This window comes from Hymenobacter monticola (assembly GCF_022811645.1).
GTDB classification, from domain to species: domain Bacteria; phylum Bacteroidota; class Bacteroidia; order Cytophagales; family Hymenobacteraceae; genus Hymenobacter; species Hymenobacter monticola.
The window spans coordinates 5101975-5158507 of record NZ_CP094534.1; the positions used below are offsets into that span (position 1 = coordinate 5101975).

At 64.6% G+C, this 56533-nt stretch carries 50 protein-coding genes and 1 pseudogene (2 of these 51 running past the window's edge); 30 read left to right on the top strand and 21 right to left on the bottom strand.

Translation table 11 applies throughout. From position 1 onward, the window contains the following. From menD to MTP16_RS21435, 7 genes are all read left to right on the top strand, one after another. Positions 1-776: the end of a 2-succinyl-5-enolpyruvyl-6-hydroxy-3-cyclohexene-1-carboxylic-acid synthase gene (menD, locus tag MTP16_RS21405; protein WP_243513646.1), read on the top strand. The gene continues 1054 nt to the left of window position 1, outside the view; only the last 776 of its 1830 coding nucleotides appear in the window; the start codon falls outside the window, past its left edge; it ends in the stop codon at positions 774-776. Positions 777-888: 112 nt separating this feature from the next. Continuing rightward, a complete protein-coding gene (gene menB / locus MTP16_RS21410; RefSeq protein WP_243513650.1) occupies positions 889-1713 on the top strand; it encodes a 1,4-dihydroxy-2-naphthoyl-CoA synthase in 825 nt (274 codons plus the stop codon). Positions 1714-2046: 333 nt separating this feature from the next. Further along, on the top strand, positions 2047-4296 hold the full coding sequence (locus MTP16_RS21415) for an N-acetylmuramoyl-L-alanine amidase (protein WP_243513670.1): 2250 nt from the start codon (positions 2047-2049) through the stop codon (positions 4294-4296). 477 nt (positions 4297-4773) lie between these two features. Then, positions 4774-5880 (top strand): AMP-binding protein, encoded by a 1107-nt coding sequence (locus MTP16_RS21420; RefSeq protein WP_243513675.1) that lies wholly within the window; start codon positions 4774-4776, stop codon positions 5878-5880. A gap of 56 nt (positions 5881-5936) precedes the next feature. After that, a complete protein-coding gene (locus tag MTP16_RS21425; protein ID WP_243513678.1) occupies positions 5937-7991 on the top strand; it encodes a dipeptidyl peptidase 3 in 2055 nt (684 codons plus the stop codon). Positions 7992-8262: 271 nt separating this feature from the next. After that, positions 8263-9078: a DUF481 domain-containing protein gene (locus tag MTP16_RS21430; protein WP_243513681.1), complete on the top strand. Its 816-nt coding sequence runs from the start codon at positions 8263-8265 to the stop codon at positions 9076-9078. A 122-nt stretch (positions 9079-9200) separates the two neighbouring features. Beyond that, positions 9201-10832 (top strand): S1C family serine protease, encoded by a 1632-nt coding sequence (locus MTP16_RS21435; RefSeq protein WP_243513684.1) that lies wholly within the window; start codon positions 9201-9203, stop codon positions 10830-10832. 92 nt (positions 10833-10924) lie between these two features. Here the strand turns inward: MTP16_RS21435 and MTP16_RS21440 are convergent, their stop codons facing one another. After that, entirely contained in the window at positions 10925-11617 is a 693-nt protein-coding gene (locus MTP16_RS21440) for a hypothetical protein (RefSeq protein ID WP_243513687.1), read from the bottom strand. A 375-nt stretch (positions 11618-11992) separates the two neighbouring features. On the opposite strand from MTP16_RS21440, the gene MTP16_RS21445 reads away from it, so the two are divergent. From MTP16_RS21445 to MTP16_RS21470, 6 genes are all read left to right on the top strand, one after another. Further along, complete coding sequence (locus MTP16_RS21445) at positions 11993-12436, top strand: ABA4-like family protein (RefSeq protein WP_243513689.1); 444 nt, start codon at positions 11993-11995, stop codon at positions 12434-12436. Positions 12437-12457: 21 nt separating this feature from the next. Further along, positions 12458-12934, top strand: a complete 477-nt coding sequence (locus tag MTP16_RS21450; protein WP_243513700.1) for a DUF1772 domain-containing protein — start codon at positions 12458-12460, stop codon at positions 12932-12934. A gap of 204 nt (positions 12935-13138) precedes the next feature. After that, positions 13139-13996, top strand: a complete 858-nt coding sequence (locus MTP16_RS21455; protein WP_243513703.1) for a hypothetical protein — start codon at positions 13139-13141, stop codon at positions 13994-13996. 60 nt (positions 13997-14056) lie between these two features. Next, positions 14057-14725: a hypothetical protein gene (locus MTP16_RS21460; protein WP_243513706.1), complete on the top strand. Its 669-nt coding sequence runs from the start codon at positions 14057-14059 to the stop codon at positions 14723-14725. Further along, positions 14718-15764, top strand: a complete 1047-nt coding sequence (locus tag MTP16_RS21465) for a sensor histidine kinase (RefSeq protein ID WP_243513711.1) — start codon at positions 14718-14720, stop codon at positions 15762-15764. The genes MTP16_RS21460 and MTP16_RS21465 overlap by 8 nt, the downstream gene beginning before the upstream one ends. 7 nt (positions 15765-15771) lie before the next feature. Next, positions 15772-16524: a LytR/AlgR family response regulator transcription factor gene (locus MTP16_RS21470; protein WP_243513714.1), complete on the top strand. Its 753-nt coding sequence runs from the start codon at positions 15772-15774 to the stop codon at positions 16522-16524. 198 nt (positions 16525-16722) lie between these two features. On the opposite strand, the gene MTP16_RS21475 is transcribed toward MTP16_RS21470, so the two are convergent. The 3 genes from MTP16_RS21475 to MTP16_RS25945 form a co-directional block, all read right to left on the bottom strand. After that, positions 16723-17517 carry a LytR/AlgR family response regulator transcription factor gene (locus MTP16_RS21475; protein ID WP_243513716.1) on the bottom strand — a complete coding sequence of 265 codons (795 nt, stop codon included), beginning with the start codon at positions 17515-17517 and terminating at the stop codon, positions 16723-16725. A 201-nt stretch (positions 17518-17718) separates the two neighbouring features. Beyond that, on the bottom strand, positions 17719-18831 hold the full coding sequence (locus MTP16_RS21480; RefSeq protein WP_243513724.1) for a sensor histidine kinase: 1113 nt from the start codon (positions 18829-18831) through the stop codon (positions 17719-17721). A 75-nt stretch (positions 18832-18906) separates the two neighbouring features. Continuing rightward, positions 18907-19605: a hypothetical protein gene (locus MTP16_RS25945; protein WP_262922649.1), complete on the bottom strand. Its 699-nt coding sequence runs from the start codon at positions 19603-19605 to the stop codon at positions 18907-18909. A 253-nt stretch (positions 19606-19858) separates the two neighbouring features. Here MTP16_RS25945 and MTP16_RS21490 point away from each other — a divergent pair, with 253 nt between their 5' ends. From MTP16_RS21490 to MTP16_RS26115, 4 genes and pseudogenes are all read left to right on the top strand, one after another. Further along, complete coding sequence (locus tag MTP16_RS21490) at positions 19859-20551, top strand: outer membrane beta-barrel protein (protein WP_243513727.1); 693 nt, start codon at positions 19859-19861, stop codon at positions 20549-20551. Between the two features lie 175 nt (positions 20552-20726). After that, positions 20727-21425 carry an outer membrane beta-barrel protein gene (locus MTP16_RS21495; protein ID WP_243513729.1) on the top strand — a complete coding sequence of 233 codons (699 nt, stop codon included), beginning with the start codon at positions 20727-20729 and terminating at the stop codon, positions 21423-21425. Between the two features lie 630 nt (positions 21426-22055). After that, positions 22056-23756 (top strand): annotated as a pseudogene (locus MTP16_RS26110) (PAS domain-containing protein); the annotation flags it as partial. 493 nt (positions 23757-24249) lie between these two features. Further along, positions 24250-24552 (top strand): sensor histidine kinase, encoded by a 303-nt coding sequence (locus MTP16_RS26115; RefSeq protein WP_380286359.1) that lies wholly within the window; start codon positions 24250-24252, stop codon positions 24550-24552. 658 nt (positions 24553-25210) lie between these two features. Here the strand turns inward: MTP16_RS26115 and MTP16_RS21505 are convergent. Beyond that, positions 25211-27514 carry a TonB-dependent receptor gene (locus tag MTP16_RS21505; protein ID WP_243513732.1) on the bottom strand — a complete coding sequence of 768 codons (2304 nt, stop codon included), beginning with the start codon at positions 27512-27514 and terminating at the stop codon, positions 25211-25213. A 281-nt stretch (positions 27515-27795) separates the two neighbouring features. Between MTP16_RS21505 and MTP16_RS21510 the strand changes: the two genes are divergently transcribed. From MTP16_RS21510 to MTP16_RS21525, 4 genes are all read left to right on the top strand, one after another. After that, on the top strand, positions 27796-29112 hold the full coding sequence (locus tag MTP16_RS21510) for a PAS domain-containing protein (protein ID WP_243513734.1): 1317 nt from the start codon (positions 27796-27798) through the stop codon (positions 29110-29112). Positions 29113-29160: 48 nt separating this feature from the next. Beyond that, positions 29161-29523, top strand: a complete 363-nt coding sequence (locus MTP16_RS21515; protein WP_243513735.1) for a hypothetical protein — start codon at positions 29161-29163, stop codon at positions 29521-29523. 206 nt (positions 29524-29729) lie between these two features. After that, on the top strand, positions 29730-31040 hold the full coding sequence (locus MTP16_RS21520; protein ID WP_243513737.1) for a PAS domain-containing protein: 1311 nt from the start codon (positions 29730-29732) through the stop codon (positions 31038-31040). A gap of 77 nt (positions 31041-31117) precedes the next feature. Continuing rightward, positions 31118-31477, top strand: coding sequence for a hypothetical protein (locus tag MTP16_RS21525; RefSeq protein ID WP_243513739.1), 360 nt, complete (start codon positions 31118-31120; stop codon positions 31475-31477). A gap of 86 nt (positions 31478-31563) precedes the next feature. Here the strand turns inward: MTP16_RS21525 and MTP16_RS21530 are convergent, their stop codons facing one another. The 6 genes from MTP16_RS21530 to MTP16_RS21555 form a co-directional block, all read right to left on the bottom strand. Beyond that, positions 31564-32331 carry a TatD family hydrolase gene (locus MTP16_RS21530; RefSeq protein WP_243513740.1) on the bottom strand — a complete coding sequence of 256 codons (768 nt, stop codon included), beginning with the start codon at positions 32329-32331 and terminating at the stop codon, positions 31564-31566. A 106-nt stretch (positions 32332-32437) separates the two neighbouring features. Beyond that, entirely contained in the window at positions 32438-33544 is a 1107-nt protein-coding gene (locus MTP16_RS21535) for a glycosyltransferase (protein WP_243513744.1), read from the bottom strand. After that, on the bottom strand, positions 33541-34224 hold the full coding sequence (locus tag MTP16_RS21540) for a polysaccharide deacetylase family protein (RefSeq protein ID WP_243513750.1): 684 nt from the start codon (positions 34222-34224) through the stop codon (positions 33541-33543). The genes MTP16_RS21535 and MTP16_RS21540 overlap by 4 nt, the downstream gene beginning before the upstream one ends. Beyond that, complete coding sequence (locus tag MTP16_RS21545; protein WP_243513751.1) at positions 34224-34766, bottom strand: hypothetical protein; 543 nt, start codon at positions 34764-34766, stop codon at positions 34224-34226. Before MTP16_RS21545 ends, MTP16_RS21540 begins: the two co-directional genes overlap by 1 nt. Before the next feature lie 102 nt (positions 34767-34868). Continuing rightward, the gene (locus tag MTP16_RS21550; protein WP_243513754.1) at positions 34869-36035 is read right to left on the bottom strand and encodes a glycosyltransferase family 4 protein; all 1167 of its coding nucleotides are present in this window, start codon (positions 36033-36035) and stop codon (positions 34869-34871) included. 115 nt (positions 36036-36150) lie between these two features. Further along, complete coding sequence (locus MTP16_RS21555; protein ID WP_243513765.1) at positions 36151-37614, bottom strand: oligosaccharide flippase family protein; 1464 nt, start codon at positions 37612-37614, stop codon at positions 36151-36153. Between the two features lie 147 nt (positions 37615-37761). Here MTP16_RS21555 and MTP16_RS21560 point away from each other — a divergent pair, with 147 nt between their 5' ends. Then, positions 37762-38844: a GumC domain-containing protein gene (locus MTP16_RS21560; RefSeq protein WP_243513767.1), complete on the top strand. Its 1083-nt coding sequence runs from the start codon at positions 37762-37764 to the stop codon at positions 38842-38844. Beyond that, a complete protein-coding gene (locus tag MTP16_RS21565) occupies positions 38841-40328 on the top strand; it encodes an O-antigen ligase family protein (protein ID WP_243513770.1) in 1488 nt (495 codons plus the stop codon). The genes MTP16_RS21560 and MTP16_RS21565 overlap by 4 nt, the downstream gene beginning before the upstream one ends. Here the strand turns inward: MTP16_RS21565 and MTP16_RS21570 are convergent. From MTP16_RS21570 to MTP16_RS21585, 4 genes are read right to left on the bottom strand one after another with little or no spacing between them, the layout of a single operon-like run. Beyond that, on the bottom strand, positions 40325-40894 hold the full coding sequence (locus MTP16_RS21570; protein ID WP_243513772.1) for a DinB family protein: 570 nt from the start codon (positions 40892-40894) through the stop codon (positions 40325-40327). The two genes, MTP16_RS21565 and MTP16_RS21570, sit on opposite strands and share 4 nt — an antisense overlap. 7 nt (positions 40895-40901) lie before the next feature. Beyond that, on the bottom strand, positions 40902-42206 hold the full coding sequence (locus MTP16_RS21575) for a PP2C family protein-serine/threonine phosphatase (RefSeq protein ID WP_243513775.1): 1305 nt from the start codon (positions 42204-42206) through the stop codon (positions 40902-40904). A gap of 58 nt (positions 42207-42264) precedes the next feature. Then, positions 42265-43458 (bottom strand): ABC transporter permease, encoded by a 1194-nt coding sequence (locus MTP16_RS21580; RefSeq protein WP_243513778.1) that lies wholly within the window; start codon positions 43456-43458, stop codon positions 42265-42267. 2 nt (positions 43459-43460) lie between these two features. After that, complete coding sequence (locus MTP16_RS21585) at positions 43461-43718, bottom strand: hypothetical protein (protein ID WP_243513780.1); 258 nt, start codon at positions 43716-43718, stop codon at positions 43461-43463. A 188-nt stretch (positions 43719-43906) separates the two neighbouring features. On the opposite strand from MTP16_RS21585, the gene MTP16_RS21590 reads away from it, so the two are divergent. Together MTP16_RS21590 and MTP16_RS21595 are read left to right on the top strand one after the other, a co-directional pair. Next, positions 43907-44464, top strand: coding sequence for a YdcF family protein (locus MTP16_RS21590; protein ID WP_243513783.1), 558 nt, complete (start codon positions 43907-43909; stop codon positions 44462-44464). 148 nt (positions 44465-44612) lie between these two features. After that, positions 44613-45263 (top strand): phosphodiester glycosidase family protein, encoded by a 651-nt coding sequence (locus tag MTP16_RS21595; protein ID WP_243513787.1) that lies wholly within the window; start codon positions 44613-44615, stop codon positions 45261-45263. On the opposite strand, the gene MTP16_RS21600 is transcribed toward MTP16_RS21595, so the two are convergent. The 3 genes from MTP16_RS21600 to MTP16_RS21610 form a co-directional block, all read right to left on the bottom strand. Next, a complete protein-coding gene (locus MTP16_RS21600; RefSeq protein WP_243513788.1) occupies positions 45247-45777 on the bottom strand; it encodes a c-type cytochrome in 531 nt (176 codons plus the stop codon). The genes MTP16_RS21595 and MTP16_RS21600 overlap by 17 nt on opposite strands. 93 nt (positions 45778-45870) lie before the next feature. Further along, positions 45871-47052, bottom strand: coding sequence for a glycosyltransferase (locus MTP16_RS21605; RefSeq protein WP_243513791.1), 1182 nt, complete (start codon positions 47050-47052; stop codon positions 45871-45873). Next, positions 47052-48089, bottom strand: coding sequence for a lysylphosphatidylglycerol synthase transmembrane domain-containing protein (locus MTP16_RS21610; protein WP_243513794.1), 1038 nt, complete (start codon positions 48087-48089; stop codon positions 47052-47054). The genes MTP16_RS21605 and MTP16_RS21610 overlap by 1 nt, the downstream gene beginning before the upstream one ends. A 66-nt stretch (positions 48090-48155) precedes the next feature. On the opposite strand from MTP16_RS21610, the gene ruvC reads away from it, so the two are divergent. Together ruvC and MTP16_RS21620 are read left to right on the top strand one after the other, a co-directional pair. Beyond that, entirely contained in the window at positions 48156-48806 is a 651-nt protein-coding gene (gene ruvC, locus MTP16_RS21615) for a crossover junction endodeoxyribonuclease RuvC (RefSeq protein WP_262922650.1), read from the top strand. Positions 48807-48817: 11 nt separating this feature from the next. Beyond that, complete coding sequence (locus MTP16_RS21620; RefSeq protein ID WP_243513795.1) at positions 48818-49570, top strand: hypothetical protein; 753 nt, start codon at positions 48818-48820, stop codon at positions 49568-49570. Between the two features lie 3 nt (positions 49571-49573). On the opposite strand, the gene MTP16_RS21625 is transcribed toward MTP16_RS21620, so the two are convergent. Next, positions 49574-50365 (bottom strand): PhzF family phenazine biosynthesis protein, encoded by a 792-nt coding sequence (locus tag MTP16_RS21625; RefSeq protein ID WP_243513796.1) that lies wholly within the window; start codon positions 50363-50365, stop codon positions 49574-49576. A gap of 193 nt (positions 50366-50558) precedes the next feature. On the opposite strand from MTP16_RS21625, the gene MTP16_RS21630 reads away from it, so the two are divergent. Genes MTP16_RS21630 through MTP16_RS21640 form a run of 3 tightly spaced genes read left to right on the top strand, consistent with a single transcriptional unit; the run spans position 50559 to position 53950 of the window. Next, positions 50559-51134, top strand: coding sequence for an RNA polymerase sigma factor (locus MTP16_RS21630; RefSeq protein WP_243513797.1), 576 nt, complete (start codon positions 50559-50561; stop codon positions 51132-51134). After that, on the top strand, positions 51127-52932 hold the full coding sequence (locus tag MTP16_RS21635; RefSeq protein ID WP_243513798.1) for an outer membrane beta-barrel protein: 1806 nt from the start codon (positions 51127-51129) through the stop codon (positions 52930-52932). Before MTP16_RS21630 ends, MTP16_RS21635 begins: the two co-directional genes overlap by 8 nt. Before the next feature lie 34 nt (positions 52933-52966). Further along, a complete protein-coding gene (locus tag MTP16_RS21640; protein WP_243513799.1) occupies positions 52967-53950 on the top strand; it encodes a hypothetical protein in 984 nt (327 codons plus the stop codon). A gap of 124 nt (positions 53951-54074) precedes the next feature. On the opposite strand, the gene hutI is transcribed toward MTP16_RS21640, so the two are convergent. Beyond that, the gene (hutI, locus tag MTP16_RS21645) at positions 54075-55337 is read right to left on the bottom strand and encodes an imidazolonepropionase (RefSeq protein WP_243513800.1); all 1263 of its coding nucleotides are present in this window, start codon (positions 55335-55337) and stop codon (positions 54075-54077) included. A 260-nt stretch (positions 55338-55597) separates the two neighbouring features. Then, positions 55598-56533: the 3' portion of a spore photoproduct lyase family protein gene (locus MTP16_RS21650; protein ID WP_243513801.1), read on the bottom strand. 192 nt of this gene lie beyond the right edge of the window; only the last 936 of its 1128 coding nucleotides appear in the window; its start codon lies beyond the right edge, outside the window; it ends in the stop codon at positions 55598-55600.

A 56533-nucleotide genomic window follows, 5' to 3' on the forward strand; every position in this document is an offset into this window, starting at 1 on the left:
ATCCGCCCTTCTCTGCAAATCAGCCTACTTCTACAGAACGGGGTTTGAGCTCAAATTCCGTCGGAAGCGCAGATGCACAAGGCCATACAGGTTCGAGTCCAAGTGGCCCCACCGTAACCTGGCAACAAGCTAACGCTGCAGCTGTCGAGTTTCTGATGAAGTTCTTTGCTGCCGAAACCCAGCCTTTCAACGAATTTTCGGCCTTCCGGCAAGTATTAACAACGCTGCCATTCTATGCTGCCCTGCACCTCGCCAACAGCATGGCCGTGCGCTACGCCAATATATTGGGCCTGCCCAAGGACCGGGAAATCGAGGTGTTTGCCAACCGCGGCACCAGCGGCATCGACGGTTGCACCAGCACCGCTGTGGGCGCGGCGCTGGCCCAGCCCGAGCGGCCGGTGGTGCTGCTAACCGGCGACGTCGCGTTTTTCTACGACCGCAACGCCTTCTGGCACAACTACCCCACCCCTCACCTGCGCGTGGTGCTGTTCAACAACCACGGCGGGGGTATTTTCCGCCTCATCGACGGGCCGCGCCAGCAGCCGGAGCTGGAGGAGTTTTTTGAGACGCGCCAATTGCTGACGGCGGAGAATACGGCCAAGGATTTCAACCTGCGATACTTCCCGGTTTCATCATTTAAAGAACTTCAAGCCGCGCTGCCGGTTTTCTTTGCAGCCGAAACCGGCGCGGCCATTCTGGAAGTCTTCACGGACTCGAAGACCAACGCGGCGTTTTTTGAAGAATACCGTAGTGCGGTGAAGGCTGCCTTTTCGTAATTGTCATGCTGACGAAGGAAGCATCTTATCACGGCTGCTTTCGTCGGATTTAGTAAACCCAGCGGCGCGGACGTGATAAGATTCTTCGCTGTGCTCAGAATGACAACGTTCTATGACCGAACCCATTCAGTGGACCCCGATTAAGGAGTTCAAAGAAATTCTCTTCTCGCAGTTTGGCGGCATCGCCAAAATCAGCATCAACCGGCCGCAGGTGCACAACGCCTTCACGCCGCTCACGGTGCAGGAAATGATTGATGCCATGCGCATCTGCCAAGACCGTACCGACATCGGCGTCATCATCCTCACGGGTGAGGGCGGCCGGGCCTTCTGCTCGGGCGGCGACCAGAGCGTGCGCGGCCACGGCGGCTACGTGGGCGAGGACACCGTGCCCCGCCTCAACGTGCTGGAATTGCAAAAAATCATCCGCTCCATCCCCAAGCCCGTGGTGGCCATGGTGGCGGGCTGGGCCATCGGCGGCGGCCACGTGCTGCACGTGGTGTGCGACCTGACCGTGGCGGCCGAAAACGCCCGCTTCGGTCAGACCGGCCCCAACGTGGGCTCGTTCGACGGCGGCTTTGGTGCGTCTTACCTGGCGCGCATCGTGGGCCAGAAGAAGGCCCGCGAAATCTGGTACCTCTGCGACCAGTACGACGCCCAGGAAGCCCGCGAAATGGGTCTGGTAAACAAAGTGGTGCCGCTCGACCAGCTAGAAGCCACCACCGTGGCTTGGTGCCAGAAGATTCTGCAGAAGAGCCCCTTGGCGCTGCGCATGCTGAAATCGAGCTTCAACGCGGAGCTGGACGGGCAGGCCGGTATTCAGGAGCTGGCCGGTAACGCCACGTTGCTTTACTACCTGAGCGACGAGGCCAAGGAAGGCCGCAACGCCTACATGGAAAAGCGCCAGCCCGACTTCTCGAAGTTTCCCAAGTTTCCGTAAGGCACGTTGTGACTCTGATGTAATTTTTAAGGGTACAAGCCATGTCTGAACGTCATGCTGAGCTTGTCGAGGCATCTCTACCGCTCTAGTAACTTTATTTACTACAGCGGTAGAGATGCCTCGACAAGCTCAGCATGACGTTTTTATATACTCTACCGTTTTGAGCTAGTTGAATACCAGCCTCAATACAGTTGAGTCAGAGTCAATTGGCATTTAGATTAGATTTAATTTATTAATATCACAAGATTATGGCTTTATAATTATTAACTCTTCAAAACTGATACCTTGCTGCGGCCAAGTCTACCCTAAAATCTATCCACTTGGCAGCGCTTTATGAAAAAAACTTTACTGTTGCTGGGGGGCCTGCTGTGCCTGTCTCCCACCCTGCGGGCCCAGACCGCGCCGCGGCTGGCCGTGAGCGAGGAAACGCCTTACGCGGCCGACTTCGCCCAAGCCTACAAACGCTACCCTCTGGTGCCGCGCGGCGTGCTCGAAGCCGTGGCTTACACGCAAACGCACATCCGCCACATCACGCCCAAAGACCCAACCAGCTGCACGGGCATGCCGCTGCCCTGGGGCGTGATGGGGCTTTTCGACAATGGCAAGGGCTACTTTCGCGAGAACCTGCGCCTCGTTGCCAAGCTTTCGGGCCTGAGCGAGGAAGCCATCAAGAACGCCCCAGCCAGCAACATCATGGCTTATGCGGCGGCTTATTCGCAGCTGGCGGCCGAGCGCAAGCTGTCGGCCACTGTGTCGGCCGAACACCTCCCCGTTCTGCTGGCTCTGAGCGAATTGCCGCTGGCCAAGGACGTCGTGAGCACCTTTGCGCTCGATTCGCACCTTTACAGCGTGCTCACGTTTCTGACGCAGCCCGAGAACCAGCTGCGCTACCGCTTCCCGGATTACCACCTCGATTTGCGCGCCATCTTCGGGGCTAATTACGACGTGCTGAGCGCCGGCACGGCCCAGGTGGCGCCCGACCACGTGCAGGCGCAGGGGCGGGCGTTCAACCCGGCCAGCTCTACTTATGCGGTGGTGGCGTCGTCGGACTACGGCCCGGCCATTAGCGACCTGACCACCTGCAACTACAGCTCGCGGAGTGGAGTAGCCGTCACACACTACGCCATCCATACAGTGCAGGGCACGTACGCGGGCTGCATTTCGTGGTTCAAGAACTGCTCGGCCAACGTGTCGGCGCACTACGTGGTGCGCTCCAGCGACGGGCAGATAACCCAGATGGTGACCGAGGCCAACAAGGCCTGGCACATTGGCTCGGAAAACCCTTACACCATTGGTACCGAGCACGAAGGCTACGTGGACGATGCTTCGTGGTACACCTCGGCCATGTACAGCAGCTCGGCGGCGCTGGCGCGCGACATTGTGGGCAGCGGCTATGGCATCAGCGGGTTGCGCACGTTTTACGGGGCGGCCACCACGGGCACGTTCAGTACAGGGGCCTGCGTAAAAATCAAAGGCCACCAGCACTTTCCCAACCAAACCCACACCGACCCCGGCGTGAACTGGAACTGGGAGAAGTTCTACACCCTCATCAACAACGCGCCCACGGTGACGAGCCTCACCGCCGCTTCGGGCACGGTGTACGACGCGGGCGGCCCCAGCGCCAACTACCCCGACGACGTGCGCCAGTGCCAGCTCATTGCGCCCTCGGGCGCCACGAGTGTATCGCTGAGCTTCAGCAGCTTCGACCTGGAAAGCGGCTACGACCACCTACTGGTATACAACGGGGCCAACAACCAAGCGCCGCTGATTGGTAAGTACTCGGGCACCACCAACCCCGGTACGCTCACGGCCTCGTCGGGCAAGATGTACCTGGAACTGCGCAGCGACTGCGCCACCACGCGCGCCGGTTTCGCGGCCAACTGGTCGTCGGTAGGCGGTGGCACGGGCTGCCCCGCCGACAGCTACGAGGCCAACGAAACCCTCAGCGCCGGCGCGCCCATCGGCGTGAACGTGAACAACACGGCCTACATCTGCCCCACCGGCGACGTGGACTGGTACAAGTTCACGAGCAGCAGCACCAACAACAACCTCAAAGTCACGCTCACCAACCTGCCGCTCGACTACGACCTAGAGCTTTACAACGCCAGCGGCACGCTGCTCTACTCCTCCACCCAGCCCAGCACCACGGCCGAAACCATCACCTACAACGGTGCGCCGGCCGCGACCTACTACGTGAAAGTGTACGGCTACAATGGCAACACCAGCACCGCGGCCTACACCTTACGCGTGTCGACGCAATCGACCAGCTGGCTCATGGCGTCGTCGGCCGGCAGCATGACGGCCAGCAGCGCCGCTAGTCAAAACGACCGGCCGATGCTCACCATTACCAACCCCGTCGATGCCGGGGCCAGTGCCTGGCTCACGGCCGCCGGCTACACCGGCCCGGCCGAAATCACGCTGCGCAACGCCCAGGGCCAACCCGTGGGGGCCAATACCCGCACCCAGCTCACGGCCGACCAGCCGCGCGGCTACGCGCTGCCCGCCGGCCTGCGGCCGGGCGTGTACGTAGTCACGGTGCAGCTGAGCACCGGCCTGCAATACCTGCGCCTGCTGGTGCAGTAAGGCTTTTGCATTCTCAGAAATGCCAACGGCCCGGCTCGCATGGTGCGGGCCGGGCCGTTTGGCGTTCGGAATTGGTGCTGATAATGTTTTCTTACTGTTCGGCGGCCTTGTCTGCCTGGTTTAGAAGGCTGAGCCAAATGCCTGACAACCCTCGCACCACCCAAAGAAAAAGCGTAGGCGGGCGTGCTTCCGTTCCTTTTTCTGTGCTTTGGCAATGGCGCGGGCTTGCTGTTCAGCGAGCGTTGGGGTAGCACCCTGAGGGCTAAAAGCGACGCTGTCGAAAGGTTGGGCTTGTGGATGCGGTTTCATGGCGCAAGACGTTGGTGTTAGGTCTAATTTAGTGATTACTCACTCATAAGTCAAGCGCTTTTTTTGGAGCTGGCACAGTAGCAGGACCACAGCTAACAAAAAAGCGGCGTATGGCTTCGCCGCTTCGCACAGCCGAACGCGGGCGGGGTGCAAAGCGTAGCTTTAGCCATGACTTCCCCAAACCTGCCCACCTCCCTCCTGCTCAACGGCCGCGAATTCACTTACGCGGCCATTCAACAATACCCCGCCCAGCTCGACGCGCCCGTGAATGGCTACGAGGCCAAGGTGCTGGATTTTGTGCGGCAGTGGCTGACGGGCACACAGGAGTTTACCCTCACTACGTCGGGTAGCACCGGCACGCCGTCGGCCATCACGCTGCGGCGCCGGCAGCTGGAAGCGTCGGCCCAGCGCACGGCCGATTACTTCGACCTCGGCCCCGGCGACCGGGCGCTGGTGTGCCTCAACTGCGAGTACATCGGCGGGCTCATGATGCTGGTGCGCGGGCTGGAGCGCAATATGCATCTCACCATAGTGGAGCCGCACGCCAACCCCTTCGACTACGTGGCGCCCGAGGCCGAATTTGATTTCTCGGCCTTTGTGCCCCTGCAGCTCAAGATGGTGCTGACGGCTGGCCTGGCCCCGCGCCTCAACCAAATGAAAGCCATTTTGGTGGGTGGCGCGCCGGCCGATGCCTCGCTGACGCAGGAGCTGCAGCCGCTGCGCGTGCCGGTGTACCTCACTTATGGCATGACCGAAACTTGCTCGCACGTGGCGCTGCGCCGCCTCAACGGGCCCGAGGCCAGCCCGCGCTTCCGCGTGTTCACGGGCATTGCGGCGGGACAGGACGAGCGGGGCTGCCTCACACTGCGCGGCGACGTGACCGACGACCAGCTCATCGTCACCAACGACCAAGTGAATTTGCTCGATACGCACACGTTTGAGTGGCTGGGCCGGGCCGATTTCGTGATAAACTCCGGCGGTGTGAAGGTGCCGGCCGAAAAGGTGGAGCTGGTGCTGGATGTGGCGCTGGCCGAAATCGGGCTGTCGCGCCGCTGCTTCGTGGCCGGGCAGCCCGACGAGCGCCTGGGCCAGGCCGTGACGGCTTTTATTGAGGGCGCTGCTCTTTCGGCCGGGCAGGAACAGCAGCTGCAAACGCTGCTGGCCGAGCGCCTGGGCCGCTACGAGGTGCCCAAGCAGCTGCGCTACGTGCCCGAGTTTCAACTCACGGCCACTGGCAAGCTGAACCGGGCGGCCACGCTGCGCGGGCTGGCGTAGGGGCCGGGGCTGGGGGGCTTTTTGTAGCTTTACGGCTTCACTCCCACTCTCCTTATATGAAGCGAACCGTTTATTCGTTGGTGCTGGCGGCGCTGCTGGCCGGGCCGGCCGCGCACGCCCAAACTCCCACCCCCGCCAAATTTCAGGTAGCCACCGAGCAGTTTGCCGACCTGCGCATGCTGCGCTACCAGGTGCCGGGCTTCGCGCAGCTGAGCGCCAAGCAGAAGGAAATGCTCTACTACCTGTCGGAAGCCGCGCTGAGCGGGCGCGACATTGTATACGACCAGAACTACAAGCACAACCTGCGCGTGCGCCGCACCCTGGAAGCCATTTGGGCCGCCAACCAGCAGAACCTGAAAGGCGCCCAGGCCGCCGAGGCCGAGAAGCTGAACGTGTACGCCAAGCGGGTGTGGTTTTCCAACGGCATTCACCACCACTACTCCACGCGCAAGTTTGTGCCCGAGTGCTCGGCTGCTTACTTCTCCAAGCTGGTGAAAGGCGTGGATGCCAAGACCCTGCCGCTGGAAAAGGGCGAAACCGTGGACAAATTCGTGGCTTTCCTCACGCCCATCGTTTTCGACCCCAACGTGGCGCCGAAGAAGGTGAACCAGGTGGCTGGCCAGGACTTGCTCGCCACCTCAGCCACCAACTTCTACGAGGGCGTGACGCAGGCCGAGGCCGAAGCGTTTTACGCCAAGGTAATTGACAAGAAAGACCCGCGCCCGGTGTCTTACGGCTTGAATTCCAAGCTGGTGAAGAACAAGAGCGGGCAGTTGGAGGAGCACACTTGGAGCGCTGTGGGCATGTACGCGCCGGCCATCAAGCGCATTGTGTACTGGCTGCAAAAGGCGGCCGACGTGGCCGAAAACCCCACGCAGAAGGAGGCCCTCACCAAGCTCATCAGCTTTTATCAGACCGGCAGCCTCAAAACCTGGGACGACTACAACATTGCCTGGGTGAAGGACACGAAGTCGGCCATCGACGTGGTGAACGGCTTCATTGAGGTGTACGGCGACCCGCTGGGCTACCGCGCCACCTACGAGTCGGTGGTGAGCTTCCGCGACGAGGAGGCCACCAAGCGCATCAAGGCCATCGGCGACCAGGCGCAGTGGTTCGAGGACCATTCGCCCATCATGGACCAGCACAAGAAGAAAAACGTGGTGGGCATTACGGCCAAGGTCATCACGGTGGTGATGGAGGCCGGCGACGCGGCCCCGAGCACGCCCATCGGCATCAACCTGCCCAATGCCACCTGGATTCGGAAGGAATACGGCTCGAAGTCGGTGAACCTGGGCAACATCGTGGAAGCCTACGACCTGGCCAGCGCCAGCTCGGGCTCGCTCACGGAGTTTGCCTTCGATGCCGGCGAAGTGGCCCGCGCCCGCCAGTACGGCGCGCTGGCCGGCAAGCTGCACACCGACATGCACGAGGTCATCGGCCACGCATCGGGCCAGATAAACGCCGGCGTGGGCACCACCAAGGAAACCCTGAAAAGCTACGCCTCGGCCCTGGAAGAAGGCCGCGCCGACCTCGTGGCCCTCTACTACCTGCCCGACGTGAAATTGCAGGAGCTGGGCGTGGCCCCCTCGCCCGACGTGGCCAAGGCCGAGTACGACAGCTACCTGCGCGGCGGCCTCATCACCCAGCTCACCCGCCTGCAGCCCGGCGAAACCGTGGAGGAAGCCCACATGCGCAACCGCCAGCTGATTTCGAAGTGGGTGCTGGAAAAAGGCAAGGCCGACAACGTGGTGGAAATGGTGAAGCGCGACGGCAAAACCTACGTGCACATCAACGACTACACCAAGCTGCGCGGCCTGTTTGGCCAGCTGCTGCGCGAGCTGCAGCGCATCACGAGCGAGGGCGATTACGCGGCCGGCAAAGCCCTCATCGAAACCTACGGCGTGCAGGTCGACCCCGAGTTGCACAAGGAAGTGCTGGCCCGCTACCAGAAGCTCAATATCGCGCCCTACCAGGGCTTTATCCAGCCCAAGTTGGTGCCGGTGATGAGCGGCAGCAAGGTGACCGACGTGAAGGTTGAGTACCCCACCAACTTCGCGCAGCAGATGCTGGAATTCGGCAAAAAGTACTCGCTGCTGCCGGATTACAACTAAGAAATTGCGCGTGGCACGAGTACCCCGAAGCTCCTGCTTCGGCTCGCGCCTGAATCGTTCAACGAACCGAAGCAGAGCTTCGGGGTACTCGTTCTGCCAGCCGCAACACAATCCTAGCTCACGCTACAGCCCGGCCGGTTGTTCTGCCCGAACAACCGGCCGTGTCTTTTTTGGCCCCGTGGCCCGCGCACGTTACTGCTTTGTAGTGAACAAATTCTGCTCCTTCCTTTCCAATTTTCTTGGCCTTCGACTAGTCGTTGTGGCCTTTTTAATGAGCGGCCTCTGTCTCAATGCCCGCGCCCAAACCCCGGCCGACTCGACCAGCACGGCCCCACCCGATTCGGCGGCGGTGAGCAGCGTGGGCGGGCTCACGCCACCGCCGGCCGGGCTACCCTCGGCCGAGTTTGAGACTTATAACGTGAACAGCCGCGGCGTGCGCTACACCGCCGCCCTCACCGGCCTCTACACCACGGGCACGGTGGAGCGGGTGTACTTCAGCACCAGCCACACGGGCGGGCTCACACGGGGGCATTGGCAGTTTCCGGCGGCGCTGAGCTACAGCTACGGCCGGCAGGACGGCGCCCTGCGCGAGCGGGAGCTGCTGCTGCTCAGCACGCCCGACTACCGCCTGGGCAAGTGGAAATTTTACGCCCTGGGCGAGTTCGAAACCAGCAACCTGCGCGCCATCACGCGGCGCGTGGTGGCGGGCGGCGGCGTGGGCTACCAGCTCTACGCCGACACGCTGAACAACGAACTGGCCCTGAGCACCTTTCTGCTCAACGAGCGTACCGACTACAACACCGAGCCGGAGCTGCAACGCTACGTGGTACGCAATTCTACGCGCCTCAAGCTCCGCCTGACCCGGGGCGCGGCCAGCTTCTCGGAGCTGCTGTTCTACCAGCCCAGCCTGCGCGACCCCGGCGGCGATTACCGCCTCAACAGCGCCAGCGTGCTGGCCCTCAAGCTCTACCAGCACCTGGCCCTGAACGTGGCCTACACGTTTTCCTACGAAAGTGTGGTGGTGCAAAACCGCAGCGCGGCCAATGCCACGCTCTCGGTGGGGTTTGCTTACAGCACCGGAAAATAAAGCGGCGCCGGTGCTGAGAAATGCGCTGATTTGGTGGTATTATTGACCCGAATTTCCAAAAAACTATCTTCAAATAACATTTCATTCCGCTTCCCTTTTCTCCACCCTTTTCATCTCATTGCGTGAAAAAAATTTCTACTATCCTCCTCAACGGCACGTTCATGGGGTCGCTGTTGCTGCAGAGCTGCGCCACCATCATTGCCACCCCTTACCAGACCGTGCGCGTGGTGGGAGCCCCGGCGGGCAGCACCGTTTACGTAAACGACAAAGAAGTGAAAGCCAAGCCCATTGCGGGCAGCAACGACTTCAAAGTGCGGGTGCGGCGCAAGAAAAACGCCGAAATTAAAATCAAGCACGACGGCTACAAGGAGCATTCCGAAGTGCTCTACCCCGAAAAAAGCAACGGCCTTACCTACCTGAACTGGGTGCCGGCGCTGGCCACTTTCAAGGGCATCAGCGCCGATGAAAACGGCGTGGAGAACACCAACCCGTTGATATACGGCTGGGCGGTGGGCCTGGGCGGCTACTTCGTCGACGCCATTCTGGGCTCGGGCAAGAAGCTTACGAAGAGCGAAATCAACCCCGTGATGCCGGCCCTGCCCAAGGCCGTGGCCAGCAGCCAAACCATTCAGTGCGGCCTGGTGAACGTGCGCCTGAAGGGCGGTGACAAAATGGGCAACTTCATCATCGGCAAGGAAAACACCGACATCCTTTACTTCGGCAAAACGCTCGACGTGGACGCCGACCACCTGAAGAGCAGCGTCAACTCGGTGCTGAAGGACCTGGGCTACGCCGTGCCGACCGCTGAGGGCAAAAGCGTGTTCTCGACCGGCAGCAACTCGCGCTACACCCTGCAGGGCGAGATGCGCGACGTGAAATACGACATCTACGCTTCCAACCTCTACGAGTACCGCGCCCACTACGAAACCCGGTGCGCCGTGGAAGTAACCTGGAAGCTGGTCAACCAAAGCCGCCAGACCGTTTTTGAGCACAAAGACGGCGGCAAGAGCGTGAAGTTTGAGAAGGGCGGCAGCGCCGCGTTCGAAGATGCCTTCGAGAACTCGCTCTACGCCTTCTTGTCGAACAAAGAGGTGGCCACCGCCCTGTCCAAGCCCGCCGGCACCGGCCCCGCTGCGGCCGATGCCGACAAACCCGCCGCCATTGCGGTGCACCGCGCGGCCCTGCCCAAGGCCGGCACGGCCACTGGCGTGAGCCTGGCCGCCAAAAGCGTGGTAATTGTGGAAACGGCCGACGGCCACGGCAGCGGCTGCATCATTTCCAACGACGGCTACATCGTGACCAACGCCCACGTGGTGGGGGATGACCAAACCGTGAAAGTGCTCATGGCTGACGGCCTCGAAGCCAAGGGCCGCGTGGCCCGGGTAAACGCCGAAATGGACCTGGCCCTCATCAAAATCGATACCGACGGCCTCACCGCTTTCCAGCTGCCCACCGCCAGTGCGGCCGAAATCGGGGCCGACGTGTTCGCCATTGGCACCCCCGCCGACAAGGAGCTGGGCCAGAGCATCACGAAGGGCATCATCAGCGGCCGGCGCAAAATTGAAGGCCACACGCTGCTGCAAACCGACGTGAGCATCAACGGCGGCAACAGCGGCGGGGCCCTGGTGGGCCACGGCGGTCAGCTGCTGGGCATTGTGAACGCCAAGCTGGTGGGCCGCGGCATCGAGGGCATTGGCTTCGCCATTCCGGCCGAGCAGGTGGCCGAGGCGCTGCAATTGAAGTTTGTGGACTAATTGGCAGTAGCCATTAGCCCGGGCCCGCAAACCAAACGGCCGGCTGCTCCTCCTGGGGCGGCCGGCCGTTTGGTTTGCGGGGGAGGGCCGGCCTACAGATTAGCTTGGGTGAAGAGGGGCTCCTTTTCTTTCCACACCTTTTTCAGCTCGCCCAGAAACAAGTTGGCGCGCAGGTAAAACACGGGGCCGTTCAGCTCTTTCTGCACCGAGCCGGGCACAAACACCGGCTGCCGCCAGCCCGCGCCCGCGCCCGCGCCACCCCAGCGAAACACTCGGTACTGGGCCGCCAGCGTAGGCTCCAGGATGCCCATGAAGTCGGGCAGGGTTTTATCGAAAACGCCCTCGTCGGTTCGGTAGCGGATGTACACCGAGCCCAGACCGGCCTGCATGATGGCGCTCAGTTCCCAGCGGGGGTTTTCGAGCAGCACGTAGCCAGCGTAGGCGGCCAGGTAGCGGAAGCGCAGCTCGGCGTCGGCATCATCGGCGGCGTTGTTGGGCGCCGGCTGGCGGGTAGGCACGCCGGTGCTGAGGAAGTAGATGGCCGCCCCGGTGCGGAAGCGGCTCTTGAACTCAATGCCCAGCTTCAGGCCGTTGATGGTGGTGAGGTGGTGATTAATAATAGAGTAGCGCGAGTCGTACTGCGCCACAAAGCGGTTGTGCACCAGCCGCGGCACGTTGGGGCGCCCCACCACCACGGTGTCGCGCGGCGCGGAGGGGCTCATCTGGGCCCGGCCCGCGAGGGGCAGCAGCAACATCCCCATCCACAACCCTAAGCGCAACATCAAAACCATAGCGAACCGAAGTACGGCCCGGCCCCGGCGAAGTTGTAGCCGCGCCGGCGTCAGGGCCTTGTTGCCGGCAGACGAATAAGCTAACCGAATGTTTTAAAAAGCAGTTGGGCTGGTGGTGGGCGGCGCTGAGCAGTGGGCACGCGCAGGGCGGCGCGCAACAGCCGCGCGGGTAGCGGAAGCAGCATGGCAGCCGGTTGAAACAACCGATAGGTAGTTCAACGGTAGATTCGACGGGTTGGCCATTGGTGGCGTTGGCTCACCGCCGCGGCCCGCCGCTTCGCCCCGCCGTTTCGCCGCTTCGCCCCCGTTGCTCTGGCGGCCGGGCAAGCCGGCACGTAAGTTTGAACCAGTCCTTTCAACCCGCCCGCCATGCTCACGCCCGACCTCCTGTTCAAAATTGCCAGCAACGTAGCCGCCCTGGGCTGGCTGCTGCTGGTGCTGGCCCCGCGCTGGCGCGGCACCCGCGCCGTGGTGCTGAGCGGGGCCCTGCCCCTGCTTCTCGCCGCCACCTACGTGGCCGTCATCGGCTACCAAACGCTGGCCCACCCCGCGCCGGGCGCCGGCTTTAGCTCGCTGGCGCAGGTGGCGGCACTGTTTCGGGAGCCGTGGGCCCTCACGGCCGGCTGGGTGCACTATCTGTGCTTCGATATGGCCGTGGGCATCTGGGAAAGCCGCGACGCCGAGCAGCGCGGCGTGCCGCACCTGCTGTTGCTGCCGTGCCTGGTGGCCACCTTCCTGCTGGGGCCGCTCGGGTTCTTGCTCTACTCGGCCGTGCGGCGCTGGTACCCGCGGCCGGCGGTGGCAGCCATCTAGCAATCTGTTATTCAACCTGCCATGACTGCGTTTGCCGAATCGATGCTCTGGCTGCTGGTGCTGAACCTGGGCGTGGCCTTCGGGGCCGGGCTCTACGAAACGCGCATTGTGCTGCCGCAGTGGTTCAGCCGCTCGGCTATCGGCTTTCAGGTGAACGATGCGGCCATGCGCGCCACCGACACCGGCCGCCAGTTCTGGGGCATGGCTACCACGCTGCCGCTCACCTTGCTCACGCTGGCCAACCTGTGGCTGGCCGGGCGGGCCCCGGCGCCTGTGCACGGCTGGTGGCTGGCCGCCGCCCTGCTCACGCTGCTGGAACGCCTCGGCACATTTGGCTTTTTCATTCCCACGGCCATTAAGCTGATGAGCGAGCCGGGGGTAGCGCCGGCCAAAGCCAGCGGCCTGGTGGGCTGGTGGCGGCGCCTGAACTACGGTCGCCTCCTGCTCACGCTGCTGGCGTGGCTGGCGGCCCTGAAGGCGCTGACGCTGGTGGCGTAGGCAGCCCGAGTGCCAAGGAATTGCTGCCTTGCGGCCCTGGCGAACCTCACCCCGGCCCCTATCCAAGAGATAAGCCGGATGCTTAATAGAAAGTCGTGCCGATGTGATTCCCCCTTTTCAGGAGGCACCGGAAAGGCTCTTTTAAGCTACGCCAGCAAGCCCGCTGCTTCAATAAATTCCTAAGCTTCATTCCTTTCTTATCCCATGAAAACTACCCTGCTTCAAACGTCGCTTCTGGCAACGGCCGCGCCAGCCGAATCCGCTTTTTCGTCCGTCGGCACGGCGCTGCGGGTGCTGCACCGCGCCAATCCCGTATTGTCGTGGACGGGCTGGGTGAACGTGGCCCTGGCCCTACTGGCGCTGGGCCTGCTGCTGGTAGACCACCGCCTGGTGACGGGCGCGCCGGCGTGGGTGAAGCCGCTGAAGTTTGCGCTGTCCATCACGGCCTTTGCCTGGACGCTGGGCTGGCTGCTGGCCGATTTGCCGCCAACGGCGCAGCGAGCCGTGCAGCTTCTTAGCTGGGGCGTAGCCGTGAGCATGGCCGTGGAGCAAGCCGTGATTTTCACGCAGGCCGCGCGCGGCACTAGCTCGCACTACAATGCTACTTCCGCGCTAAACGGCGTGCTCTTTGGCCTGATGGGCGTATTCATTCTGGTGAATACGCTGATGACTGTGTGGGCCCTGCTGCTGGTGTGGCGGCACCCGCTACACGGGCCGGTGGGCTACGTGTGGGGCGTGCGCCTGGGGCTGCTGCTGTTCCTCATCGGCAGCGTGCTGGGCGGCATGATGATTCACAACCAGCAGCACACCGTGGGCGCGCCCGACGGCGGCCCCGGCCTGCCAGGCCTGGGCTGGAGCACCCGCGCCGGCGACCTGCGCATTGCCCACTTCCTGGGCATGCACGCGCTGCAGGCGCTGCCGCTGCTGGGCTGGGCCCTCAGCCACTGGGCGCCGCGCTGGGCCGCGCCCCTTACCTGGACGGGCGCCGCCCTGTATGCCGGGGCCGTGGCCGGGTTGTTTGCGCTGGCCCTGGCCGGGCGGCCGCTGTGGGCCGGGCAGTAGCCGCGCCGGTTTCATTGCCACTTCTCGTTCTCCCCTCATTTGGTTTACGCTCCCCTGATTATGCCTGCCCTGCATCAGCTCAACATTCTTGTGCACATTGTATTTGGCACGCTGGCGCTGCTGGTGGGGCTAGGCCCCATCTTCACAGCGGCAGGCGGGGGCGCCCGGCATGCGCGGCTGGGCCGCTGGTTTCTGGGCCTGGCCACGGTGACGCTGGTGACGGCCGTGCTGGGTTTGGCCGTGTTCAACTTCCGGCCGTTTCTGACGGTAATTGTGCTGCTGAGCGTGTACCAGGCGTACTCGGGCTTTCGGGCGCTGCGCACCCGGGCCACCGGCCCTACCTGGCGCGATGGGGTGTTTTCGGCGGTTTTCCTGGTGGGTGGGCTGGCCTTTCTCGTGCTATTGCCGCGTATCGCGCTGGTGTGGTCGCCGGTGGTGATGTACAGCACCTTGGGCACCCTGCTCACCATGACGGTGTACGACCTGAGCCGGTTTGCGTGGCGGCCGCAGTGGCGGCGCGGCGCCTGGCTCTACGAGCACATCTGGAAGATGATGAGCACCTACGCGGCGCTGCTGTCGGCCTTCACGGGCACGGTGCTGGCGGCTTATCAGCCCTACAGCCAGTTTCTGCCGTCGGTGCTGGGCACGGCGGTGGCGCTGGGCTTTATGGGCAGCGTGTATTGGCGCCAGCGCCGGCGCGGGGCTCCTTTTTCGGCCGGCAATGCCTAACGCCGAGTACCTTGGCCGCGTGATAAACGACCGTCGTTTTCTGCTCGCTGGCATTCCGCTGCTGAGCCTGGTCATTGCGGCCTTCAACCTCCCAGGCAGCGCCTATGGCCATTGGCCGCTGATGGCCGCACACTGGTTGATTTCTATGTACTTCACCGCGGGCTACTGGCTGAGCAACCGCCAGTTGTGGCGCTGGCTGCTCAGCCGCTTTCCCAGCCCCGAGCAAACGCCCCGCCGCCTCTGGGCGCTGGCCGGCCTGGCCCTGCTCGTGACCTCGGCCGCTACGGTGGCCCTCACCCTGCCCATGCACGGACTGCTGCCGTCTATTTTTCCGCTGGAGGCCCCGTTTCTGCTGCGTTCAGCACGCTTTAGCCTTGTGCCCACCGTGGCGGTGCTTACCCTTTACGAGGCCATGTATTTCTTCGAGCAGTGGAAGGGCAACCTGCACCGGGCGGAGCAGCTGGCCCGCACCCAAACCCAGGCCCAGCTCGATGCCCTGCAAAGCCAGCTCGACCCCCACTTTCTGTTCAACAACCTGAACACGCTGGCCGCCCTCATCGAGCCCGAAAACGAGCCCGCCCAGCAATTCGTGGAGCAGCTGGCCGACGTGTACCGCTACGTGCTGCTGGCCCAGGGCCAGCCCACCGTGCCGCTGGCCGAGGAAATGGCCTTCATCGAAACCTACCTGGCCCTGCACAAAGCCCGGTTTCGCGACAACCTGGTGGTGGAAATAGCCGTGCCGCCCGCCGCGCTGGCCCGCCGGGTGGCCCCGCTCAGCGTGCAGCTGCTGGTGGAAAACGCCCTGAAGCACAACGAGGCCTCGCGCCAGCACCCGCTGCACCTGCGCCTGTGGACCGACGAAAACGCTGATTTTTTGCGGGTCGAAAACACCCTGCGGCCCCGCACGGCGGGCCTGGCGCCCGGCACCGGCACCGGCCTGGCCAACGTGCGCCGGCGCTACGAGCTGCTCGATGCGGCCCGGCCCGTGGAAGCCGGGGCAGTGGCAAACAAATTCGTAGTGAAAGTGCCCCTGCTCTAACCCCGCCATGAACATTCTGCTCCTCGAAGACGAGTACCCCGCCGCCGAGCGCCTGCAGCGCTTGCTGCAGCAAGCAGCCCCCGAAACTCAGGTGCTGGCCGTGCTCGACACCGTGGCCGCGGCCCTGGACTGGCTGGCTGCCCACCCCGCCCCCGACCTCATCCTCAGCGACATCCAATTGGCCGACGGCCTGAGTCTGGAAATCTGGGAGCAGGCCGTGGTGCCCAGCCCGGTCGTCTTCACCACGGCCTTTGATGCCTATGCCATCCGGGCGTTTCAGGCCAACAGCATTGCATATCTGCTCAAGCCGGTGAAGCTGGCGGAGCTACAGGCCGCACTGGCCAAGCTGCGGCAGTGGCCCAAGGGCGACGGTTCCCCCATCGAGCGTTTGCTGGATGCCCTGCCCCGACCCAGCCGGCCGCACAAAACCCGGTTCCTGGTGCGCCAGGGCGAGCAGCTGCTGCCGCTGCCCGTGGCGGAAGCGGCCTGGTTCCTGAGCCGCAATGAGAACGTGACGCTGGTGGCCGCCGACGGTCGCCGCTTCGTGCTCGACTACACCCTCGAGCAATTGGAAGGCCTCCTCGACCCCGCCCAGTTCTTCCGCCTCAACCGGCAAGTCATTGCCCAACTGCCCGCCGTGCGCCGCCTGCACCCGCACTTCAACGGCAAGCTGCTGGTGGAGCTGCATCCCGCCGCCCCCGAAGAAATACTGGTGAGCCGCGAGAAAGCCCCGGCCCTGAAGGCGTGGCTGGAAGGGTAGCCAACTGTCATTGCGAGGCGCAGCCGAAGCAATCCGTCCTGTCAAAACCAGACACGTTCTTCTACCAAGAAGCCCCGACATCGCATTGGTGCCGGGGCTTTTTATTGGCTTTAGCTACGATGCCCTTCGATTGTTGCCTCAAAAGGCTGGTCGCTGAGAACAGGACGGATTGCTTCGCTGCGCTCGCAATGACAGGCGTTACCTATCCAGCCAGCTCTTGAACACGTTCACCTTCTCGCGGCTCACCAGCACCTGGGCGTCGGGGGCGGCGGGTTTGAGCACGGTTTGCAGGCGGGAGTTGGTGTAGTGGATGATGTCCTGGATGGCCGACTGCTGGGCCAGGTAGGCGCGGTTGAGGCGGAAGAAGCGGCGCGGGTCGAGCAGGTTTTCCAGCTGGTCCATGGTGTAGTCCACCACGAACTTGCGGCCTTCGGTGGTTTGCAGGAAGGTAGCTTTTTCGAGGCTGAAGAAGTAAGCAATCTGGTCGAGCGGCACCACTTTCAGGTGTTCGCCCACGCGCACCACAAACTGGGTTTTGTAGCTGGCGGCGGGTGGCGCGCTTTGCTGCATCTGCTGCATGAGCTGGGCCAGCAGGGCGGGGTCGAAGGCGGGCGCGGCGGCCGGAGCAGCGGGCAGGCGCTCGCGCAGCTTGCGCAGGGCGGCCTGCAGTTCCTCCTCGTCGATGGGCTTGAGCAGGTAATCCACGCTGTTCACCTTGAAGGCTTGCAGGGCGTACTGGTCGTAGGCGGTGGTGAAGATGACCGGGCAGCGCACCGCGGTTTGCTCGAAAATCTCGAAGCTCAGGCCGTCGGCCAGGTGAATGTCGAGAAACAGCACGTCGGGCGCGGGGCCGGCCTGCAGCAGCTGCACGGCCTGGCTCACCGCTTCGGCCGTGCCCAGCACCTGCACGGGGTCGGGCTGGCGGGCCAGCATGTCGGCGAGGCGGCGGGCAGCCAGGGGTTCGTCTTCGACGATGAGGGCGCGGATGGGCATGGGCGGGGAAGGTGCTAATGTCATTGCGAGGCCGCAGGCCGTGGCAATTCGTCCTGTTCTCAGCGACAAACTTACTGTTGTGATAAGCCCTAATCCTGCACTTACAATCTGCGCAACTAATTAAAAGCTTGTCGCAATAGTAGGCTGGTCGCTGAGGCCAGGACGGATTGCCACGGCCTGCGGCCTCGCAATGACAGACGATTATAGCTCTAACAGCGGCAGCGTCACCACAAACTCGCCGGCCTCCTCCCCTATCGCCAATTGCTTGTCGGTGAGGAAAGCGTAGCGGGCGGCCAGGTTTTTCAGGCCCAGGCCCGACGACTCGCCGGGTGCCAGACGGCGCGGGCGCAGGGTGTTGCGCACGGTGAGGGTTTGGGTTGCGGCATCCAGCGCTACCGCCACGTGTAGCGGGTTGGCCTGAAAAGCGGTGTTGTGCTTGATGACGTTTTCGAGCAGCAGCTGCAGGGCCAGCGGCGGCACGTGGTAGGCGGCCAGGGCGGTGGGCGGCAAGTCCATTTCCACAGCCAGGGCGTCGCCGAGGCGGGTTTTCTGGAGGTAGAGGTAGCTTTCGGCGAAGCGCACTTCCTGGGCCAGGGGCACCAGCTCCTGGCTTTCGCTGTCGAGCACGTAACGGTATACCTGCGAGAGCTGGCGGATGAAGCGCACGGCGCGGGCGGGGTCGTTTTCTTCGACCAGGCTGGTGAGGGCGTTCAGCGAGTTGAACAGAAAGTGCGGGTCGACCTGCCGGCGCAGCGAGTCGAGGCGGGCCACGGCGGATTCCTTTTCGAGGCGCTCGGCGCGCACGGCGGCGTCGCGCCACTGAAAGAAAAACGCCCGGCTGTGGTTGAACAGCGACACAATGACCGTGATAATGAGCGGCATGAGCACCTGCCAGTACATTTGCCCCGACCACAGCCGGGCCAGCGGCTGGCCCTGAATGAGCAGCAACACGGCGTTCATGCCCACAATCACCAGCAGCGAGCCGCCCAGCGACACGGCCAGCGTGAGCAGCACCCGGCGGCCGGGCTGCACCGTCCAGGCATAGCGGCGGTTCAGCCACTCCACCACGTAGCCGTTGGTGAGCCACAGGCCCGTGCTGTACATCACGGTGTAGGCATAGGTGATGGCAAAGGATTTCCAGCTGTGCAGGGCCTGCGGGTTCACCAGCACGCTGATGCCCAGGGCCAGCAGCAGGATGACGCGCACCGCCCGGCCCAGGGCCCGCAGCGAAGTAGGCGCCGCCCGAAACACGTCGGGCAGGGCAGGCACGGAAGAATCGGGAGCGGCCACGGCAACAGGCAGGGAAGTTTGCATCAAAGTAAGGGGGAAAGTTGGCGGCAAGCCGGAAAAAGGCAGTGGGGTGCGGACCAGCTAATCCGCGCGGCCGGGCTACTTGGCGGCCGGAGCCAGGGCTGCCGCGTACTGCTTGAGGCGGCCTTGGAGCTGGCGCTGGCCCCAATCGGGCATCAGCGGGCCGCTGGCTTTAAAGGCGGCGTACTTGGCCTGGGCTTCTTCGTAGAGCGGCTTGGCGGCTTCGGGGCCCCCGCCGAACATTTTGGGCGTGAAGTTCACGTTGTTGGCGCCCACCAGGTAGGCGCGGGGGTTGGCGGGGTTCAGCTTTTTGGCCTGGGCCACGGCCTCGTTCACCAGGGCCGAGTATTTCATGGAGCGCAACATGGGCGACACGCCCAGCCGGGCCTGGTAGATGTAGGCTTGCAGGGTGAGCAGTTCCGACTCGTCGCCGCGCAGCTTGCGGGCCTGGGCCAGGGCGGCCTCGGCCTGGTCGAGGGTTTTGTCTTTGGCGTCGGCGTCTTCCTGGCTTTGGAACACGTTGATGAGCAACGCGTAGGCCTGGTAGTAGCGGGGCAGCCAGTCGGCGGGCTTGGCGCTGGCGGCGCGTTCCAGCTTGGCGGCCACGGCCCGGAGGGCGGCGGGGTCGCCGGTACTCATCAGCTCGGCAATGGTGGCAGTCATCTGGGCGGTGTAGGCATCGGCGGGCGCAGTGGCCGCCGCAGTCGGGGCGGCGGGCTGGGCCTGAGCGGCGAGCGAAGCGGCGGCGAGGGCGAGGGCGAGCAGGGCGGTTTTCATGGGAGTGGGGCTGGGGGTTGAGGTGGCGCGGCGGGCTTGCCGTGGTTGATGGTTCAAAGGTGGCAGCAGGGCGGGCCGGCCGAAAATGCCCGTTGCCGAAGCGTCGAATGAGGCCGACGAAGCAGCAGATTCTCCGACGGCCCGTTCCGTGTAAGAATTGCCAAGCGCGTCCCGGAGGCATGCAACGTTTTGGCAGTTTAAGAAATCATCTTCACCTTACGGCTTCATTTCCACCACTCCAATGCCTTCCTCCATGAAACATCCCTTACTTGCCCTTAGTGGCCTGCTGCTGTTCTCCGCGCTGCCGGGCCGCGCCCAAACCGCGCCCGAGCCGGCTACTTCGCCCCGCTTTTTTGTGGGCCTGGGCGCGTACAGCAGCTATTACCAAAAGGTAGGCACCTACCCTCCGCAGTACGTGAGCAGCCAGTTTCGGCTGCCCGTGCAGCTCACGGCGGGCTACCAGTTCACGCCCCGCCTGGCCGTGCAGGCCAGCGCCGCCTACAGCGGCACCTCGCGCGACTATTTCATTAGCAACTACAACAACCCGACCTCTCCCACCGGCTACAGCGAAGGCAGCTTCACCTTCACGTCGCGTAGCATCTCGGCCGCCGTTCTGGCCCGCTACACCGTCACCAATCCCACGGCCCGCCTGCGGGTCGATGCCCTCGGGGGCGCGGGCCTGGAGCATTCCGGCGACAATTCGCGCGGCACCGTCTCCACCCAGCCTTTCGGCCAGGATGCGCGGCCCGTCAATACGCACTACTCGAAAAACATCCTGACGGCTACCCTGGGTGCCGGTCTGCGCTACCGCCTCAGCCCGCACTTCGAACTGGCCTACGACTTCACCGTGAACCGCGCCCTGGCTTCGGACTCGCGGGAGTACCTGAACCGCAGCCTCACCACCGCCCACGGCCTGGGCGTGCGCTACCGCTTCGGGTCGCGCTAGAGAAAGAACAATAATAAAAAAGCCGTCCTTGCTTCAGCAGGGCGGCTTTTTTTATGGGCTTGCCGCTTAGCCGGTTTGCGACAAACAGGTGTTTTTTGGGCTGATTTGCGCGACGCCTTGCAACGCCAGCCCCTTCCCTCGGAATCTAGCTGGTACACCAATGCTTTTTCTACACATGCAACACCTCCGCCCCGCCCTGAGTGGCCTGCTGCTGGCCCTGCCCCTGCTCAGCCGCGCTCAAGCCGCCCCCGCCCCGCGCTACTACGTGGGCCTGGCGGCCTACAGCAGCGACTACCAACCCCTCGGAAGCCGCCGCCCCGGCGTCACCGGCTTTCCCGTGCCGCTTCAGCTCACGGCCGGCTACCAGCTCACGCCCCGCCTGGCGGTGCAGGTGGGGCTGGCCTACAGCGGCTCGGCTTCGGCCTACAACGGCGAGGGCTACTTCTACAACCTGAACAGCAACCAAGGCATTTACTACAGCTACGCCGGCAAGAGCAGCATTCGCAACGCCTCGGCCTCGGTGCTGGCCCGCTACACCCTCACGCGCCAGCCCGGGCACCGCCTGCAGTTCGACGCCCTGGGGGGCCTCACCCTGGAACACCGCCGCGGCACCGACCGCGGCACCTACACCGACAGCCTCGGTGGCCGCCGCAACGCGAGCCCCTACGACGACCGCGCCGCCGTCAACACCCTGCTGCTCACGGCCGGCCTGGGCACCCGCTACCGCCTCAGCTCCCGCTTCGACCTCACCCTGGACCTGCTGCTCAACCGCTCGCTCAATGCCCCCGCCCCTAGCCCCATTTTTTACAATTTCCAGAACGGCTTTAGCAGCAGCGCAGCCTTGGGCGTGCGTTACCGGTTTGGGCGGAAGTAGACCGTTTTCCAGGCAAGCCCGCCCCCTACAGGCAGCAAGTATGCCATACGGCCGGGCTTGTGGTTGGCGCTAAGCCCGGCCCTGCGAGTATCTTCGGGCTTTCGGCCCGCTTGCTCTCCCGCCATGTCTGACTTCCCCGCTTCGGCCCTGCCTGAGACCGCGCCGGCCCCGGCCGACCTGCTGCGCGCCGTGTTCGACGTGTCGCTCTCGCCCCTCAACCTGCTGCGCCCACTTTACGCAAACGGAGGCGGTGAAATCGCAGACTTCGGGATAGATTACCTCAACCCCGCCGCCCAGCGGCTCACGGGCCTGGCCGGGCAGCCGGGCGGCACGCTCCACACGCACTTTCCCAACGCCAGGGCCAACGGCTTGTTTGCTTTTTATTGCCGGGTGTTCGAAACCAACACGCCCGACCAACTGGCCCTGCACTACCTAGCCGACCAGCAAGACACCGTGCTCCAAGTGGCGGCGCAGCGCCACGGCGGGCAGCTGGTGGCCAGCTTCATGGACGCGGCCACCGGCCCGCGCACGGCCGTCGAAACTGCCCTGCGCGAAAGCCGGGCCCGCGAGCAGGCCGCCCGCGCCGAGGCCGAGGCCGAGCGCAACCGCCTGCAGCAGGTGCTGGAGCGTATGTCGGCCAACGTGGCGCTGCTCAGCGGCCCCGAGCACCGCTACAGCTACGTCAACCCCGAATACCTGCGCCTGTTCCCCGGCCGGCCGGTGCTGGGCCGCACCCTGCGCGAAGTCATTCCCGAGCTGGAGGGCCAGGGCTTCTACGAACTGTTCGACCGGGTGTACGAAACCGGCGAGCCGTACTACCAGGCCGAATCCGAGGCCTGGGCCGATTATGCCGGCACCGGCCAGCCGCAGCGTCGCTACTACCGCACCAGCTTCGAACCCCTGCGCAATGCCGAAGGCCGGGTGACGGAGGTCCTCAACTTTGCCGTCGACGTGACGGCCCAGGTGGAGGCCCGGCAGGAGGTGGAGCGCCTCAGCCGGGAGGCCGAAGCCGCCCGCGCCGACGCCGAGCGCCAGCGCGGCGAGCTGCTGCGCGTGTTTGAGCAGGCGCCGCTGGCCATTGCCGTGTACCGGGGCCCGAACTACGTCATCGAGCTGGCCAACCCCACCGTGTGCCGCCTCTGGGGCCGCCGCCAAAAGGACATCCTCGGCAAGGGCCTGTTTGAGGCGCTGCCCGAAGTGGCCGGCATGGGCTACGAGCAGCTGCTGGACGAGGTGATGGCCACCGGCGTGCCCTACGTGGCCCACGCCATGGAGGCCCAGCACGACCGCAACGGCCGCCGCGAAACCGTGTACTGGGACTTCGTGTACGTGCCCATGTACGAGCCCGACGGCCGCGTGTACGGGGCCATGGTGGTGGCCACCGAAGTCACCACCCAGGTGCACGCCCGCCAGCAGATGCAGCAACTCAACGACGAGCTGGAGATGCGCGTGACGGCCCGCTCGGCCGAGGCCCGCGCCGCCCAGTTCGAGGCCGAGCAGCAGCGCGAGCAGGCCCGGCACCAGCAAGCCCTGCTGGGCCAGATTCTGGGCCAGGTGCCGGCCGCCATTGCCACGCTCATGGGGCCGGAGCACCGCTACACGTTTTTCAACGGGCCCTACCAGGCCCTTTCGGCCGGCCGCACCGCGCTGGGGCGCACCGTGGCCGAAGTGTTGCCGGAGGTAGAAGAACAGGGTTTCATCAGCCTGCTCGACCAAGTGTACACCACGGGCGAGCCCTTCATCGGCGCCGAAACGCTGATTATGATGCAGAACGAGGCCACGGGCCAGCCCGAGCAGCACTACCTCGACTTCATTTACCAGCCCCTGCGCGACGCGCAGCAACGCACACAGGGCATCCTGGTGTTTGCCCTGGACGTGACCGACCGGGTGCGCGCCCGCAAGCAGGCCGACACCCTGCAAACCGCCATGATGGCCGTGCTGCGGCAGCAGGCCCAGGAGCGCGAAGCCCAGCGGGCCGAGCTGCGCCGCATTTTTGAGCAGGCCCCGGTGGCCATTGCCATCCTGCGCGGCCCGGCCCTCGTCATCGAGCTGGCCAACGACGCCGTGGCCGCCATCTGGCAGCGGCCGGCCGCCGAGGTGCTGGGCCGGCCCTACTTCGAAGCGCTGCCCGAAACCACGGGCCAGGGCTTTGAGCAGCTGCTGCGCGAGGTGCTGCGCAACGGCCGCCCGTTGCGGGTGACGGAAGCTCCCGTGCAGCTCCCAGCGCCCGTGGGCACCGAGCCCCGGCAGGCCTACGTCGACTTTGTGTTTCAGCCCCTCTTCGACGAGGAGCGGCGCGTGACGGGCCTGCTGGCCATGGGCACCGAGGTGACCGACCAGGTGCAGGCCCGCCAGCAGGTGCAGGGCCTCAACGAGGAGCTTTACTCCATCAACGAAGAGCTGCAGGTGACGAACGAGGAGCTCATCGACACCAACAACCGCCTCATTCGCACCAACGCCGACCTCGACACCTTCGTGTACACGGCCTCGCACGACCTGAAGGCGCCCATTGCCAACATCGAGGGGCTGCTGGAGGCCCTGCGCTACGACCTGCCGCCGGCGGTGCTCGAAGGCGACGGCGTGGCCCGGCTGCTCGACATGATGCAGGGCTCGGTGGCCCGCTTTCAGCAAACCATCGGCCACCTCACCAGCATCTCCCAGGTGCAGCACCGCGAATCGACCGAAACCGTGGACCTGCCCGCCCTGGTGCGGGGGCGTGCACCTCGACCTGGCCCCGCTCATCGAAGCCGCCGGGGCCACCCTCACCGTGACCACGGCGGGCTGCGAGGCCGTGCGCGTGGCCCCCAAAACCCTGCGCTCGGTGGTGTACAACCTGCTCTCGAACGCCATCAAATACCGCGCCCCCGGCCGGCCCGCCCAGGTGCAACTGCGCGCTCACTGCCAGCCCCAGCACCTCACCCTAGAAGTGCAGGACAACGGCCTGGGCCTGACCGCCGAGCAGCAGGGCCGCCTCTTCGGCATGTTCCGCCGCCTGCACACCCACGTCGAAGGCTCGGGCGTGGGCCTGTTCATGGTGAAGCGCCTAGTGGAAAACGCGGGTGGCACCATTCAGGTGGAAAGCCAGCCCGAGAAGGGTTCCACCTTCCGCGTGACGCTGCCGGTGTAGACCGTTGCAGAACTCAATACAAGTTGAGTTCTGTGAAGCACCTCCTTGGGCTACCTCGCGGCGTAGGAAGTGGTTTGCGTAACCTTCGTTCCGTCGGGATACGTCTCGCCGATTTCCAATACCAAGGTGGTGGCGGTCAGGCTCACAATTTTATAGCGATAGGACGAGGGCTGAATCACAATCTCCATTTCGTTGGCAGCAAAGTCCCAGGTGCTGGCCGCCGCTGGCGCCTGGCACTTTGCCTGTCCGTCATCCACGATGAAAGACCTGTCGCGGTTATAATGGTCGATGTCGTCCAACGTGCAAGGGGGAAAGAAAGTGGCTGGCGAGGCGGTATTGGTTGTTGACGTACCTGTCGCGTCAGAATATACCTGCGTAACGCTCTGCCTATTCCACCCCGTGCTGGTCAGCCAGATTTCCCGCTGCGAACGTTTGTCGGGTTCGGGTTCCTTGTCTTTTTTGCAATTGGTAAGGCCAAAAGTGCTGGAGGCGAGCAGCGCCAGCGTGAGAAACCGTAAGGGAGTAGTCATAGGTGGAAAAGGTTGGTTTCCGTCGGAACGACTATTAGCGCCAGGATATTGGCTAGGCGCAGCAAGTTGGCGTTTCACGGTCGACCGCCGACACGCGTCGGAAACGCGCGCCAGCGCCCTTACCCCTCCTACTCCGGCTTCTCGTTCAAGTCCACCTTGCTGGTCTTGTTAATGGAGATGAACACGCCCACGAACAGCATCCGCGGCGCGGGCGGCGTCACGGCCACGCTGGGGCGCAGGCCGCTGGCGTCGGGCTGGCCGGCGAAGGTGTAGCCGTACACATTCTGGCGGCCCAGCACGTTGCTGGCCGACACGTAGACGATGGTGAACTGCCCGAACCAGTGGGTGAGGTAGCTCGCGTTGAGACTCAGGTCCTGATAGGCGGGCAGGCTGCTTTGGTTGTAGCCGGGCCGGTTGGGGTCGTTGTAGCGGCGGGGCGAGCCGTAGGCGTAGGTGAAGCCCACTTGGGTGTGGATTTTCTGGAGCCAATACTTGCCCACCACGCTCAGGTTGTGCCGGGCCGCGAAGGTGGGTACGGCCACAGCGGGGTAGTCGCGGAACTGGCGGCGCGTGTCCACGAATCCATAGCTCACCCAGTAGTCAGCCTTTTTGAAGGTAGTGCGGTCGCGCCACAGCACGTCGAGGCCCCGGGCGTAGCCGCTGCCGGCGTTCTGGTAGGTGCTGGGGTTGTAGATGTTATTGGGGTCGAAGGTGGTGAGTTGGGCGTAGTTCTTTTGGTAGATTTCGGCCCGCAATGTGCGCTCCTTCACCATGCGCTGGTAGGTCAGCATGTAATGCTCGGCCCGCTCAAACTGCAGGGCTTGGCTGATGCGGAGCAGGTCGGTGGTGGGCGTCTGGTAGAAGTAGCCCCAGGCGGCCGAGAGCTGGCTGTTCTCGCCGGTTTTGTAGGCCAGGCCCAGGCGCGGGGCAGCGTTGAAGCGGCCCAGCAGGGCCGAGTACTCGGTGCGCAGCCCGGCGCGGCCGGCCAGCTTCCGGCTTAGCACTAGGTCGCTTTCGACAAAGGCAGCGCCGCGCTGCTCGTCCACGCCCAGGCTGAGCACGGGCGCTTCGGCCGAGGCCTGGTACTGCTGGCGGTAGCGCTGGGCGTAGCCCTCAAGGCCCATTTTCAGGTTGAACCAGGTGCTGGCAGAGTCGTTGGTGAGCACCAGCCGGGCCACGGCCGAGCGGTCGAGGTCGTGCACGGATTGCACGTCGGGCCGCAGGGTGTTGTCGTCCTGCGTCAGGGCCAGGCCGGTGTTCAGGCTCCAGCCGCGGGTGAGCGGGGCGCGGTAGGTGGCGTTGAGGTAGAGGTTGTCGTTGGCCAGGGCCACGGGGTGGCCGGTGGCGGCAAACGCGGGGTTGGCGTCGGGCTGGCGCAGGGCCAGGCGCTGGCGGCTGTAGGTGCCGTACACTTTCAGCATGCCGGCCTCCCCTACCTGGTGGGCCAGCTTCAGGGAGCCACCCAGCTGCAGGGGCGCTTTTTCCCAACCCAGGTTTTGGGGCACGAGGTTATAATAAGGCGCCAGGTTGGTGTAGTCGCCGGTCAGGGCCAGGCTGGTGCGGTCCCAGCGCTTGGTGCGGGCTAGGCTGCCGCCCACGCTCATCAGCGATACGCTGGTCATGGTTTCGGGCGCCAGGTCGGTCGAGTTCAAAGCCACTACCGCGCTCAAGGCCTGCCCGTACTCGGCCGAGTAGCCGCCGGTGCTGAACACGGTGCCCTTAAATAAGAACGGCGAAAACCGGCCCCGGGCGGCCACGTTGGGCACGGCGCCGCCGTAGGGCGTTTGCACGGGCAGGCCGTCGAGGTAGGTTTTGGTTTCGGAGGCGGCCCCGCCGCGCACGAAGAGCTGGCCGGTTTCGCCGTTGCGGGTGGTGCCGGGCAGCGCATTCAGGGCCCCGGCGATGTCGCCCAGCGCCCCGGCCGTGGTCACGATGTCCAGCGGCTTAAGCACCGAGCTGCGCTTCTCGTCGCTGGCCTCGAAGGCGCCGGCCGTCACCACCACGTCGCCGAGGGCGGCGCGGCTGGCTTTCAGCTTCATATTGGGCAGCGAGATGGGGCCTTCGCCCAGGGTCACCAGCGTTTCCAGCGGCTCGTAGCCGATGAAAGTAGCCACCAGCACGGCCGGTCCCGCGGCATGGTCGGTGCTGAAGCTGAAGCGGCCCAGCGAGTCGGTGCTGGCGCCGTCGAAGGTGGTTTTCACGAACACGTTCACGCCCGGCAGGGGCTGGCCGTCGGCGTCGCGCACGGTGCCGACGAGGCGGCACCCCACCCCCAGCCCCTCCCCTCCGGGAGAGGGGAGCCTGACGGCTTCTGTTTCAGAACGCACCCCTCCCCCGGAGGGGAGGGGCTGGGGGTGGGGTTGAGCAGTTTGGGCGAGGGCGGGGCGGACGGCGCTCAGCAGCAGGAGCAGCGGGAGTAGCGAGGGTTTCATGGGGCCAGCGGCTAGGTGATGGTCCAAAGGTGGCCGCCTGCCCCGCCCGGATTCAACTAAAAGGTGCTGAAGCGCCGGCCCGCTCCGATGAAGCGCTGGCCGAGAAAGATGAAGCGCTGGCCGAAAATGACGAACCTCCGGCCTCTTGCGACGTTTGGGGTGGGGTGGCCCCGGTTGGGGCCCCACGGGTATTTTTACAGCATCGCATGGGCCGGGGCCTCAACTTCACAGCCCCCTCATGCGCCTCCCTCTACTTTTAACGCTGTGAACCCGCCGCTGCTATGACAACTGCTGCTCCCATCGACTACCGCGCCCTGTTTCACGCCCTGCCCGGCTCCTACCTGCTGCTGACCCCCGACGGCACCATCCTCGACAACTCCGACGGGCACGTGGCCGTGTCGATGCGGCCGCGCGAGCAGGCCGTGGGCCGTACCATCTTCGACGCTTACCCTTCGGCCCCCGAAAGCCAGCGCGACCTAGCCGCCTCGCACGAGGAAGTGCGCCGCACCCTGCGCCCCCACACCATGCCCCTGCTGCGCTACGACCTGGAGCGCCCCGCCGAGCAGGGCGGTGGCACCGAGGTGCGCTACTGGCAGCTCACCCACTACCCTATTCTGGACGCCAACGGCCAGCTGCAGTTCATCCTGCAGATTCCGCAGGACGTGACCGCCCAGCACCAGGCCACGCTGCTGGCCACCGAAGCCAAAGAGGCCCTCGACGAAGCCCAAAACCGCACGCAGTTCATCCTCGAAAGCCTGCCCGTGCTGGTGTGGACCAACCGCCCCGACGGCACCCCCGACTACTTTAATCAGCGCTGGCTCGACTTCACGGGCAAGACCCAGGCCGAGATGCTGGCCCTTGACTGGGACGCCCTGGTGCACCCCGACGACCGCACCGGCCTGAACCAGGGCTGGCAGCAGGCCCTGGCCGCGGGCACCCCTTTCCAATACGAATACCGCATGCGCCGGCACGACGGCCAGTACCGCTGGCTGCTCATCCGCAGCTCTCCGCGGCGCCGGGCCGACGATACCATCAGCATGTGGGTGGGCGCGGCCAGCGACGTGCACGAGCGGCGCCAGATGGTGCAGGAGCTGCTGACGGCCAACGAGACCCAGGCCGAGCTGGCCGAGCAAGCCCACCAGCTCTACCAAAAAGCCGAGGGCCAGCGCGACACCTTCCACAACCTGTTCATGCAGGCCCCGGCCATGATTTGCATCCTGCGCGGGCCCGAGCACCGCTATGAGTTCGTGAACCCGGTGTACCAGCAGATTTTCCCCCACCGAGAGCTGGTGGGCCGCACCGTGGCCGAGGCCCTCCCCGAAGTCAAAGAACAGGGCATCATCGACATCCTCGACAACGTGTACCAGACCGGCGAAACCTTTCACGCTCACGAGCTGCCCCTGCAGCTGGAGCGCGACGCCAGCCAGCAGCTGCGCGATTCCTATTTCAATTTCACTTACCAGCAGTTCCGGGAGCAGGGCGCGCCGGCCGGCATCATGGTGTTTGCCTACGAAGTCACCGACCTCGTGCGCGCCCGGCAGGCGCTGGAAAAACTTCGCGAGCAGGGCCCCGGCTCTGGCGAACCGTCGCTAACTTAGCGGCCTCATCCGTACTGACCTTTTTCTACTTCGTTTTTAATTTATTGCATGGCTCTTACCTCCTTCGACTTTCAGCAGGCCCGCGTGAAGCTGGTGTTGTTTAAGTCGCGGCTGCGCTCGGTGCTCTACGGGGTGCGCGAGGCCGAGCCCGCCCTGTTTTCCGTGGCCGACAACCCCGTCGGCCAGTGGGTGCGCACCTCGCTGCGCCCCGAGCTGGGCACCCGCCCCGAGGTGCGCGAGCTGGAACAGGTGCTGCAACACATGCTGAGCACCGGCGAGGCCCTGGCCACCCGCTACCAACGCGGCCACATTGAGGAAGCCCGCGCCGGCCTCGACCAGGTAAATACCTACGCCGAACAGATTGAGGCGCAGCTTGTGGCCCTGGAGCGCGGCTTTGCCACGGCGGCGTAGGGTGTGCTGGGGTTTATAGAACGAGTACCCCGAAGCTCCTGCTTCGGCTCGCGCCGGCATCGTTCAACGAGCCGAAGCTGGAGCTTCGGGGTACTCGTTCTGCCTATTCCAACTAACCCAAAGGCCTACTTAGCTGCTCCGCCGCCTCTTCACCCGCCGCGCCCTACTTTTACGCTCCGACCTGGTTTTGCCCCGCATCCTGATTCATGCCTGCTTCGACTGCCTCCGACTCTTCCGTTGATTATCAGCGCCTGTTCCGCTCTTTGCCGGACAACTTCCTGCTGATGAAACCCGACGCCACCATCGTCGACAATACCGACAGCCACGTGGCCGTGTCGATGAAATCGCGCGAAGAAGCCGTGGGCCGCACCTTGTTTGAGGCCTACCCTTCCACCGACCAAAACCAGGGCGACATCATCGCGGCGTCGCACGAGCACGTGCGCCAGCACCTGGAGCCGCACGCCATGCCCGTCATTCGCTACGACCTGGCCCGGCCCGCCGAGCAGGGCGGCGGCTTTGAGGAGCTGTACTGGCAGGCCACGCACTACCCCTTGCTCGACGAGCAGGGCCGGCTGGAATACATCCTGCAGCGCACCCAGAACATCACCGAGCAGTACCGCACTGCCCAGCAGGCCGAGCGCGACCGCCTGGCCCTGGCCGAGTCGCAGGACCGCATGCGCTTCGTGCTCGAAAACCTGCCCGTGCTCATCTGGACAGCCACGGCCGCCGGCGACCGGGACTTCTTCAACCAGCGCTGGCTGGCCTTCACCGGCCGCACGGCCGAGGAGCAGCTGGGCGCGCAGTGGAGCACCAGCATTCACCCCGACGACCGGGAGCGGGTGCTGGCCACCTGGCGGAAATCCGTCGAAACCGGCGATACCTACCAGGTAGAATACCGCCTGCGCCGCCACGACGGCCAGTACCGCTGGGTGCTGGTGCGGGCCACGCCCCGGCGCGACGCCCAGGGCGCCATCAACCTGTGGGTGGGCGGCGGCACCGACATCCACGAGCAACGCCAGATGGTGCAGGAGCTGCTGACGGCCAACGAGACCCAGGCCGAACTGGCCGAGCAAGCCCACCAGCTCTACCAAAAAGCCGAGGGCCAGCGCGACACCTTCCACAACCTGTTCATGCAGGCCCCGGCCATGATTTGCATCCTGCGCGGCCCTGAGCACCGTTACGAGTTTGTGAACCCCCAGTACCAGCTGCTGTTTCCGCACCGTGAATTGCTAGGCCGCACCGTGGCCGAGGAGGTGCCCGAAGTCAAGGACCAGGGCATCATCGACATCCTCGACCGCGTGTACCAGACCGGCGAAACCTTCTACGGCAACGAATTGATGATGCAGCTGGAGCGCGATGCCAGCAAAGAATTGAAAGACACGTATTTCAACTTCATCTACCAGCAGTTCCGCGAAAACGGCGCGCCGGCCGGCATTATGGTGTTTGCCTTTGAAGTAACGGAGTTTGTGCACGCCCGGCAGGCCCTTGAACGCCTCGGCAACGCGGCCGGCAACTAGACCCCGCGCACAGTTTGGCCCGAATCTGGCTAGGCCCGCCTGCTTATCTTTGTAGTTCCGCTCACCCCCTTCCCCGCATGGCCCTCACTTCTTTCGACTTTCAGCAAGCCCGCGTCAAGCAGGTGTTGTTTAAGTCGCGGCTGCGCTCGGTGCTCTACGGGGTACGCGAAGCCGAGCCGGCCCTCTTCTCCCTGGCCGACAACCCGCTGGGCCAGTGGCTCCAAACGTCGGTAAAGCCGACCCTCGGCGGCCAGCCCGAGGTGCGCGAAATTGAGCGCGTGCTCCAACAGATGCTCACCAAAGGCCAGGACTTGGTGACGAGCTACACCCGCGGCCAAATCGAGGAGTCGCGCGCCGGCCTCGACCAAATCAACTCCTACGCCGACCACATCGAAACCCTGTTGCACCGCCTGGAGCAGGGCACAGCCGTGGCGTAAGGGCAGGTCTTCCTAAACAAACGATACCAAAAACGGTCATGCTTCGACTGCGCTCAGCATGACCGTTCTTTTTAGTCCGCTGCTGCCTACAAATTGAACAGCGCCGCCGCATTGCGTGTGGTGGCCTCGGCTACTTCTTCCACGTCCTTGCCCAGCAGTTCGGCCACGCGGCGCAGCACCAGCGGCAGGTAGGCGGGCTCGTTGCGCTTGCCGCGGTGCGGCACGGGCGCCAAGTAGGGGCAGTCGGTTTCCAGCAGCAGGTGCTTCAGGTCGAGGCCGGGCAGCACCTTGTCGGCCCCGCCATTTTTGAACGTAGCCACCCCGCCAATGCCCAGCATAAAGCCCAGCTTAATGGCCTGCTCGGCCTCCGCGGGCGTGCCCGAGAAGCAGTGGAACACGCCGCGCAGGGTGCCGTCCTGGGCTTCCTCCACCAGGGCCACGGTTTGGGCAAAGGCCTCGCGGGTGTGCAGCACAATGGGCAGCTGATGCTTCTTGGCCATTGCCAGCTGAATTCTCAGCGCTTCCTGCTGCTCAGCCAGCAGGGTTTTGTCCCAGTACAAATCCAGCCCACACTCGCCCACGGCGGCGAAGGGCCGCCGGCCCAGCCAGGTTTCCACCTCATACAAGTCGCGCTCAAAGCTGCGCGTGACCGAGCACGGGTGCAGGCCCATCATGGCGAAGCAGGTTTCGGGCGCCTGCGCTTCCAGCTCCAGCATGGCGTCGATGCTGCTGTGGTCGATGTTGGGCATCACAATGGTGCGCACCCCGGCCTCCTGCGCTCGCCGCAGGGCGTCGGGGCGGTCGGGCTTGAACTGTTCGGAGTAGAGGTGGGCGTGCGAATCGGTGATGTGCATCTTTTCAGGTGTTGGGTACTCGGTTTTTGGGTGTTAAGGGTCAAATATCGGGAACGGTATCATTCGGCTATTAAAGCCTAACACCCAAAACCGAATACCTAATACCTTACTCATAGCGCCTCCCCTTCCACACCACCGCCCCGCCAAACAGCTGGAACCAGACGATGCTGAAAGTGAGTGCCAGCGTATAAAGCTCAAACGGCAGCAGCAGTTCCCAGTGCAGCTGGAGTCCGGCGCGGCGGTGTCCGGCGTGGGCCATGACACCCTGCACCAGCACCTTAGCAGCCCACACGGCCAGCGCCGGCCCCGCCCCGGCCGCCCACGCTAACGCCGCCAACGCCGGCCAGAACCCGCTGAACACCAGCAGCTGCAGGCGTAGTTTCAGCGGCAAGGCTTCCACGCCGCGCAGCCAGCGGCGCCGCTGTTTCAGCAGGGCCGCCCAGGTGGGCATGGGCAGTGAATCGGCCCGCGCCTCGGCGCTGAACACGTGCCGAAAGCCAAAGCCCCGCGCCACGGCGGCCTGGAACAACGCGAAATCTTCGGTTACAGAAAAGGGCAGCGCTTCGTAGCCGCCGGTGGCCTCGTAGGCGGCGCGGGTCACGAGCATGTTGTTGCCCATGGCCGTCACGGGGCGGCCCTGCTCGCTCACCACCTGCACCAAACTCAGCGAGAGCAACCAGTCAATGCCTTGCAGCTGATGAAACCACCGCGGCCCGCGCACCGCCGTGATGCCCGTGACCGTGCCCACGCCCGGCGCCGCCTGGGCCAGCAGGGCCGGAATCCAGGTTTTCGGCAGGTGAATGTCGGCGTCGGTAATGAAGAAGTAGTCGGTGGTGGCGTGGCGGGCCAGGTGGGCCAGCACGTTGGCCTTGCCCCGGGCCTCGCCCCAATTTTCGGTGATGAGGATGACCTGAAAACGGCCCGCAAAACCTTGCATAGCCGCCTCGGCCACGGCGGCGGTGCGGTCGGTACTGGCGTCGTCGCCCACCAAAATTTCCAGCAGCTCGGCGGGGTAGGCCAGCTGCCGGAGGCTGGCCAGGCAGCGCGGCAGCGCTGCTTCCTCGTGGCGGGCAGCAATGAGAATGCTTACGCGCGGCAGCGGCTGGGGCACCGGCTGGGCCGGGTGGGCACCGCGCCGGGCGGCAAAGCGCCAGGTGGCGTAAGCCATACTCAGCAGCCACAGCAACAAGAACGTTAGCAGAAATCCGGTCACGGCGCCAAAAACTGAAAGCCTTGCTCGGCAAAATGGGCCAGCACCCGCGGCAGCACGAAGCGCAGCCGGGCACTGGCCTTGCGGCTGTCGTGAAATACCAGCACATCGCCGGGCCGCACGGCGGCCAGCGTGTAGCGCAGGCAGTCCTCCGGGCTCAGGCTGGGGTCGTAGTCGCGGGTGAGCACCGACCACATGATGACCCGAAAATCCTGCTGAAGCGCCGGCAGCAGCGGCCACGTCAGCCGGCCATACGGCGGCCGGAACAGCGGGCGTGCGGCCGTGGCCGGCGACGTTTCGGCCTGCAGCTCCGCAATGTAGCGCTGGCACTCGGCCACTTCGGCCAGGTACTCGGGGCGACTCAGGCTCCAGGCGCTGCGGTGGTGGTGGGTGTGGTTGCCGAGGCGGTGGCCGGCGGCCAGGGCGGCGCGGGCAATGGCGGGGTAGCGGCCCAGGTTTTCGCCCACGCAAAAAAACGCGGCTTGCGCATTGTATTGCGCCAGTTGCTCCAGCACCCAGGGCGTTTCCTCCGGAATGGGGCCGTCGTCGAAGGTGAGGTAGAGCGCCGGCGCGCCGCCGGGCGCGGCGGCCGGTCCGGTCCACTCACAGCCGGGCAGCAGGGCGTGCAGCAGCTTGGGCGGCCGGGTCAAAAGCGCCGCTTCGAGCCGGGAGCCTAGCCGCATCAGGAACGCACGATGTGCATGAAGGGCACTTCCGTGTCGGGCAGCGGGCCCAGCACGGCGGCCAGCACGGTCAGGAAAGCGGCGGCGGTATCGGGCTGGCCGGCGCCCGGGCCGCGGCCCAGGTGGCGGTGCTGCTCGCCGGCCCACTCGCCTATCACGGTGGGGGCGCCGGCGGGGCCGCTCAGGCCCAGCGTGGCTTCCAGGGTGAAGTAGCGGGGGCGTTTTTCCTCGGCTTCGGTTTCGGGCTCGTCGTCCTCCTCATACACCAGGGCCGAATAGTAGGCTTCCATGGTGGCCTGGGGCGCGGGCAGGTGCAGCAGGGCCGTGGCGCGGCCGGCCACTTCGTGCCAGCTCAGGCGCAGGCCCCGGGGCACTACTTTATCGGCCGTCGGCAGGTTTTCGGCGGCTTTTTCCCACACGTATTGCAGCAGCTCGCGCGCCAGGTACGGGTCGCTCAGCTCGCGGCGCACCGAGGCCGGGCGGCGCCAGGCCAGCTGCGGCAACAGGACGTGGGTAAAGTTGTAAGGATGAAGTCGCGCCATAGGGGGCTACAAAAGTAACGCCGGAAAGCTTGGCTTGATAAGCAATGAGGGGCGAAGTGAGGAACTGTCATGGCTTCGGCTGCGCCTTGCCATGACAGTTCCTCACTTCGCCCCTTTTATCGCCTGCTCCACTGCCTCCCACAATACCTCGGCGCTGCGGGCCCAGGAGAAGCGGCGCAGGTTCTGCCGGCCCTGGGCTACCAGCTGCTGGCGCACCCCTTCGTTTTCCCACAGGCGCGCCAGCCCAGCGGCAATGCTTTCGGGCGAATTGGGGTCGACTAGTTCGGCACCGCCCTCTCCCGCCACTTCGGGCATGGAGCTGACCTGGGATGTCAGTACGGGGCAGCCGCTGGCCTGAGCCTCCACAATGGGAATACCAAAACCCTCGAAATAAGGCACGTACACAGTAGCCAGCGCCGCCGCGTAGAGGCTGGCCAGCTCGGCATCGGCCACGCGGCCGGTGAAATGCACCGCGTTTTGGTGGCGCATCTTTTGGTAGGCTTCCAGAATGGGGCCCGCTTTCCAGGCTTTGCGGCCCACGATGAGCAGCTGCGCCGCTGCGGCTTCCGGCCCGCCCTGGGCCTTGAACATATCGAAGGCCCGCAGCAGGTTGCCCAGGTTCTTGCGCGGCTGCAAGGCTCCTACGAACAGGAAGTACGGCTGCCCGTGGCTGAACCGCCGCCGGGTTTCGCGCTGGGCGTCGGCCGGCTGGGGCCGGAACAGCTCGGCCGGTGCGTTGTAGGCCACACTGATTTTCTCAGGCTCGATGCCGTAGGTCTGCACAATGTCGGCCTTCGTGGCTTCCGACACGGCCACCAGCCGCGCCGACGCGCGGGCGAAACGCGGCATGAAAAAGTGGTAGTACTTGCGGCGCAGCAGCTCCACATCGAGCGGAAAATGCTCGAAGGCTAGGTCGTGCAGCACCGTGACGCGCGGCACCGTGGTGGCCAGCGTGGTGAAGCCATCCATGCTGAGAAACGCGGCCGGGCGGTGCCGCGCCAGCCACAGGGCCACGGCGCCCTCAAACCACGCCACAAACAGGAGGGGGTGGCGCGCCGGCGGCAGCAGCACGTGCGGCACCACGTTGGGCCCAAACAAATAGCACGGGTCGTAAGCCCGGTCGAACAGGAAGTGAAACGTCACTTCCGGGTGCTGGGCCACCAGCCGGCTCAACGTTTCGTAGCTGAAGCGGCCGATGCCTTCCAGCTGCGCGCCCGGCATCAGGAAACGGGTGTTGACGGCGATGTGCAGCGGAGTGGGTATGGGCATAGTTAATAGCGCAAAAGCGTCATGTCGAGCGCAGCCGAGACATCTCGCTCGCCGAAGTAATTCGTTTTCCGCAGCGAGATGTCTCGGCTACGCTCGACATGACGAACAAGAAAATTTAACCTTTTCCCGTCAAGCTCATCAGCTCCTTGCGCCGCACCAGGCCGGTGCCCAGCACAATCAGCCCAAACACTACCGCCATCACGCCGGCTTCGACCCACCAGCTCAGGAACAGGCCGTATTGCAGCATGTACCAGGCGCCGCACAGCAGCCCGAACGCCAGGAGCAGCCGGGCCAGCAGCCGCCCGGGCACGCCCACACCGGTGCGCCGCGCCACCAGCACCAGGTAGCCGACGGACACGGCCACCGCGCACAGCAGCGTGTCGAGCGAGGCGGCCACGGCGCCGTAGCGGGGCAGCAAAAACAGGTTCAGGCCGATGTTGAGCAAGATGCTCAGGCCCACCAGCCAGCTCACGGCCCGCTCGTGGGTGGTGCTGGTGAGCAGGGTGCTGTAGATGGCGAAAAAGGCGTGCACCAGCACGTTGAGAAACAGAATTTTCAGGCACAAGGTCATGCGCGCCACCTCGGCCGGGGAGCTGTGGGTGAACTGCCAGAACACCACCTCGCCCCGAAACAGCACGAAGGCCACAATGAAAAGCATCGGCAGCGTGACGATGCGCTGCCCGAACATGAGCAGCTGGCGTTGGGCCCCGGCATCCTTCGGCACGCTGGCAAACTTGGCAAAAAACAGCGGCAGCACCGTCCAGGCATACATCATCACGGCATCGACCCAGCGGTAAGCCCCCGCGTAGTAGCCGGCCTCGGTGGGCGAGGCCAGGCGCTCGAGCATCAGCATGTCGATGCGCTCGTTCATGCCGTACACCAGCGTCATGAGGGCGAAGGGCAGGCTCGCCCGCAGGGCCGTGCGGGCCACCGGGCCCTGCCAGCGGTACTTCACCCGCCCAAAAAAGCGCGTCATCAACCCGTAGGTGAGCACGGCGGTGAACGCCGCCGCCCCCAGCCGGGCGCCCACGTAGCGCGGCAGCGAGAAGCCCAGCGGCAGCAATAGGAGCACGGCCCCAAGCAGCACAAACTTCTCGACCACCGAGAGCACGGCGTCGGTGTTGAATTTTTGGTGGGCCTGCAGGGTACCGCGCAGGAACTGCCCGTACTGCGTGAGCACCAGCGCCGCCCCCACGCCCAGCAGCAGCAGCAGCTCCGGGCCGCGGTAGCCCATCAGCCAGCCCACCAGCACCATGGCGGGCAGGGCCACCACGTTGAGGGCCCCGCGCAAGGGCAGCAGCGTGGGAAAGGTTTCGGCCAGGAAATTGGGTTCGGCCGCCACGCGCCGCACGGCGTAGGGCGTCAGGCCAAGGTCGGCGAGGGCGGCCACCACGGTGGCGATGACCGAGAGGGCCGCCACCAGCCCAAACGTGGCGTGCCCGAGCCGGTCCTGCACCAGGTTTTCCACCATCAACCAGCCGGGTTTCACCAGCAGGTTGAGCAGGACGACGAAGCTGATATTGCCAAAAAACCGTTTGATGCCGACGAGGAAGCTAAGGACGGAAAGGATAACCGGCACGGTGCGCCGCGCCCGCAAAGCTACGAACTGTGCCGGCCCAACCGCGCGGCGTGCCGAACGGGGCCGTTTTCCGGCTATCTTTGCCTGCCGCCTTCCCGCGTCTTCCCTCCCATTTAAAAGAACGGGCGTAGGCACCTCCTTTTCTGTATGTCTGCACCTTCTTTCTCGCTGGTGGGCCTCGGGCCCATTATCAACCGCTGGAAAAACCTCGTGGCCGGGGCCGTCGTCCTGGCCGCCGTTGTGAGCATTGTGGTGGCGCTGCTGATGCCCAACGTGTACCGCTCCACCGCCATTTTCATTCCCACCAACCCCCAAACCGCTGACCCCGACCGCCTGCTGGAAGAAAACGGCCAGGCGCGCAACAAGCTGGAGCTGGGCGGCCGGGCCGAAGACCTGGACCGGGCCATCACCATCGGCGAGTCGCAGCCGGTGGCCGAGCTGCTCATCAAGAAATTCAACCTCTACAAGCACTACGAGGTGGGCACGCCCGGCGACGACCTGGCCGACAACGCCGTGCTGAAGGAGTTTACCGACAACCTGTCCATTGAGCACAACGAGCGCGACGCCATCGAGCTCACGTTCATGGACAAAGACAAAAACCTGGCCGCCCAGATTGCCAATACCCTGGTGCAGGTCATCGACTCGGTGAACCAGCAGCTCACGCTGGAAAACCGCCGCAAAGTGCTCGACCTCTACCGCCACCGCTACGAGTACCTGAGCACCAGCTTCGAGCGCAGCCGCCGCGAGCTGGTGGGCGCCCGCAAGCGCTACGGCATCTTCGGCCTCGAAATGCAGGGCCGCTACATGGTGAAGCAACTCATCGAAACCGAGGCGGCCCTGCGCAAGGCCGAAGCCAGCGGCGGCGACGTGACCGGCCTGCGCAAGGCCCTGCGCGGCCTCACCAAGCGCGACGGCGGCAACCTCATCAACCTGGAAAGCTACGTGCAGGGCACCGACTCGATGAGCATGTTCACCACCCGCGTGGCCGACTTGCAGGGCCGCCTCGTGGCCGCCCGCTCGGCCTTCGAAACCGCCGAGCTGAGCTTGCAGGGCCGGCTTTCCAGCGTGTACGTGGTGCAAAAGGCTTATCCGGCCACTCGGAAATCCAAGCCCGTGCGCTGGCTCATCGTGACGGGCTCGGTGGTGCTCACGTTTGTGCTGTCGGTCATTTTCATTGCCCTGCTCGAGCTCTACCGCCGCAACCGGCCCGGGGCCGCCCGCCTGGCGTGAACCCGTCCGTAAACAACCTTTGGCAGCGGTTCCGGCAGGCCTACGATGGGCCGCAGCAACTGTTCATGGCCTTCATCGGCCTGCTGCTGCTGGGCGGCGCGGGCGCGGCGCTCACACACCTGCCGGCCCTGCTGCTGCCGGCGGGCCTGGCTGTGGCCCTGCTGGTGGCCCTGGTGGAGTGGCGCTGGATTTACTACCTGCTGTTTTTCCTACTGCCCTTCTCCGAAGAAATCAGCCTGTTTGGCGGCCTAAGCATGGACGTGCCCTCCGAGCCGCTCATGCTGGCCCTGACCGGGTGCGTGGGCGCGGCACTGCTGCTGGGCACGGGTCGCATTCCGGGCCGCGAGTGGCAGCATCCCCTCATCATTCTGCTGGGCCTGATGCTGCTGTGGGCGGCCGTAGACACGTTTTTCTCGGTCGATACGCTTAAGTCGTTCAAGTACATGCTGGCCAAGGTGTGGTACCTCACGCCGTTTGTGCTGGGCACGCTGCTCATCATCCGCCGCCCGGCCGATGCCTGGCGCTTTGCGTCTTTCTACGCCACCGGGGCGGCGCTGAGCGTGCTGTACGTGGCGAGCCGGCACGCCACCAAGGGCTTCAGCTTCGCCGACATCAACTGGGCGCTGCGGCCGTTTTTCCGCAACCACGTCATCTACGCCACCATGCTGGCGCTGCTGATTCCGTTCTGTTGGTTTGCGTTGCGCGCGGCCACCAAGGCCGGGTCCAAACTGGCCTGGCGGGCGGTGCTGGGGCTTTTGCTGTTTGGCCTGCTTACGTCCTACACGCGAGCGTCGATGCTCTCGCTGCCCATTGCGGCGCTGTTTTTTGGGGTGATGCACCTGCGCTTTACCAAGGTGGTGCTGGTGGCCGTGGCCATTGGCACGGGCCTGGCCGTGGCCCACATTGCCACCGGCGACAATTACATGGAATTTGCGCCCAATTACGAGCGCACCATCTTCAACGGCAAGAACTTCGAGAAGCACCTCGAAGCCACCTACAAGATGCAGGACGTATCGGGCATGGAGCGGGTGTACCGCTGGGTGGCCGCCGCCCGCATGATTGCCGACAAGCCCGTGGTGGGCAGCGGCCCCGCCACCTTCTATCCCGAATACAAGCGCTACACCATCAAGAGCTTCCGCACCTACGTGAGCGACAACCCCGAGAAATCAACCACTCACAACTACTTCCTGCTGCAACTGGCCGAGCAAGGCATTCCCGGCTTTGTGCTCTTTCTTGTCTTCGTCAGCACGGCGCTGCTCAAGGCCGAAAGCCTCTACCACCGCGCCCGCCAGCAGCCCGAAGTGCGCCGCGTCATTCTGGCCGCCACCATGTCGCTGGTAGTCATTGTGTTCCACCTCACACTCAATGAGCTGGTGGAAGCCGACAAGATTGGCCCGGTGTTCTTCATCTGCATCGCCTTGCTGATTCGCTGCGAAAGCTGGCTGGCGGAAGGGGTACCTCAAGAAGACACGCCAACCGTTTAATGACTCGTCGCTGAGTATTCCGCCGCCACGTTTTGTATTTGCACCAAGTGCCGCTCAGCGTGTTTGGCCAAGAAGTGCACGAAATCATAAACGTCAATCTTTCCCAGCGCATTGACCGTCATAGTTGTGCGATAGAGCACTCCTTCACCATTGGGCAGTCGCGTCAATACCTGCTGACACGCTCGAAGCTGCTGCCGTAGCGCTGCCGCCACTTCAGGCCCGGTTTTCAACCCGCGCGGCTCCATATGTTCTGGCCTCACCCAAGCAAATGCTTGCGGATTGGCAATTTCCTTAAGCTTATTTGGTTCTGAGCACCGGACGGCCAACTCCGCTTCCAGGTTCAGGCTGTGCACGTTCTTCAACGCCTTCGCTGCTCCCTTTTCAATGAGAATGAGCAAATAATGATTCGTGAGAGCGACATGCTCCAGAATCTCATCGATTGCCCAACCACCACTAGCTGGACGGTAGGCTCGCAGCGAACTCGGTGCTTCAAACCACTTCGCTAATCGATTGAAAGCCGTTTCGAGCGCGTAGTTAATTTCTGCAATGAATGCTGATGGCTGCATTTTCGCATTACTTAAACCGGCAGCTCAAAATCGTCACATCGTCGGCAAACTGGGAGTTGTGGGCGCTGAAGGCGTTGATGCTGCGCAGCAGTTCCTGGTGCAGCTTGGGCAGGGGCAGGTAGCGGCCGCGCTCCAATACGTCCAACACGCCTTCCTCGCCAAACTCGTTGCCGGCTTCGTCAAACACCTCGGTGAGGCCGTCGGTGTAGAGCAGCAGCAGCGAGTGGCGGGAAATTTCGGTTTCGCCCACGCGCAGCAACGGCAAGTCTTCCATGATGCCGAGCATAACGGTGCCGTGCTTGAGGCGCTCCACCGAGCCGTTGTCGCAGAGCAGCAGCGGGTCGTTGTGGCCGGCGTTCACGTATTGCAGGCGGCGGGTGCGGCGGTCGTAGATGCCGAAGAAGGCCGTGATAAACTTCTCGCCGCCCGAGTTGCGGAACAGCAGGTGGTTGAGCTCAGGCACGATGGTGGCCAGCGCCACGCCCTGCCGCAGCAGCGTGCGCAGCCCGGCCTGGAAGTTCGACATCAGCAGCGAAGCCGGCACGCCCTTGCCGCTCACGTCGGCCACGCACAGCAGCAGACGGTCCTGGTCGATTTCAACCACGTCGTAGTAGTCGCCGCCGATTTCGGTGTGGGGCACGTAGCTGCGCTCAATGGCCAGGTGGCCGTCGTTGGGCAGGCTGCGCGGGAAGAGCATGGCCTGCACTTCCTGGGCAATTTCAATTTCCTTGCGCACGGCGGCGTCGGCCACGCGCTGGGCCTGCAGGCGGCGGTTTTCCACGGCCCCGATGAGCGTGTTGGCCAACGAGCCGAGGAAAGGGATGAGCTGCTGGCGGTCGAAATCGGAGCGCAGGCCGCCCACAAACACGTAGGCCGCCACCTGCTTCTGGCGCAGCACCGGAATCACCATTTCGTAGGGTTCCCAGGCGTCGCCGAGGTGCAGGTCCTCCACGGCCTGGGGCTGGGTCACGCCGCCTTCGCGCAGGTGCTGGCTGAGTTCCAGCTTTTCGGCCACGGCCAGTTCGCAGCCTAGGGCCACACGCACCTGGAAGCCGTGTTCTTCGCGGGCAAAAAGCAGCAGCTGCACCACGTTGCGCTGGCCCTGCAGGGTGAGGCGCAGCATATGGTAAAGCTCGTCCACGGTGTGGTCGCGAGCCGTCATGTCGTGGGCCACGCCGAGCACGGTGTCCAGCTCAAACTGCTTGAGCAGCAGCTGGCGGCGCAGCTGTTTTATCTGGTCGTCGCGGTGCGTGACCTGGGCGGCCAGCGCATCGGCCAGGGGCTCAGCAGAAGAAAGAGGAACAGAAGCCATGCAGCAAGGTAAGCAGCCGGTTATGAATGGCGCGTGAAACGCAAACGGGGCTACAAACTTAAGCAGCCACGGGGGTTTTGGGGTCGTAGGCGTCGCGCAGGCCGTTGCCGAGCAAATTAAAGCTGAGCACGAGGAGCGAAATGGCCGTGCCTGGCAGCAGCGTGAGCCACAGGCCGGCCTCGGTGCCCAGCAGGTCGTAGCCCTCCTTCACCATCAGGCCCCAACTGGGCGCGGGCGGCTGCACGCCCAGGCCAAGGAAACTTAGACCAGCTTCGAGCAGGATAGCCGCCGCAAAATTGCTGGTGGCCAGCACAATGAGCGGGCCGCGCATGTTGGGCAGCAGGTGCTGTGCAATGAGCCGCCAGGTGGGCAGGCCCAGCACCCGGCCGGCCTCCACGAAGGTGGCCGAGCGCAGGCTGAGCATCTGGCCGCGCACTACGCGGGCTACATCCACCCACATGGTGAGGCCCACGGCCACGAAGCTGACCCACACGCCTTTGCTATCGAGGGCCAGCGAAATGGCAATGACCAGCATGATGCCCGGAATGCTCCACACCACCGTCATCAGCCCCAGCAGCAGCGAATCAACCCAGCCGCCGAAGTAGCCGGCCACGGCGCCCACGGCCATGCCCAGCGCCAGCGAAATAAGCACCGCCACCAGCCCAATGCCCAGCGAAATGCGCGTGCCCAGCAGCAGCCGGCTCAGTTCGTCGCGTCCGGCTTTATCGGTGCCCAGCAGGTAGTTGCGGTTGACGATGTGCTTGTCCCGGATTTCCTGCTGCAAGGCGGCGGGCGCCCCGGGGTGGCCCGTCACGGCCGACAGTGCCAGCCGGCGCGGCCGGCCGGCTTCGGCCGAGTGATGACCCAGGGGCTTCAGGATAATAGAATCGCCCGAGAATGCGTAGCCGCCAATGGGGGTTTCCAGCACGTCGGGCACGCGGCCGTGCAGCCAAGTGGCAAAGATGTTATCGGCGCGTTGGTTGTCGCGGGCCGAATCGGGCAGGGGCTGGCGCAGCAGCTGCACGCGCAGGCCGGGAGCCTCTTTTTGAATCTGCACGAAGCCGTGGCTGGCGTTGGGCGAGTTGTCGGGCAGTATCCAGTAGCCCAGCAGGGCCACCAACGTGCAGAGGGCAATGAAGGCCAGGCCGGCCACAGCGGGCCGGTTTTGCCACAGGCGCTGGCGCACGTAGTAGCCCGGCGGCCGGGCGGCGGCCGCAGTAGCGGCGGGGGCTGCAGAAACTGCCGTAGCCACGCTTAGCGGGTGTTATGCTGCAAGAGGCCTTCCTTCGAGGCCAGGTAGGAGGCATCGCGGGCGATGGCGCCGAACGAAGTGGTTTCGTAGGCCAGTTCGGTGTCGACGTCGGGCCAGTAGCTGCGCACGAGGCCCTGCTCCAGCAGGCTGCGCAGCTGGTTTTCAAGCTCCTGCGGGGGCAGGCCGGTTTTTTGGAGCAGGGTGCGGAACGAGGTAACGAAGTACAGCTCGTCGAGCAGGTCGAATTCGGGGTCAGTCACGGGCAAAAAGGGCGGGCGGAGTTTGGGCAAATGTAAGCCCGGGGACGGCTTGGCAGATTGCGGTAGCGAGAACCCAATGTTTGTGCGCGAGTATCTCTAGTATTGCGGGGCGGGCCGGCGCTCACTACTCGGCCCAAACCAGCCGGGGCATTTCGTCAAAGCGGCTTGTGCGCGTCTTCCCACTCACCATGCGATACCTCAACGGCGCAAAAGCATTGCTTGGCCTTTTCCTTTTATGGTTTTTCGGCCACACGGCCTTCACGGTCGTCGATGGCTTGACGGACCAGCAAAAAAAAGCTGACTTAGCCGTGATTCTGGGCAACAAAGTGAACGAAGATGGCACTTTGTCGGCGCGGCTGGAAAGCCGCCTGCGCTGCGGCCTTGCGCTTTACCGCCGCGGGCGGGTGCGCCGCCTGTTGGTGAGTGGCGGCCTGGGCCGGGAAGGTTATTTAGAAGGCCAGAAAATGAAGGCTTATTTGCTGGCCCATGCCGTCCCCGATTCTCTTATTGTCGTTGATAACCACGGGGACAACACGCAAGCCACAGTGGCTAATACCTTGCGCCTCCGCGACAGCCTGCACTTCCGCAGCCTGCTCATCGTGTCGCAGTACTACCACCTGACCCGCACCAAAATGCTTTTTCGCAAGCAGCATTTCAACGCCATCAGCAGTGCCAGTCCCCGCTATTTCGAAGCCCGGGATGCCTACTCTCTTATCCGTGAATTCTTTGCCTATTACAGCGAGTAAAGCCCTTGCGAATAGCTTTTTCCGCAAACCACGCAGCTATTCCTCAGGGCAGGTACCTCCGTCGCGCCAGCTGGTTCAGGCCATAATTTGGCGTATTTGCCTATTGGGGCTGGGCCTGCTAGTGGCCGCCTGCGAACCTGCCCCGGCCGTGAAAACAAGCTACGTCAGCTACCGGCTTGACCCGCGGCGGCAGGCCCTGCGCATGTACTGGCGCGATTCGCAGGGCCGCCGCTACGCCAGCTTGGGTGGCCTGCGCCAGGCACTGGCCACCCAGCACGACAGTATGCTTTTTGCCATGAACGGTGGCATGTTTGACCCCAGCTTCACCCCGCAAGGGCTATTTATTGAAGCCGGAAAAACCGTGGTGCCGCTGGACACCGCCACCGGCGCGGGCAATTTCTACCTCAAGCCCAACGGCGTGTTTTACCTAACTACCGACAGCACCGCCCACATTTGCCAAACGGCCGCTTTTCGCAATAATGGCCGGGTGGCCTACGCCACGCAGTCGGGCCCCATGCTGCTGATTGATGGGCGCCTCCATCCCGCCTTCCGGCCGGGCTCGGCCAACCTGCAAATCCGCAACGGGGTGGGCATTTTGCCCAATGGCCAGGTGCTGCTGGCCATGTCGCGCCGCAAAATCAACTTCTACGATTTTGCCGAGTACTTCCGGAAAGCAGGCTGCCGGCAGGCGCTCTACTTGGATGGCTACGTGTCGCGCACCTACAAGCCAGCCGCCGGCTCAACGCAGACGGACGGCGATTTTGGGGTGATAATCGGCGTGACTATTCCGAAACCATAGCCACCGCAGCAGGTGCGGCCGCGCCGCCTTCTTCCGACTTGACGTAGGCGATGATGGAGGTAATTTCCTTGTCGGACAGCGCAAAGGAGGGCATCTGCTGCTTGTTGAACTTGTTGAACAGGGCCACGGCGTAGTCGTCGCCGCTGGCCACCACTTTGCTCGAGTTCTTAATCCACGGAATCAGCCAGGAAACAGGGCGACGCTTGCTGATGCCGGCCAGAGCGGGGCCTACCACCTGTTCGTTCACGGCGTGGCACTGGGCGCAGTTGCCTTTAAAAAGCGCATCGCCGGCGGCAATTTCGGCGGCTTCGGCGGGCGAAGCTGCCGGGCTGGGTGCTGCAGTTTGGGAAGCCGGCAGCATGCCTACTTCCTGCAGTTCGGGCTCACTAGCTTGCGCCACGTCATTGGCCGAAAACCCGGCCAAACCCGCTGCGCTCAGCAGCGTGAAACCAATCAACACCACAACCAACGCCATGCCCACCGAAAGGGCAAAACCAACCGACTTGAACCACATGAGTACCGGGGTTTGAGATGGAATATATATGCGGCAAATTTACCATCCAAGCCCCGCGGCTGCCATTTTTCAGCAAATTCTCTGCGAGTATAACTACTTCACCGCCCGCCCCTTCCACTGGTAGCCGCCGCGCAGCCCGGCCAGGCCCACGCCCAGCGCATAGGGCGCATAGAGCACCTGCAGCAGCGGCAGCAGCGGTAGCCACCGGCGGCGCCCCAAAAACCGCAGCACCGGCGCCATCAGCCAGGCATCGGCGCCCAGCTTGAGCGCCCAGGCGGCCAGCACCCAAGGCCACAGCACCGGCCACACCAGCCCCGCCCCTGCCCCGGCAGCCAGGGCCACGTTGGCACCCAGCACGAGCAGCGCCAGGCGGCGCGAAGCCGGGCTTTGGTAGTGCCGCCACTTGCTGGCCCAGCGCACCCGCTGCCGCAGCAGCGCCCGCAGCGTGGGCGGCGCGGCCGTGCGCACAACGGCGGCCACATCGGCCAGGAAAAACGTGGTGCCGGGAAAGGCCGCGTGGATTTTGTGGAGCAGAAACTCGTCGTCGCCACTGGCCAGGTGGGCGTTGTCGGCAAAGCCGCCCACGGCCGCAAAGGCGGCGCGCCGGTAGGCCAGGTTGGCGCCGTTGCACATGGTGGGCCACTGCCGGGCCAGGCAGGCGCCGCCCACGCCCACCAGCCCGGCAAATTCCAGCCCCATGAGCCGGGCGAAATGCGTATCGAGCCCCGTGAGCAGCACCGGCCCGCTGATGAAATTGGCGTTGGGCTTTTGGGCGATGAGCGCCGCGTAGGCCGCCAGCCAGCCAGGGCCGAGGCGGCAGTCGGCATCGGTACACACCAGCCAGGGCGCGCGGGCCGTTTGCAGGGCAGCTTGCAAGGCCGCTTTCTTACCGGTTTCAGCCGCCGGAAGCCTGACCAAACGCAGCGGAAACGCTGAAGCGGCCGCAGCCGCAGCCACCAGCGCTGCTGTGGCGTCGGTGGAATGGTCGTCGGCGATGAGGACTTCAAACTGCGCCGCCGGCAGCGTTTGAGCAGCTAAGTCGCTCAGTAGCTGAGGCAAGTTTTCGGCCTCGTTGCGGGCGGCGATGAGGATAGAGAAGGTGGGCGCTTCGCCTGATGCGGAATGGAGGAATGAAGAATTTTCAGCCGTCCCCCATTCCTCATTTCTCATTCCTAATTCTTCATTGAGCGAAGCATCCCACCCCCCGCGCAACCAGCCCATCAGGCCCGCATACAGCGCCGGCAGCACCAGCAGGCTAATTCCAGCCGCCAGCATCACCGGCCGGCGCGCTTTTCGCGGAGCACGCGCAGGCCGGGCACCAGCAGCAGGCCGGCCGCGCTGGGCAGGGCGATATTGATGACCCACAGGCTGAGGCTGGCCGAGAGCACCGGCAACGCCGGCTGACCCAGCAGCCCAAACAAGTGCGTGGCCGACAGCTCGCGCACGCCCACGTCAGCTAGTGCATTAAGCGAGGGCACCAGCGACTTCAGCAAAAACGTGCCCGCCACGGCCGCCAGCCCCGGCCCCAACGGCCCGCCCACGCCATAGGCTCCCAGCAGCAGCAGAAACTGGGCGCAAAACACCCCGTAGCGCAGCCCCGAAATGGCCAGCACCGCCGTGAGCGCCCGCGCCGGGTAGGTGGGCATGATGGCCAGCGCCGGCCGAAACCGCCGCAACGGCCGCCACAGCCCCAGCGCCGCCAGCAGCAGCCGCGACCGGTACAGCGGAACCAGCACCAAGGCACATAGGAGCACCGCCGACACGCTTACGCCCAGCCCGGCGGCCGGGTAGCCTTTCAAGTAGAATTTCAGCAGAAAATACAGCAGGCCTGCCACGCCCGCCAGCACCGTGGCCACCAACTGGCAGTAGCGCCCCAGAAAAACCGCCCCCAACGCACTCACCCGGCGGCTTTTGAGCTCGATGATGCGGCCGGCGTAGTCGCCCACCCGGTTGGGGGTGGCAAAGCCCAGCGTGAGGCCCACCAGCACTGCCCGGAAGCTGCGCCCGAACGTGACGGGCTCCAGGTGCTGGGCCAAGCGGTGCCACTTCCAGGCCTCTAGGCCCCAGTTGAGCGGCACCAGGGCCAGGGCCAGTAGCACCGGCCCGCGCCCGGCCCCGCGCAGGGTAGCGCCGAGCAGCTGCCGCCAGGCCGCGGCCGTGTCTGGCGCCGCGAAGATGCTGTTGTAGAGCAAGCCCAGCGTGAGCAGTGTAACGCCCACCTTGCCCCAAAACACCAGGCGACGCCACTGCCGGGCGCGGCGCGTTTCGGGCTCGGGTTCTGGCTTGCCGCCCGGACCTTTCGGGCTCGGCACGGTGTTGGCCGGAACCAGCTCCTCGGCTGGTGCCCCGGGCTGCCCGGGGTCGTAACTTTGTGTGAGATGCCTGCCCCCCAACGCCCCCGTCCCGTTCCCGCCATCGAGCTGCTGCCCAAGATTATTCTGGGCGTCGACCCCGGCACCCAGATTATGGGCTACGCCCTGATTGAGGTGCGCGGCCAGCGCGTGGACGTGCTGTGCTACGACGTCATCAACATGAAGGCCTTGGGGTCGAACCATGCCGTAAAGCTAAAGCGGATTTTCGACCGCATGCTGGAGCTCATCGACGAGTACCTGCCCGACGAGTTGGCCATCGAAGCCCCTTTCTTCGGCGTCAACGTGCAGAGCATGTTGAAGTTGGGCCGGGCCCAGGGCGTGGCCATTGCCGCTGCCCTTTCCCGCCAGATTCCCTACGTGGAGTACGCGCCCACCAAGGTGAAGCAGTCCGTCACGGGCTCGGGCTCGGCCACCAAAGAGCAGGTGGCCCACATGCTGCGCCAGACGCTCACGCTGCCGCCCGTGGCCGAAGCCAGCAAGTTCCTCGACGCCACCGATGCTCTGGCCGTGGCCCTCTGCCACCACTACATGAAGGGCAACAACGTGACGGCCAGCGGCGGCAAAAGCTGGGGCAAGTTCCTGGCCGAGAACCCCGAGCGGGTGGGCGCCAGCACGGGAGCGGGCAAGAAAACCAGCGTCAAAAGCGTTAAGGAATAAACTCTCATCAAATGATGTCTGCTTTGCCCCATGCGCTTCAGCCTCTCTGGCGTGGCCGCAAACGGCTAACTGGCTTTAGCTTCTTCCCTCGGATTTCGACGCTTGCCATCTTTCGGTTAGCTGCAGCTATTTATCTGCTGGCTTATGGCTACCTGGGGTTCCGGCTCATTCACTTTCAGCAGTCCGCTTTTCACTTCAAGCCCAATGCTCGAATTGGGAATACAACCTTTAAGCTGTTGAAATCTAAATTCTCTGACAGCTGGCAGGGAGGTCCTTCCTGTACTCACTACCAACAAGACTTTCTGTTAATTCAGGCTTCAGCCGCCTGCTTTGAAGACTTGATTTCTTATTCGCGTTTGATTGCCTCTCCAAACGACCATGATTTAGTAGCAGTATTTGTGCGTGATTCCATCCCGGGTCAACCCTGGGAACTACTGGCCCGGAACGGCCCCCATAGGGTCGATAATCAGCCGGTTTATCCAGAGAATTGGGTTGCTAAACTATCCATCCGGCAAGGCGGTATGGTAAGCGACGCGGTGACCTCACAACTATTAGACATAGCTGCCTATCGCGCAAATGGCGAACTGTGGGCATGGCAAACAAAAACCAATTTCCATACCGACTCGGTTTTTGAAAAAATAGTACATTGGAACCAAGCCGAACCGTTACCCTCGCACGTCAGCCCGCTTAGAGCAGGCCGGCTACGGCCGGCCGACGCCGCTTACCATTCTCCTTACCGCCTTCGGCTTCGCCAAAAACTTTAACTTTTAAATAAGCAGCTCCCCCGCTGCATACGTCACCGCGTAGCCGCTGATGTCGACCCGGTCGCCGCGCAGGCGGCACCACAGGTCGCCGCCGCGGGGTGAAATCTGGCGGGCGCGCAGCTCGGTTTTGCCCAGCTTTTCGGCCCAGTACGGGATGAGCGTGCTGTGGGCCGAGCCGGTGACGGGGTCTTCGGGCACGCCCACGCGGGGGCCGAAGAAGCGCGACACGAAATCCAGCTCGCCGGTGCCGGGCGCGGTGGCGATGACGCCCACGTACTCCAGCGCGGCCAGGCGGGCCATGTCGGGCTTGAGTGCTCGCACTTCGGCTTCGGAATTGAACGTCACCAGCAGGTCGCGGGCGGCCAGCACCCGGAGCGGCGTGGCGCCCAGCGCATCGGTGAGGCCGGTGGGGTGCGTGGTGAGTTCCTGCGGTGGGCGCGAGGGAAAGTCCAGCGTGAGGCGGCCGTCGGCTTCGCGGGTCACGCGCAGAGGGCCGCTTTGGCTGTGGAAGGTGATTTGCTTTTCGGTGAAGCCGAGGTGGGTAAACAGCACGTGGGCCGAGGCCAGGGTGGCGTGGCCGCAGAGGTCGATTTCGACAGCGGGCGTGAACCAGCGGATGTCGTACTCGGCCGCTGTGCCGGCGCGGGGCACAATGAAGGCGGTTTCGGCCAGGTGGTTTTCGGCGGCAATTTGCTGCATGAGCGTGGCGGCGGGCCAAGCATCGAGGGGGCACACGCCGGCGGGATTGCCGGTGAAGGGCGTTTGGGCGAAGGCGTCGACGTGGAAGTAGCGCATGGAAGAAGGATGTTCGGAGCGTGGTGGGATTTCGAGAGCAAGAATACGGCTTATTCAGATGCAGAGGGCGCGGCCCCCGGGCGGCAATTGATTTCAAAATATCTTTAGACCCCGTGCAACCGCGTGGGCCGGCCACCGGTCATGGCTCCACACAGCCGGTCCTGTACAGCCGGCTTTGCCATCTGCTTTCTACATGCCGCCTTCCATTGTCACCGTCGATGAAGCGCTGCTGGCGGCGTGCCGGCGTGGCGAGTCGGCGGCGCAATACCAGCTCTATAAAAAACTGTCGTACAACCTGATGGGTGTATGCCTGCGCTATTGCCCCAACCGGGCCGAGGCGGAGGACGCGCTGCAAAACACGTTCGTTAAAATTTTCACCCGCCTCGACCAGTACCGCGGCCAGGGGCCGTTTGAGGGCTGGGCGCGCCGCATTGCCGTCACCACCTCGCTGCACGCCGTGGAGCAGTACCGCCTGCGCCACCCCGGCCCCAGCGGCGACGCCCTCGACGAGCTGGCCGACGGCCTGCCCACGGCTGAGCCTTCGGCTGTGGACCAGCTGGCCGCCGACGACCTGGTGGCGCTGATGGCCACCCTGCCGCCCGGCTACCGCACCGTGCTCAACCTCTACGCCGTGGAGGGCTACTCGCACCAGGAAATCGGCGAGCTGCTGGGCATTGCCGAAGGCACCAGCAAATCGCAGCTGGCCCGCGCCCGGCGCCTGCTCGAAACCCGCCTGGCGGCCCTAAAAATCCCGAATTACCATGTCTGACCCTACACCCCAAGATTTGTACGACGCCCTGCGCAAGCGCCTGGCCGACTACGGCCAGGAGCCGCCGCCCGATATGTGGGCCGGCATCCGGCAGCAGCTGCCGCCCCCGGTAGCCGTGCCGCGCCGGCGGCGCTGGCGGGCCAGCCTGGCGCTGCTCAGCCTGCTGTTTGTGGTGGCCTCGCTGGCCACTTGGCAGTGGCAGCGCGCAGGCCATTCGGCCGTGCAAACGGGCGTGGCGGCGCGGCGCGGGCCGGCAGCAGAATCGGTTCTTAATGGGTCAAATAAGCAGTCGAATAACTCAATTGCCACAGCGCCAGCAGGCGAAGCTTCCAGCGCAGTGACGGCGACGAGCTCTGCTGGTTCGGCTTCGGGCGCGATGCCGACGAGGCTAGGTGCCGGGGTGCCGGGTGAGGCCCCTGCTGCTAGCCCCGGGCCGCGTGCAGTGGCTTCGGCCACACCAGCACCGGCCGCAGAAGCCGGGGCAAGACCGGCCGCTGCGCCTGCGGCCTCAGCTTCGGCCGGGACTACGGCAACAGCTGGCCGCACCGTCCGGCCCAAACGGGCGCTGGCCGGAGTCGGTTCCAAAGCTTCGATAGCCCGGACGCGGCCCTTGGTGCGCCCAACGCGAGCAGCTGGCCTGGGGCATGAGCCGGCAACAACAGGGCAGCCAGGTGGCGCTGTCTCGCTGGGCACGGCGGCTACGGTTCGGGCTTCGCGGTCGGCCACGCCACGTTCCTCTACAACGACTTTCGCGCCCGTAACTCCAGCGGCGCTTGAGCCCGTTGCCACCGGCCGGCCGGCTTCTTCTACTTCGCCCCAAGGAGCTACCAGAGTGGTGTCCGCCACAGCTGGAACAGTTCCGGCATCAGCCCCCTCGGAGCCAGCCATTGCGGCAGCGCAGCCCGATGTGAGCCCAACCGCTCAGTGGGAGTGGCTCAACGCACGTCTGATAAGCCTACAATTGCCCGGTGGGGCCACCCCGGCCGCCCCTAAGCCAGTAGAGGTACCGGCCCTGCCGCCGCTGGTGCCCACCGTTGTGTCGCGGTGGGCGGTGCAATTTGTGGCGGGGCCGGGCCTGACCTACCGCCACCTGGGCTCGTCGCCGCTTTCCTACACCACTCTTACCACCCTCGCCCCTGCCCCCACCTCGCCCGCTACTTCGAGCGGCAACATCAGACCGGTTGTTGTTTCAACCACCACAACCTCTAGCTCCGGATTGGAACGCCCGGCCCTGGGCTACGGCGCGCAGTTGAGCGTACGCCGCACCCTCACGCCCCACTGGACCCTGAGCGCCGGCCTGGGCTATGCCGAATACGCCACCCAGCTGGCCCTGCGCCAGGTGAATGCTTCCCAAATCACGCGGTCCAACTACGACTTTGCCTTTCTCGACAGCCTCAGCCGGACCGATGGCACCACCATCCGCCAGCGCGACACCTACCGGTTTCTGACGGTGCCGCTGCGGGCCGGCTACGCCTGGACCACCGGGCCGCGCTGGCAGGTGGGCTTGCTCGGGGGCATCGATGCCGCCATCTACCTCGGCGGCACCACCACCGAAGGCTCGGCCTGCGCCTGCCAGCCCCAGGCCTGGCGCGCCTCGGGCAGCCCCTACCGCAGCCTGAGCCTGGCCGCCAGCCTCGGGGCCGAGGTGCGCTACCGGCTGGCCGGGCCCTGGCAGCTGTTGGCTCAGCCCACCGCCAGCTACCTGCTCACGCCGCTGGCCAAGCCGGTGAGCGGTTATTCCATTCGCCACCTGTTCGGCGCCACGGCGCTGCTGGGCGTGTCCTACGACCTGCCCTAGCGCCTCCCGGCTCCGGCCCAACCGCACTTTTTTTATGAACCGACTTGTGCTAACAGGTCTGGGCGTGACGCTGCTGGCCAGTAGTTGCCGCCAAGACGACCTGGTGCTCTACACCCCGGCGGCCGATTCGTTGGCGGCGGCCACCAGGCCCTTTGCGCCTGCCGTGCAGACGTTCACTGTAAATCTGGGCCAGGCGCAAACCTTGCGCACCCGCGGCGGCGCCACCATCGCATTCGCAGCCAACTCGTTGGCACTGCCCAACAATGCCCTGGCCACGGGTACGGCCACGCTGCGGGTGCGCGAGCTGCGCACGGTGGGCGACATGCTGCTCACGGGTATGCACACCAACCTGGCGGTTTCCTCGGCCCAGCTGCTGGTGTCGGGCGGCGAATACAACGTGCAGGTTTGGCAGGGCAACACCCGCCTGCGCTGGAGCAGTCCGTTCATTGGCTCGGGGCCGGCCACGCCGGGCTGGCCCCGGCTCAGCGCGCCCGTTCCCACGGCGGGCCTCGACACCACCCGCATGTTTCTGTGGGCCATGCCCCTGAATAGAAACGCGGCGGTGAATGGCGCGGCCGATTCCGTTGGCTGGCAGCCGGCCATACAGGGCGGGGCCACGGGCTGGGCCCCGGTTCGCCCAAGCGGGGGATTCTACAGCGTCAATTTTCCGCTTGACACCATCAGCTGGCTGAATTTCGACCAGTACTGGCGCCCCGTGAACAACGCAAACTGGACCACGGCCCAGGTGCGCGTGCCCGCCGGCGCCACCGAAACCCGGGTGTACCTCCGCCCGGTGGGCTACACCAGCCTCAGCCGCACCTTCGCCACCGCCGACCCCACGCTGTGGCAAAACCATCTGCCCGAAGGCACCGACACGCAAGTCATTGTGCAGCAGTTGCGCGACGGTCAGCTTTATTTCGCGGCGGAACGCTACATCTGGCGCCGGAATGCGGTGTACGCTCCCGCGCTAAAGGCCTATACGGCCGCTGAATTGGCGCAGCTAGTGCAGCAGTTGTGACCAGTATGTGGGGTGGGATGAGCCAGCACGGGTACCCCGAAGCTCCGCTTCGGCTCGCGGCTGCATCGTTCGCCGAGCCGAAGCAAAGCTTCGGGGTACACGTGCTGCTTGTTCAGGCAGCCAGTCAGGCGCTCTCGCCCCCAATCACCACCTCGCGCACCGGGTTTTCGCCCAGCCAGTACGGAATTTCGGCCACGCTGCCCACGTTAAGCACCAGCAGGTCGGCGCGCTTGCCGGGTTCCAGGCTGCCACAGTCGGCAGCGTGGCCAATGGCCCAGGCGGCGTTGAGGGTGGCGGCAGCCACGGCTTCTTTGGGCGTGAACCCCATCTTGAGGCAGGCGACTGATAGGGCAAGCCACAGGTTTTTGCTGGGGCAGGAGCCCGGGTTAAAATCGGTACTCAGGGCCACGGGCAGGCCATTTTCGATGAACTCACGGCCCGGCGCGTATTTCTCCTGCCGCAGAAACAAGGGCACCAGCGGCAGCAGCACGGCCACGGTGCGCCCATCGGTTTGCTGGGCAATGCGGGCGGCGGCGGCGGGCGTGAGGTAGTCGCAGTGGTCGACGCTGGTGGCACCCAGCTCGGCGGCCATTTCGCAGCCGCCGAGGTCGTGCAGCTGCTCGGCGTGGATTTTCAGGCCGAAGCCCATTTTGTGGGCCTGCCCCAGGAAATAGCGCGCCACGTTCAGCGGAAAAGCCCCTTCCTCGCAGAAAATATCCACAAAAGCCGCCTCCCCTTTCAGGTCAGACAGCACTTCGCGCAGTATGAAATCGACGTAAGCGCGCGGGCCGGCTTCCTTGAACTCGGGCGGCACCACGTGGGCGCCCAGGAAGGTGGGCACCACCCGCACCGGCTGCCGGCCCCCGGCCGCGCGGGCCACCCGCACCAGCCGTAGCTCGGTGTCGCGGTCGAGGCCGTAGCCGCTCTTGGCTTCGAGCGTGGTGATGCCGTAGTGGCGAAATCCTTCGAGGTGGTGCAGGGCGTTTTCCATCAGCTCCTCTTCCGAGGCGGCGCGGGTGGCCCGCACGGTGCTCAGGATGCCGCCGCCACTGGCCAGAATGTCGAGGTAGCTTTCGCCGCGCAGCTTGCGCTCGAACTCGTGGGCCCGGTTGCCGCCGAAAACGAGGTGGGTGTGGCATTCTACCAGGCCGGGCATCACCACACGGCCGGTGGCGTCTACCACGCGGGTTTCGGGGGTTATGTAAGTAGTATCCAACGCTGCCATTGGACCCACGGCGGCAATTTTATCGCCTTGGCAGGCCACGTAGCCATTTTCGATGATGAGCCAGTTGTTCAGGTCGGCGCCGGCCAGGGGGCGGTCGGTGGGGCCGCCGGCCAGGGTGAGCACCTGCGCGGCGTTTTGGATGACGAGGGTGTAGGGAAGCATGCAGCAAATAACGCTGCGCTTCGTGAGGAATGCAGCATAATCAGGGCGCGGAACTGTCATTGCGAGCAGAGCGAAGCACCCGAAGGACAGCGTAGCTAATCCGTCCTGCCAAAACCAGAGACTTCCTTTTACCAGAAAGCCCCGGCACCACAATGGCGCAGGGGCTTTGTCATAGTATTAGGTTGGTCGCTGAGAACAGGATGGATTAGCTACGCTGTCCTTCGGGTGCCGCGCTTCGCTCGCAATGACAGGGCTTACGCTTACGTCCAGTACTGCACCGGCGCATGGGGGAAGCGGCGCTGCCACTCGGCGTAGAACCACGCCTTCATGGCCTTCATCTGCTCGGGCTGGTACACGTATTTGAGGCCGCCGAATTTGTTGCGCTTCACAGCGCGGCCGTCCTCGCTCAAGTCGAGGCTGGTGTTGGGGTACCACTGCAGCAGCACGTCTTTCGAGCCGGGCGTGAAGCGGTGGGTGATGAACTCCACGGTCAGGTCGCAGTCGAAATCCAGGGCCTGTTGCAGGCGGTCGAACAGGTCGGTGTAGTGCTGCTGCCAGTCGGGAATGGGCATGATGGGGGCCAGCACCACGCCCACGCGGTAGCCACCCCCGCCCTCGCCCACCGGCAAGGCCAGCCGGCGCAGGGCCTGAATGCGGGCTTCGACCGAAGCGGTGCCACCTTCGAGGCGCCGCACCACCGGCTCGGCGTTCAGCGAGAAACGGGCGCGGGTGCGGCCTTGGTGCGGCAGGCTCAGCAGGGAGTCGATATGGTTGTACTTGCTCACGAAGCGCAGCTGGGCACCTTCGCGCTGGCTGAAGTGACGCACGGCCGCGGCCAAGCTACCGGTGAGGTGCTCGATGCCCAGCACGTCGGTGTAGCAACTGGCTTCGAAGCTTACCACGCGGCCGGCCTGCTCGTAGCTGGCGGTGTTTTGCAGCAGCTGGGGCAGGTTGGCAAAGGCCTTGACCACGGGCGGGCCGCTGAGCGAGCCGGCCAAGTAGCAGTACTGGCAGTGAGCGGGGCAGCCTTCGGCCAAGTTCAGCTGCCAGTCGGCCGAGGGCGGAGTGGGCTGCAGGCGCAGGGCACCGGCGGGGGCCTTCACCACGGCCAGGGTGTTTTTGGCGGTGCGGTAGGTGGCGCGCACGTCGCCGCCGGGGTCGCGCAGGCCGGTGAGGCGGTTGCTTTTCAGCAGCTC

What these genes read in the sequence shown, in the direction of transcription:
- MTP16_RS21605 (WP_243513791.1), bottom strand. Translation starts at nt 47,052, where the DNA reads ATGCTGGCGGCTGGAATTAGCCTGCTGGTGCTGCCGGCGCTGTATGCG.
- MTP16_RS21450 (WP_243513700.1), top strand. Translation starts at nt 12,458, where the DNA reads ATGACTGCGTTTGCCGAATCGATGCTCTGGCTGCTGGTGCTGAACCTG.
- MTP16_RS21505 (WP_243513732.1), bottom strand. Translation starts at nt 27,514, where the DNA reads ATGAAACCCTCGCTACTCCCGCTGCTCCTGCTGCTGAGCGCCGTCCGC.
- MTP16_RS21425 (WP_243513678.1), top strand. Translation starts at nt 5,937, where the DNA reads ATGAAGCGAACCGTTTATTCGTTGGTGCTGGCGGCGCTGCTGGCCGGG.
- menB (WP_243513650.1), top strand. Translation starts at nt 889, where the DNA reads ATGACCGAACCCATTCAGTGGACCCCGATTAAGGAGTTCAAAGAAATT.
- MTP16_RS21420 (WP_243513675.1), top strand. Translation starts at nt 4,774, where the DNA reads ATGACTTCCCCAAACCTGCCCACCTCCCTCCTGCTCAACGGCCGCGAA.
- MTP16_RS21445 (WP_243513689.1), top strand. Translation starts at nt 11,993, where the DNA reads ATGCTCACGCCCGACCTCCTGTTCAAAATTGCCAGCAACGTAGCCGCC.
- MTP16_RS21460 (WP_243513706.1), top strand. Translation starts at nt 14,057, where the DNA reads ATGCCTGCCCTGCATCAGCTCAACATTCTTGTGCACATTGTATTTGGC.
- MTP16_RS21635 (WP_243513798.1), top strand. Translation starts at nt 51,127, where the DNA reads ATGTCTGACCCTACACCCCAAGATTTGTACGACGCCCTGCGCAAGCGC.
- MTP16_RS21590 (WP_243513783.1), top strand. Translation starts at nt 43,907, where the DNA reads ATGCGATACCTCAACGGCGCAAAAGCATTGCTTGGCCTTTTCCTTTTA.
- MTP16_RS21630 (WP_243513797.1), top strand. Translation starts at nt 50,559, where the DNA reads ATGCCGCCTTCCATTGTCACCGTCGATGAAGCGCTGCTGGCGGCGTGC.
- MTP16_RS21510 (WP_243513734.1), top strand. Translation starts at nt 27,796, where the DNA reads ATGACAACTGCTGCTCCCATCGACTACCGCGCCCTGTTTCACGCCCTG.
- MTP16_RS21520 (WP_243513737.1), top strand. Translation starts at nt 29,730, where the DNA reads ATGCCTGCTTCGACTGCCTCCGACTCTTCCGTTGATTATCAGCGCCTG.
- MTP16_RS21455 (WP_243513703.1), top strand. Translation starts at nt 13,139, where the DNA reads ATGAAAACTACCCTGCTTCAAACGTCGCTTCTGGCAACGGCCGCGCCA.
- MTP16_RS21430 (WP_243513681.1), top strand. Translation starts at nt 8,263, where the DNA reads ATGAGCGGCCTCTGTCTCAATGCCCGCGCCCAAACCCCGGCCGACTCG.
- MTP16_RS21550 (WP_243513754.1), bottom strand. Translation starts at nt 36,035, where the DNA reads ATGCCCATACCCACTCCGCTGCACATCGCCGTCAACACCCGTTTCCTG.
- MTP16_RS21465 (WP_243513711.1), top strand. Translation starts at nt 14,718, where the DNA reads ATGCCTAACGCCGAGTACCTTGGCCGCGTGATAAACGACCGTCGTTTT.
- MTP16_RS21570 (WP_243513772.1), bottom strand. Translation starts at nt 40,894, where the DNA reads ATGCAGCCATCAGCATTCATTGCAGAAATTAACTACGCGCTCGAAACG.
- MTP16_RS21495 (WP_243513729.1), top strand. Translation starts at nt 20,727, where the DNA reads ATGCAACACCTCCGCCCCGCCCTGAGTGGCCTGCTGCTGGCCCTGCCC.
- MTP16_RS21620 (WP_243513795.1), top strand. Translation starts at nt 48,818, where the DNA reads ATGATGTCTGCTTTGCCCCATGCGCTTCAGCCTCTCTGGCGTGGCCGC.
- MTP16_RS21415 (WP_243513670.1), top strand. Translation starts at nt 2,047, where the DNA reads ATGAAAAAAACTTTACTGTTGCTGGGGGGCCTGCTGTGCCTGTCTCCC.
- MTP16_RS21545 (WP_243513751.1), bottom strand. Translation starts at nt 34,766, where the DNA reads ATGGCGCGACTTCATCCTTACAACTTTACCCACGTCCTGTTGCCGCAG.
- ruvC (WP_262922650.1), top strand. Translation starts at nt 48,156, where the DNA reads ATGCCTGCCCCCCAACGCCCCCGTCCCGTTCCCGCCATCGAGCTGCTG.
- MTP16_RS21575 (WP_243513775.1), bottom strand. Translation starts at nt 42,206, where the DNA reads ATGGCTTCTGTTCCTCTTTCTTCTGCTGAGCCCCTGGCCGATGCGCTG.
- MTP16_RS21470 (WP_243513714.1), top strand. Translation starts at nt 15,772, where the DNA reads ATGAACATTCTGCTCCTCGAAGACGAGTACCCCGCCGCCGAGCGCCTG.
- MTP16_RS21530 (WP_243513740.1), bottom strand. Translation starts at nt 32,331, where the DNA reads ATGCACATCACCGATTCGCACGCCCACCTCTACTCCGAACAGTTCAAG.
- MTP16_RS21515 (WP_243513735.1), top strand. Translation starts at nt 29,161, where the DNA reads ATGGCTCTTACCTCCTTCGACTTTCAGCAGGCCCGCGTGAAGCTGGTG.
- hutI (WP_243513800.1), bottom strand. Translation starts at nt 55,337, where the DNA reads ATGCTTCCCTACACCCTCGTCATCCAAAACGCCGCGCAGGTGCTCACC.
- MTP16_RS21540 (WP_243513750.1), bottom strand. Translation starts at nt 34,224, where the DNA reads ATGCGGCTAGGCTCCCGGCTCGAAGCGGCGCTTTTGACCCGGCCGCCC.
- MTP16_RS21600 (WP_243513788.1), bottom strand. Translation starts at nt 45,777, where the DNA reads ATGTGGTTCAAGTCGGTTGGTTTTGCCCTTTCGGTGGGCATGGCGTTG.
- MTP16_RS21475 (WP_243513716.1), bottom strand. Translation starts at nt 17,517, where the DNA reads ATGCCCATCCGCGCCCTCATCGTCGAAGACGAACCCCTGGCTGCCCGC.
- MTP16_RS21640 (WP_243513799.1), top strand. Translation starts at nt 52,967, where the DNA reads ATGAACCGACTTGTGCTAACAGGTCTGGGCGTGACGCTGCTGGCCAGT.
- MTP16_RS21560 (WP_243513767.1), top strand. Translation starts at nt 37,762, where the DNA reads ATGTCTGCACCTTCTTTCTCGCTGGTGGGCCTCGGGCCCATTATCAAC.
- MTP16_RS25945 (WP_262922649.1), bottom strand. Translation starts at nt 19,605, where the DNA reads ATGAAAACCGCCCTGCTCGCCCTCGCCCTCGCCGCCGCTTCGCTCGCC.
- MTP16_RS21625 (WP_243513796.1), bottom strand. Translation starts at nt 50,365, where the DNA reads ATGCGCTACTTCCACGTCGACGCCTTCGCCCAAACGCCCTTCACCGGC.
- MTP16_RS21490 (WP_243513727.1), top strand. Translation starts at nt 19,859, where the DNA reads ATGAAACATCCCTTACTTGCCCTTAGTGGCCTGCTGCTGTTCTCCGCG.
- MTP16_RS21480 (WP_243513724.1), bottom strand. Translation starts at nt 18,831, where the DNA reads ATGCAAACTTCCCTGCCTGTTGCCGTGGCCGCTCCCGATTCTTCCGTG.
- MTP16_RS21525 (WP_243513739.1), top strand. Translation starts at nt 31,118, where the DNA reads ATGGCCCTCACTTCTTTCGACTTTCAGCAAGCCCGCGTCAAGCAGGTG.